52 protein-coding genes and 1 tRNA gene (1 of these 53 cut by a window edge) are annotated in these 57,406 nt (G+C 72.7%); 31 read left to right on the plus strand and 22 right to left on the minus strand.

Annotated features, from left to right (window positions below):
- Positions 1-279: 279 nt before the first annotated feature.
- The 3 genes from ACZ56V_RS32600 (at position 280) to ACZ56V_RS32610 (ending at position 4,230) form a co-directional block, all read left to right on the plus strand.
- Positions 280-1,041 (plus strand): DeoR/GlpR family DNA-binding transcription regulator, encoded by a 762-nt coding sequence (locus ACZ56V_RS32600; protein ID WP_104631797.1) that lies wholly within the window; start codon positions 280-282, stop codon positions 1,039-1,041.
- A complete protein-coding gene (gene pfkB / locus ACZ56V_RS32605; RefSeq protein WP_104631798.1) occupies positions 1,038-1,985 on the plus strand; it encodes a 1-phosphofructokinase in 948 nt (315 codons plus the stop codon). The genes ACZ56V_RS32600 and pfkB overlap by 4 nt, the downstream gene beginning before the upstream one ends.
- 139 nt (positions 1,986-2,124) lie before the next feature.
- Positions 2,125-4,230, plus strand: a complete 2,106-nt coding sequence (locus ACZ56V_RS32610) for a PTS fructose transporter subunit IIABC (RefSeq protein WP_468947265.1) — start codon at positions 2,125-2,127, stop codon at positions 4,228-4,230.
- A 24-nt stretch (positions 4,231-4,254) separates the two neighbouring features.
- Here ACZ56V_RS32610 and ACZ56V_RS32615 read toward each other — a convergent pair whose 3' ends face one another.
- The 4 genes from ACZ56V_RS32615 to ACZ56V_RS32630 all read right to left on the minus strand — a co-directional run bounded on the left by ACZ56V_RS32615 (position 4,255) and on the right by ACZ56V_RS32630 (position 8,952).
- Positions 4,255-5,004: a DUF6227 family protein gene (locus tag ACZ56V_RS32615; protein ID WP_356359311.1), complete on the minus strand. Its 750-nt coding sequence runs from the start codon at positions 5,002-5,004 to the stop codon at positions 4,255-4,257.
- A 168-nt stretch (positions 5,005-5,172) separates the two neighbouring features.
- Positions 5,173-6,396, minus strand: coding sequence for a L,D-transpeptidase (locus tag ACZ56V_RS32620; RefSeq protein ID WP_468947267.1), 1,224 nt, complete (start codon positions 6,394-6,396; stop codon positions 5,173-5,175).
- Between the two features lie 183 nt (positions 6,397-6,579).
- Complete coding sequence (locus ACZ56V_RS32625; protein WP_468947269.1) at positions 6,580-7,623, minus strand: P1 family peptidase; 1,044 nt, start codon at positions 7,621-7,623, stop codon at positions 6,580-6,582.
- Between the two features lie 96 nt (positions 7,624-7,719).
- A complete protein-coding gene (locus ACZ56V_RS32630; RefSeq protein ID WP_398915802.1) occupies positions 7,720-8,952 on the minus strand; it encodes a low temperature requirement protein A in 1,233 nt (410 codons plus the stop codon).
- A gap of 109 nt (positions 8,953-9,061) precedes the next feature.
- On the opposite strand from ACZ56V_RS32630, the gene ACZ56V_RS32635 reads away from it, so the two are divergent.
- Entirely contained in the window at positions 9,062-9,238 is a 177-nt protein-coding gene (locus ACZ56V_RS32635; protein WP_398915537.1) for a hypothetical protein, read from the plus strand.
- Between the two features lie 16 nt (positions 9,239-9,254).
- Here the strand turns inward: ACZ56V_RS32635 and mscL are convergent, their stop codons facing one another.
- From mscL to ACZ56V_RS32665, 6 genes are all read right to left on the minus strand, one after another.
- On the minus strand, positions 9,255-9,725 hold the full coding sequence (gene mscL / locus ACZ56V_RS32640; protein WP_104631805.1) for a large conductance mechanosensitive channel protein MscL: 471 nt from the start codon (positions 9,723-9,725) through the stop codon (positions 9,255-9,257).
- 111 nt (positions 9,726-9,836) lie between these two features.
- Entirely contained in the window at positions 9,837-10,316 is a 480-nt protein-coding gene (locus ACZ56V_RS32645; RefSeq protein WP_398915804.1) for a hypothetical protein, read from the minus strand.
- Between the two features lie 225 nt (positions 10,317-10,541).
- Entirely contained in the window at positions 10,542-11,429 is an 888-nt protein-coding gene (locus ACZ56V_RS32650) for an S-methyl-5'-thioadenosine phosphorylase (protein WP_468947271.1), read from the minus strand.
- 100 nt (positions 11,430-11,529) lie between these two features.
- Entirely contained in the window at positions 11,530-11,853 is a 324-nt protein-coding gene (locus ACZ56V_RS32655) for an FmdB family zinc ribbon protein (protein ID WP_104631807.1), read from the minus strand.
- A 67-nt stretch (positions 11,854-11,920) separates the two neighbouring features.
- Positions 11,921-13,186: an MFS transporter gene (locus ACZ56V_RS32660; protein WP_467379682.1), complete on the minus strand. Its 1,266-nt coding sequence runs from the start codon at positions 13,184-13,186 to the stop codon at positions 11,921-11,923.
- 248 nt (positions 13,187-13,434) lie between these two features.
- Positions 13,435-14,976 (minus strand): potassium/proton antiporter, encoded by a 1,542-nt coding sequence (locus tag ACZ56V_RS32665; protein ID WP_467379684.1) that lies wholly within the window; start codon positions 14,974-14,976, stop codon positions 13,435-13,437.
- Positions 14,977-15,282: 306 nt separating this feature from the next.
- On the opposite strand from ACZ56V_RS32665, the gene ACZ56V_RS32670 reads away from it, so the two are divergent.
- On the plus strand, positions 15,283-18,093 hold the full coding sequence (locus ACZ56V_RS32670) for a penicillin acylase family protein (protein ID WP_468947273.1): 2,811 nt from the start codon (positions 15,283-15,285) through the stop codon (positions 18,091-18,093).
- A gap of 70 nt (positions 18,094-18,163) precedes the next feature.
- Here the strand turns inward: ACZ56V_RS32670 and ACZ56V_RS32675 are convergent, their stop codons facing one another.
- On the minus strand, positions 18,164-18,778 hold the full coding sequence (locus tag ACZ56V_RS32675; RefSeq protein ID WP_398915545.1) for a 5-formyltetrahydrofolate cyclo-ligase: 615 nt from the start codon (positions 18,776-18,778) through the stop codon (positions 18,164-18,166).
- A 93-nt stretch (positions 18,779-18,871) separates the two neighbouring features.
- Between ACZ56V_RS32675 and galU the strand changes: the two genes are divergently transcribed.
- The 7 genes from galU (at position 18,872) to ACZ56V_RS32710 (ending at position 24,509) form a co-directional block, all read left to right on the plus strand.
- Positions 18,872-19,774, plus strand: coding sequence for a UTP--glucose-1-phosphate uridylyltransferase GalU (galU, locus tag ACZ56V_RS32680; RefSeq protein WP_398915547.1), 903 nt, complete (start codon positions 18,872-18,874; stop codon positions 19,772-19,774).
- 5 nt (positions 19,775-19,779) lie between these two features.
- Entirely contained in the window at positions 19,780-21,129 is a 1,350-nt protein-coding gene (gene glp / locus ACZ56V_RS32685) for a molybdotransferase-like divisome protein Glp (protein ID WP_468947276.1), read from the plus strand.
- 86 nt (positions 21,130-21,215) lie between these two features.
- A complete protein-coding gene (gene moaC / locus ACZ56V_RS32690) occupies positions 21,216-21,728 on the plus strand; it encodes a cyclic pyranopterin monophosphate synthase MoaC (protein ID WP_398915550.1) in 513 nt (170 codons plus the stop codon).
- Positions 21,725-22,264, plus strand: a complete 540-nt coding sequence (locus ACZ56V_RS32695; RefSeq protein WP_398915552.1) for a molybdenum cofactor biosynthesis protein B — start codon at positions 21,725-21,727, stop codon at positions 22,262-22,264. Before moaC ends, ACZ56V_RS32695 begins: the two co-directional genes overlap by 4 nt.
- Positions 22,261-22,941 carry a GNAT family N-acetyltransferase gene (locus tag ACZ56V_RS32700; protein WP_398915806.1) on the plus strand — a complete coding sequence of 227 codons (681 nt, stop codon included), beginning with the start codon at positions 22,261-22,263 and terminating at the stop codon, positions 22,939-22,941. The genes ACZ56V_RS32695 and ACZ56V_RS32700 overlap by 4 nt, the downstream gene beginning before the upstream one ends.
- A 173-nt stretch (positions 22,942-23,114) precedes the next feature.
- A complete protein-coding gene (sepX, locus tag ACZ56V_RS32705) occupies positions 23,115-24,380 on the plus strand; it encodes a divisome protein SepX/GlpR (protein ID WP_468947278.1) in 1,266 nt (421 codons plus the stop codon).
- A gap of 55 nt (positions 24,381-24,435) precedes the next feature.
- Positions 24,436-24,509 (plus strand) — tRNA-Ala (locus tag ACZ56V_RS32710).
- 131 nt (positions 24,510-24,640) lie between these two features.
- Here the strand turns inward: ACZ56V_RS32710 and ACZ56V_RS32715 are convergent.
- Positions 24,641-25,126 (minus strand): GNAT family N-acetyltransferase, encoded by a 486-nt coding sequence (locus tag ACZ56V_RS32715; RefSeq protein WP_356359284.1) that lies wholly within the window; start codon positions 25,124-25,126, stop codon positions 24,641-24,643.
- A 67-nt stretch (positions 25,127-25,193) separates the two neighbouring features.
- On the opposite strand from ACZ56V_RS32715, the gene ACZ56V_RS32720 reads away from it, so the two are divergent.
- Complete coding sequence (locus ACZ56V_RS32720) at positions 25,194-25,997, plus strand: exodeoxyribonuclease III (protein ID WP_356359282.1); 804 nt, start codon at positions 25,194-25,196, stop codon at positions 25,995-25,997.
- A gap of 15 nt (positions 25,998-26,012) precedes the next feature.
- Here the strand turns inward: ACZ56V_RS32720 and ACZ56V_RS32725 are convergent, their stop codons facing one another.
- On the minus strand, positions 26,013-26,660 hold the full coding sequence (locus ACZ56V_RS32725; protein ID WP_398915556.1) for a MerR family transcriptional regulator: 648 nt from the start codon (positions 26,658-26,660) through the stop codon (positions 26,013-26,015).
- Positions 26,661-26,808: 148 nt separating this feature from the next.
- On the opposite strand from ACZ56V_RS32725, the gene ACZ56V_RS32730 reads away from it, so the two are divergent.
- From ACZ56V_RS32730 to ACZ56V_RS32745, 4 genes are all read left to right on the plus strand, one after another.
- On the plus strand, positions 26,809-28,356 hold the full coding sequence (locus ACZ56V_RS32730; RefSeq protein ID WP_468947281.1) for a flavin-containing monooxygenase: 1,548 nt from the start codon (positions 26,809-26,811) through the stop codon (positions 28,354-28,356).
- On the plus strand, positions 28,353-29,306 hold the full coding sequence (locus ACZ56V_RS32735) for an alpha/beta fold hydrolase (RefSeq protein WP_468947282.1): 954 nt from the start codon (positions 28,353-28,355) through the stop codon (positions 29,304-29,306). Before ACZ56V_RS32730 ends, ACZ56V_RS32735 begins: the two co-directional genes overlap by 4 nt.
- Entirely contained in the window at positions 29,303-30,196 is an 894-nt protein-coding gene (locus tag ACZ56V_RS32740) for an SDR family oxidoreductase (protein ID WP_356359276.1), read from the plus strand. Before ACZ56V_RS32735 ends, ACZ56V_RS32740 begins: the two co-directional genes overlap by 4 nt.
- Positions 30,197-30,284: 88 nt before the next feature.
- On the plus strand, positions 30,285-30,512 hold the full coding sequence (locus ACZ56V_RS32745) for a hypothetical protein (protein WP_356359274.1): 228 nt from the start codon (positions 30,285-30,287) through the stop codon (positions 30,510-30,512).
- Between the two features lie 89 nt (positions 30,513-30,601).
- On the opposite strand, the gene ACZ56V_RS32750 is transcribed toward ACZ56V_RS32745, so the two are convergent.
- Positions 30,602-34,381, minus strand: a complete 3,780-nt coding sequence (locus ACZ56V_RS32750) for a S41 family peptidase (protein WP_468947285.1) — start codon at positions 34,379-34,381, stop codon at positions 30,602-30,604.
- Positions 34,382-34,551: 170 nt separating this feature from the next.
- Here ACZ56V_RS32750 and ACZ56V_RS32755 point away from each other — a divergent pair, with 170 nt between their 5' ends.
- The 5 genes from ACZ56V_RS32755 (at position 34,552) to ACZ56V_RS32775 (ending at position 39,360) form a co-directional block, all read left to right on the plus strand.
- A complete protein-coding gene (locus tag ACZ56V_RS32755; RefSeq protein ID WP_052839282.1) occupies positions 34,552-35,151 on the plus strand; it encodes a TetR/AcrR family transcriptional regulator in 600 nt (199 codons plus the stop codon).
- 109 nt (positions 35,152-35,260) lie between these two features.
- Positions 35,261-37,498 carry an MMPL family transporter gene (locus tag ACZ56V_RS32760; RefSeq protein ID WP_398915565.1) on the plus strand — a complete coding sequence of 746 codons (2,238 nt, stop codon included), beginning with the start codon at positions 35,261-35,263 and terminating at the stop codon, positions 37,496-37,498.
- Positions 37,499-37,667: 169 nt separating this feature from the next.
- On the plus strand, positions 37,668-38,177 hold the full coding sequence (locus ACZ56V_RS32765) for a YbaK/EbsC family protein (protein ID WP_468947288.1): 510 nt from the start codon (positions 37,668-37,670) through the stop codon (positions 38,175-38,177).
- Positions 38,174-39,019 (plus strand): EamA family transporter, encoded by an 846-nt coding sequence (locus ACZ56V_RS32770; RefSeq protein ID WP_398915570.1) that lies wholly within the window; start codon positions 38,174-38,176, stop codon positions 39,017-39,019. Before ACZ56V_RS32765 ends, ACZ56V_RS32770 begins: the two co-directional genes overlap by 4 nt.
- Positions 39,020-39,084: 65 nt before the next feature.
- Positions 39,085-39,360 (plus strand): DUF1876 domain-containing protein, encoded by a 276-nt coding sequence (locus ACZ56V_RS32775; RefSeq protein WP_398915572.1) that lies wholly within the window; start codon positions 39,085-39,087, stop codon positions 39,358-39,360.
- A 46-nt stretch (positions 39,361-39,406) separates the two neighbouring features.
- Here the strand turns inward: ACZ56V_RS32775 and ACZ56V_RS32780 are convergent, their stop codons facing one another.
- From ACZ56V_RS32780 to ACZ56V_RS32795, 4 genes are all read right to left on the minus strand, one after another.
- A complete protein-coding gene (locus ACZ56V_RS32780; protein ID WP_467379847.1) occupies positions 39,407-40,612 on the minus strand; it encodes a serine hydrolase domain-containing protein in 1,206 nt (401 codons plus the stop codon).
- A 95-nt stretch (positions 40,613-40,707) separates the two neighbouring features.
- Positions 40,708-41,505 (minus strand): energy-coupling factor ABC transporter ATP-binding protein, encoded by a 798-nt coding sequence (locus tag ACZ56V_RS32785; protein WP_398915574.1) that lies wholly within the window; start codon positions 41,503-41,505, stop codon positions 40,708-40,710.
- Positions 41,493-42,254 carry a cobalt ECF transporter T component CbiQ gene (cbiQ, locus tag ACZ56V_RS32790; RefSeq protein ID WP_356359260.1) on the minus strand — a complete coding sequence of 254 codons (762 nt, stop codon included), beginning with the start codon at positions 42,252-42,254 and terminating at the stop codon, positions 41,493-41,495. The genes ACZ56V_RS32785 and cbiQ overlap by 13 nt, the downstream gene beginning before the upstream one ends.
- A gap of 1 nt (position 42,255) precedes the next feature.
- Entirely contained in the window at positions 42,256-43,314 is a 1,059-nt protein-coding gene (locus ACZ56V_RS32795) for an energy-coupling factor ABC transporter permease (protein WP_468947291.1), read from the minus strand.
- A 177-nt stretch (positions 43,315-43,491) separates the two neighbouring features.
- Between ACZ56V_RS32795 and ACZ56V_RS32800 the strand changes: the two genes are divergently transcribed.
- Positions 43,492-43,872: an SsgA family sporulation/cell division regulator gene (locus tag ACZ56V_RS32800; protein WP_467379704.1), complete on the plus strand. Its 381-nt coding sequence runs from the start codon at positions 43,492-43,494 to the stop codon at positions 43,870-43,872.
- Between the two features lie 40 nt (positions 43,873-43,912).
- On the opposite strand, the gene ACZ56V_RS32805 is transcribed toward ACZ56V_RS32800, so the two are convergent.
- Together ACZ56V_RS32805 and ACZ56V_RS32810 are read right to left on the minus strand one after the other, a co-directional pair.
- Positions 43,913-45,616 carry a penicillin-binding transpeptidase domain-containing protein gene (locus tag ACZ56V_RS32805; protein ID WP_468947293.1) on the minus strand — a complete coding sequence of 568 codons (1,704 nt, stop codon included), beginning with the start codon at positions 45,614-45,616 and terminating at the stop codon, positions 43,913-43,915.
- Positions 45,617-45,718: 102 nt separating this feature from the next.
- Positions 45,719-47,350, minus strand: a complete 1,632-nt coding sequence (locus ACZ56V_RS32810) for a penicillin-binding transpeptidase domain-containing protein (RefSeq protein ID WP_468947295.1) — start codon at positions 47,348-47,350, stop codon at positions 45,719-45,721.
- A 315-nt stretch (positions 47,351-47,665) separates the two neighbouring features.
- Between ACZ56V_RS32810 and ACZ56V_RS32815 the strand changes: the two genes are divergently transcribed.
- Positions 47,666-48,202, plus strand: coding sequence for a hypothetical protein (locus tag ACZ56V_RS32815; RefSeq protein ID WP_468947297.1), 537 nt, complete (start codon positions 47,666-47,668; stop codon positions 48,200-48,202).
- Positions 48,203-48,242: 40 nt separating this feature from the next.
- Here ACZ56V_RS32815 and ACZ56V_RS32820 read toward each other — a convergent pair whose 3' ends face one another.
- Positions 48,243-49,988, minus strand: a complete 1,746-nt coding sequence (locus ACZ56V_RS32820; RefSeq protein ID WP_467379711.1) for a dolichyl-phosphate-mannose--protein mannosyltransferase — start codon at positions 49,986-49,988, stop codon at positions 48,243-48,245.
- Between the two features lie 109 nt (positions 49,989-50,097).
- Here ACZ56V_RS32820 and rsmI point away from each other — a divergent pair, with 109 nt between their 5' ends.
- The 6 genes from rsmI to ACZ56V_RS32850 all read left to right on the plus strand — a co-directional run bounded on the left by rsmI (position 50,098) and on the right by ACZ56V_RS32850 (position 55,801).
- A complete protein-coding gene (rsmI, locus tag ACZ56V_RS32825; protein WP_468947299.1) occupies positions 50,098-50,946 on the plus strand; it encodes a 16S rRNA (cytidine(1402)-2'-O)-methyltransferase in 849 nt (282 codons plus the stop codon).
- A gap of 221 nt (positions 50,947-51,167) precedes the next feature.
- On the plus strand, positions 51,168-51,620 hold the full coding sequence (locus tag ACZ56V_RS32830) for a hypothetical protein (RefSeq protein ID WP_398915590.1): 453 nt from the start codon (positions 51,168-51,170) through the stop codon (positions 51,618-51,620).
- 43 nt (positions 51,621-51,663) lie between these two features.
- Positions 51,664-52,554, plus strand: a complete 891-nt coding sequence (locus tag ACZ56V_RS32835; RefSeq protein WP_468947301.1) for a TatD family hydrolase — start codon at positions 51,664-51,666, stop codon at positions 52,552-52,554.
- Between the two features lie 87 nt (positions 52,555-52,641).
- Positions 52,642-54,006 (plus strand): ubiquitin-like domain-containing protein, encoded by a 1,365-nt coding sequence (locus tag ACZ56V_RS32840; RefSeq protein ID WP_468947303.1) that lies wholly within the window; start codon positions 52,642-52,644, stop codon positions 54,004-54,006.
- Positions 54,007-54,036: 30 nt separating this feature from the next.
- The gene (rsmA, locus tag ACZ56V_RS32845; RefSeq protein ID WP_398915596.1) at positions 54,037-54,897 is read left to right on the plus strand and encodes a 16S rRNA (adenine(1518)-N(6)/adenine(1519)-N(6))-dimethyltransferase RsmA; all 861 of its coding nucleotides are present in this window, start codon (positions 54,037-54,039) and stop codon (positions 54,895-54,897) included.
- Between the two features lie 7 nt (positions 54,898-54,904).
- Positions 54,905-55,801: a 4-(cytidine 5'-diphospho)-2-C-methyl-D-erythritol kinase gene (locus ACZ56V_RS32850; RefSeq protein ID WP_467379718.1), complete on the plus strand. Its 897-nt coding sequence runs from the start codon at positions 54,905-54,907 to the stop codon at positions 55,799-55,801.
- Between the two features lie 9 nt (positions 55,802-55,810).
- Here ACZ56V_RS32850 and ACZ56V_RS32855 read toward each other — a convergent pair whose 3' ends face one another.
- Positions 55,811-56,407 (minus strand): Uma2 family endonuclease, encoded by a 597-nt coding sequence (locus ACZ56V_RS32855; RefSeq protein WP_398915600.1) that lies wholly within the window; start codon positions 56,405-56,407, stop codon positions 55,811-55,813.
- A gap of 156 nt (positions 56,408-56,563) precedes the next feature.
- Between ACZ56V_RS32855 and ACZ56V_RS32860 the strand changes: the two genes are divergently transcribed.
- Positions 56,564-57,406, plus strand: the beginning of a protein-coding gene (locus ACZ56V_RS32860) for an ABC-F family ATP-binding cassette domain-containing protein (RefSeq protein ID WP_468947306.1). The gene runs 972 nt beyond the window's last position; 843 of the gene's 1,815 nt are visible here — the first part of the coding sequence; the start codon lies at positions 56,564-56,566; its stop codon lies off the right edge, out of view.

Consider the following 57,406-nt stretch of genomic DNA (forward strand, 5'->3'; position numbering starts at 1 on the left):
TCTACTATGCACGCCCGTGGAGGGGGTGTGGGGGGGGGTCCCCGGTATGTGAACCTCCCCCCTCTTGGTTGGGGGGGGGTGTCGCGGGCGGTGACCCTGGGGGGGGGGCGGGGGGCGGCGCGCCCCCCCCGCCCCTCTTGCAGGCCGTCTCCGACCCACACATGCCCGTTCATGTCTGGTTGAGTCCGAATGCTTCTGCTTGCTGTTTACTTTCCGGAAAACCGGGCGTAGCCTCCCAGAGAAACCACAGGTTCGGGCACAGGTCGGAGGTGAACGGTCATGTACGCACCGGAGCGGCAGCAGGAGATCCTCCGACTCGCCCGGGACGGCGGCCGGGTGGACGTGGTGTCGCTGGCCGAGGAGTTCCAGGTGACGGCGGAGACCATCCGCCGCGATCTCAAGGCGCTCGACCGCGCCGGTCTGCTCCGCCGGGTGCACGGCGGAGCGATCCCGGCCGGGCGGCTCGACTTCGAACCGGACCTCGCCGAGCGCGAGTCCACGGCCGCCGACGAGAAGGACCGCATCGCCAGGGCGGCCCTCGCGGAGCTGCCGGCCGAGGGCACGATGATCCTCGACGCCGGTTCCACGGTGGCCCGCATGGCCGCGGCGATCCCGCCGGAGGCCTCGCTGACCGTGGTCACCCACAGCCTGCCCATCGCCGCCCGCCTCGCCGACCACCCCGGCATCCAGCTCCACCTGGTCGGAGGGCGCGTGCGGCACCGTACGCGCGCCGCCGTGGACGCCTGGGCCCTGCGCGCGTACGGCGAGATCCGCGCCGACGTGGCCGTGGTGGCGGCCAACGGCTTCTCCGTGGAGCACGGCCTGACCACCCCCGACCTCGCCGAGGCCGCCGTCAAGCGGGCCGCCCTGACCGCCGCCCGGCGCGTGGTGCTGCTCGCCGACTCCTCCAAGTACGCCCAGGAGCACTTCGCCCGCTTCGGCGCCCTGAGCGACGTGGACCTGCTGATCACCGACAACGGACTGACCCCCGAGGACGCGGGCGGCATCGAGCGCGCCGGCACGGAAGTAGTACGCGCATGATCCTGACCGTCACCCCCAACCCGTCGCTGGACCGCACCTACGAGGTGCCCTCCCTCGACCGCGGCGAGGTCGTCCGCGCCACCGGCGAGCGGGTCGACCCCGGCGGCAAGGGTGTGAACGTCTCGCGCGCGGTGACCGCCGCCGGGCAGCGCACCGTGGCGGTGCTGCCGCTGGGCGGGGCCCCGGGCGCACTCGTCGCCGACCTGCTCGACGCGCAGGGCATCGAGGTCGCGCCGGTGCCGATCACCGGGCCCACCCGTTCCAACATCGCGCTCGCCGAGGCCGACGGCGTCCTGACCAAGATCAACGCGCCGGGCCCCGAACTCACCCCGGCCGAACGGGAACTGCTGCTGGAGACCGTACGGCGGCAGTCGCCCGGCGCGGACTGGATCGCCTGCTGCGGCAGCCTGCCCCGCGGACTCGCCCCGTCCTGGTACGCCGACCTGGTCGCCCGGGCGCACGCCGCCGGGGTCCGCATCGCCCTGGACACCTCCGGACCGGCCCTGCTGCGGGCCCTGCGCGAGCGGCCCGACGTGGTCAAGCCGAACGCCGAGGAGCTGGCCGAGGCCGTCGGGCGTCCGCTGGCCACGGTCGGCGACGCGGTGAAGGCCGCCGAGGAACTGCGGGAGCTGGGCGCGCGTTCCGTGCTCGCCAGCCTCGGCGCCGACGGGCAGCTGCTCGTGGACGACGCGGGCACCTGGTTCGGCACCGCCCGCGTGGACGCCGTCCGCAGCAACGTCGGCGCCGGGGACTCCTCCCTCGCCGGTTTCCTCGTCGCCGGGGGCACCGGCCCCGGCGCCCTCGCCTCGGCCGTCGCGCACGGCGCCGCCGCCGTCCAGCTGCCCGGCAGCGTGATGCCGACGCCGCACGACCTGGACCCGGCCGCCGTCACGGTCACCTCCGAGGTGCCCGTGAACCGCGCGCTGAAGGAGCCGGCGTCATGAACCCCGGTCCCTTCCGCGGCCCGTCCCACGGCTCCCTCCCCAGGGCCGTCCCCGACCCCCACCGCTGTGCCCCCGTCCCCCTCCCCGCCCCCGCCCCTCACCCCACGTTCCGGGCGATACGCGAGCTAAGGAGCCCGCGATGAGCGACATGATCACCGCGGACCTGGTCGACCTCGACCTGTCCGCCGACACCAAGGAAGCGGCGGCGCGCGCCCTCGCCGAGCGGATGGTGGCCCTGGGCCGGGTGACCGACCTGGAGGGCTTCCTCGCCGACGTGGCCGCCCGTGAGGCGCAGATGCCGACCGGCCTCGACGGCGGCATCGGCATCCCGCACTGCCGCAGCGAGCACGTCACCGAGCCGACGCTCGCCTTCGGGCGCAGCACGGCCGGCGTCGACTTCGGGGCGGCGGACGGCCCGGCCGACCTGATCTTCCTGATCGCCGCTCCGGCGGGCGCCGACGACGCCCACCTGACGATCCTCTCCTCGCTGGCCCGGCAGTTGATGAACACCGAGTTCACCGACGCGCTGCGCTCGGCGGGTGACGCGGCGGCCGCCGCCGCGCTGATCCGCGGGGAGGAACCGGAACCGGCACCGGCCGAGGACGCCGGTGCCCCCGAGGAGCCCGCGGACCACGCGGACACCGGGGCGGTCCCGGCGGCGGCCTCCGCCGGGGCCGCCCCGGGCAGCACCGGCCGGGATTCCGGCGGGCCCGACCGCCCGTTCCGGATCGTCGCCGTCACCTCCTGCCCCACCGGCATCGCGCACACCTACATGGCGGCCGAGTCGCTGGAGAACGCGGGCCGCGAGGAGGGCGTCGAGGTCGTCGTCGAGACCCAGGGCTCGGCCGGGTTCACCCGGCTCGACCCGGCGGTGATCGCGGCGGCGGACGGCGTGATCCTCGCCCACGACGTGGCCGTGCGCGAGAAGGACCGCTTCGCCGGGAAGCCCACCGTCGACACCGGCGTCAAGGCGGCCATCAACCGGCCCGGCGAGCTGATCGGCGAGGTCCGCGACAAGGCGGCCCGCGGCGAGGTCACGGCCTCCGCCGCCGGCGGCCGGGGCGGTGACGGCGGCGCGACGCCCGTCGAGCGCGGCGGCGAGTCCGGCGAGGGCTACGGCACCAAGCTCCGCAAGTGGCTGATGTCCGGCGTCAGTTACATGGTCCCGTTCGTCGCCGCGGGCGGTCTGCTGATCGCCCTGGGCTTCGCGATCGGCGGCTACGAGATCAACAAGGCGCCCTCCGTGATGGACCACTTCGTGTGGACCCAGGCCGACAGCTGGGCGGCGCTGCTGTTCCAGATCGGCGGCGTGGCCTTCGCCTTCCTCGTCCCGGTGCTGGCCGGCTACATCGCCTACGGCATGGCCGACCGGCCGGGCCTGGTCCCCGGCTTCGTCGGCGGCTCGATCGCGCTGACCATCAACGCCGGGTTCCTCGGCGGTCTCGCGGCCGGTCTGATCTCCGGCGCGGTGGTGCTGGCGATCCAGCGGGTACCGATACCGAAGGCACTGCGCGGCATCATGCCGGTGGTGGTGATCCCGCTCGTCTCGGCGGCGGTCGTCGGGTTCCTGATGTTCGTCGTGATCGGCAAGCCCATCGCGTCCGCCCAGTCCGGGATGACCGACTGGCTCAACGGACTGTCCGGCGCCAACGCGGTCCTGCTCGGCGCGCTGCTCGGCCTGATGATGTGCTTCGACCTCGGCGGCCCGGTCAACAAGGTCGCCTACACCTTCGCCACCGCGGGCATCGCGGTCGCCAGCCCCAGCGACTCGGCGATGAAGATCATGGCGGCGGTGATGGCGGCCGGCATGGTCCCGCCGCTGGCGATGGCCCTGGCCACCACGGTGCGCGGCCGGCTCTTCAACGCCGCCGAGCGCGAGAACGGCAAGGCCGCCTGGGTCCTGGGCGCCTCCTTCATCTCCGAGGGCGCCATCCCGTTCGCCGCGGCCGACCCGCTGCGCGTCATCCCGTCCTCGATGGTGGGCGGCGCGGTCACCGGCGCCCTGTCGATGGCCTTCGGCGCCACGCTGCGCGCCCCGCACGGCGGCATCTTCGCGGTCCCGCTGATCGGCAACCCGCTGCTCTACCTGGTCGCCATCGCGGCCGGGGTCTGCGTCACCACGGCCCTGGTGATCGTCCTCAAGGGGCTGCGCAAACCGGTGACGGGCACCTCGGCCCAGGGACCCGGCGGGGGCGCGGGCCCGTCGGCCCCGACGCCGGGGGCCGAGCGGCCGGTGGCCGCCTAACGGGCCGGACGGGAGCGGGGCGCGCTACGGGGAGACCTGCGCCGCGCGCCGCTCCATCGCCCGGCGGGCCGTGTCCTCGCTGGCGTACACCTCGCACATGTGGCGCCCGTCCGGCGTCGCCGTGTGCTCCACCTCCCACAGGGAGACCTCCGCGCCGTCGCGCAGCAGGAACGCGTGCTCGTAGAGCGAGAAGCCGATCCGGGCGCGGCCCGCGCGGCCGGGACCGCCGAAGGCCTGGGAGATCTGGTGCCCGCACGCCGTCGACAGCCGGTCGGCGAGGTCGGCGTCGGGCCGGTCCGCGTTCTCCGCGCGGCGCAGCAGCCGGCGGGCGTGGTCCGCGGAGGCGTCGGGGACGTAGGCGTGGCGCGGGGTGGGCACGGGGGACAGCTGCACCTGCACCGGCAGCTCGAAATCCGGGGTGTCGGGCGGCAGGGCCAGCCGGGAGCCGGCGGCGCGCAGCTCCTCCTCGTCCACGTAGACCTCGTGCTGCGGCTCGCTGCCCGGGGCGGTGTTGTGCACCAGCTCCCAGAGCGTGAGCGCCGAGCCGTCCGCGAGCAGCCAGGTGTGCCGGTACGTCTCGCGGTGCAGCCCCGCGCTGTGGTGCGCGGAGTGCAGCGAACCGTCGTGCGCCAGCGCACAGTCCAGTCGCCGCAAAGTCTCGTCGGGCAGCTCGAATGAGTTCAGGGCACGCCCGAGCAGCCGCATGAGGTGCTCCTCCGGAGACTCGGGCGACTCGGGTGGTTCGTACGCTGCCGTCTCGTACGGAACGCTCAAGGTTTCTCCCGGCGTTGCTGCATGTCACCTTGTGGGTGCATACCGTAGCCCCTCGGTCGGACATCATGTCCGGGAACCGAGAAAACGTACGCACGAAAAACGCGGGGGCCGCGCGAAAAGTTTCCGCGCGACCCGACGAACCGTCAAAATTCCCTGCTCACAGGCCGATCAGCCGGCGCTTTGGGCGGTCCACTCGCTCCAGGGCATGTTCCAGCCGTTGAGGCCGTTGTCCGGCGCGACCGTGTCGTCCGGGGAGTTCTTGACGATGACGACGTCCCCGATGAGCGAGTTGTCGTAGAACCACTTGCCCGGGGTGTCGCCCTGCGCGCCCTGGGCGTCCGCCAGCCCGACGCAGCCGTGGCTGGTGCCCTGTGCGCCGAAGGGCGGATTGCCGCGGTTGTACCAGTAGTTGCCGTGGATGAAGGTGCCGGACTGGCTCAGCCGCATCGCGTGGGGCACGTCCGGGATGTCGTACTCGCCGCCGAACCCGACGGTCGACCCGTTCATCCGGGTCTGCTCGGACTTCTCCGAGATCACCATCTGCCCGTTGTACGTCGGGTTCGAGGCGCTGCCCGCCGAGATCGGGACCGACTTGAGCGTCTTGCCGTCCCGCACCACCGTCATGGTCTGCGTGTTCACGTCCACCGTGGAGACCTGCGAGCGGCCCACGGTGAAGGTGACGGTCTTCTTCTGCACGCCGTAGAGGCCGTTCGCGCCCTCCACCCCGTCCAGGTCGATCTTCATCGTGACCTTGGAACCGGCCTTCCAGTACTCCTGGGGCCGGAAGTCGAGCCGCTGCCCGCCGAACCAGTGCCCGACCACCTCCTGCCCGCTGCTGGAGGTGACCTTGATGTGCGACTGCACGCTCTTCCTGTCGCTGATCGCCTTGTCGAAGGTGAACGACACCGGCATGCCCACCCCGACCGTGCTGCCGCCGTCCGGGGTGTACGTGCCGACGAAGCTGTTGTCCGGGGAGACGGTGGTGAAGACCGAGTCGGCGGCGGCCGTGCGGCCGTTGTCGTCCTTCGCCTGCGCCGTGATCCGGTACTTCGTGCCCCGCTCCAGCTGCTCCTTCGGCTTCCAGCTGCCGCCGTCGCCGGACACCGCGCCCGGCACGGCGGCACCCGTCTCCGCGACGGTCATCTTCACCTCGGTCAGCTTGCCGTCGCTGACCTTCACACCGGTCGAGTTGATCGAGGCGCCGGTCGACCCGTCCTTGGCCGAGATCACGAGCTTCGCGACCGAGGTGTCGGCGGACCCGGCGCCGCCCCTGCCGTCCTTCTCGTCGTCGGCGCTGGCGCTTCCGCCGCAGGCGGTGAGGGTGAGGGCGCCGACCACCAGGGCGGCACAGGCCCCCAGTACGCGCCGCGTGGCTATGTCCGGCGTTGTCACGGGCTGCTCCAGGTTCGGGTGTGGTGCGGGTGTTCGCTTCAGCCGTGTAGAGGTGCCCGGGGACCCGTGGGGTTCCCCCCGGCCGCCCGGAACACCGACACGTGACAAAACCCGGACAATCGCAACGGGGCCGAGTCAACTGCCCCTGGACACACCCCCGCAGGCCGCCGCGAGCGCCGCTCCTCACCCCTCTCGTCGCACCTCGCCGTACAGCTCCCCGTACGACGGCCAGGCCCCGCCCGGACCGTCCACCGGGTCGGCGGCCCGCACCGCGCGCACGATCGCCCGGGTCACCACGTCCGCGCCCGCCGCCAGCACCTCGTTCAGCGCGAGCGGCTGCCCGGCGTCGAGCGGACGCGCCCCGGTCGCCAGGGCGAACACCGTGTCCCCGTCGCTGAGCAGATGCACGGGCCGTACGGCACGGGCGATGCCGTCGTGCGCGGTGCCGGCCAGCTTCTGCGCCTGCGCCTTGGACAGGCCGGCGTCGGTGGCGACCACGGCGAGCGTGGTGTTCAGCGGCGGCGTCGCGTTCCTCGCCGCGACCTCGGCCAGCCGGCGCCCAGCGGCCCCGTGGACGTCCGGCGCCGGGTACTCCACCGGCCCGCCCCGGAACAACTCCCCGTACAGCACCCCCGTCTCCGGGTCCGTCGCCGACCCCGCCGCGTTGGCCACCACCAGCGCCGCCACCGTGACCCCCGAGTCCAGCACGGTGCTCGCGGTGCCCACACCCCCCTTCAGCGTGCCGACCACAGCGCCCGTGCCCGCCCCGACACACCCCTCGGCCACCCGCGCGCCCGGCGTGCTCGCGTGCGCCGCCTCCGCCGCCGCGTAGCCGGTGGCCGCGTCCGGCCTGGCCCGGAAGTCGCCCCCGCGGCCCAGGTCGAAGACGCAGGCCGCGGGCACCACCGGCACCACGTGTGCCGGGTCGGGACCGACCCGCACCCCGCGTCCCCGCTCCTCCAGCCAGGCCATCACTCCCGAGGCCGCGTCCAGCCCGTAGGCGCTGCCGCCGGTCAGCACCACCGCCTGGACCTTCTGCACGAGGTTGCGCGGATCGAGCGCGTCGGTCTCCTTGGTGCCGGGGCCGCCGCCGCGCACATCCACGCCGGCGACCGCCCCGCCCTCCGGCGCGAGCACCACCGTCGTCCCCGTGAGCCACCCGTCTCCGGCACGCGTCGCATGCCCCACCAGCAGACCGGCGACATCCGTCAATGCGTCAACTGTCATACCGCCAGTCTCGTCCAGCCACCGGCGACGGGGCGGGAACCGACGGCGACGCGGGAACCGACGGCGACACGGGACCCGGCGGGGTCCGGCACCGCCTCAGGCGGCCGGAGCCGTCGTGCGCCGCTCCCTCTCGGTACGCCGTGCGGTCAGCGCCACCCCGGCCGCCACGGTCAGGGCCAGGACGATCCCCGCCACGAGCACCGCCTCGGCGCCGAGGAAGGTGCAGCCGAGCACCAGGATCGCGGCCGTCGGCAGCACGAGCTGCTCGGCGACGCCCACCTTGAAGTGCCGCGCGTGCAACGCCCACACCGTGAGCAGGAACACCGCCGTCGGCAGGGTCACCGCGGCCGACGCCGCCGGTGCGGAGATGTGCGCCTTGCCCACGGCCTGCTCCACCGCCACCTCCAGCCCCGCCCCGATCGCCGCCGCCGACGCGAACACCAGGTAGTGGCCGTAACCCCACAGGAAGGACTGTCGGCTGGACCTCAGATAACTGTGGACGGGCACCACGAAGTAGATCCACCAGGCCGCGAAGACGATCAGCAGTCCGCCGGCCGCGATCGGGAGCACCTCGCCCAGCGCGTCGTTCTCCTCGATGCCCGACTTCACCGCGACCGTGGCCGCGGCGATGGTCTCGCCGAGCACGATGATCGTGAGCAGCCCGTACCGCTCGGAGATGTGGTGCGGATGCCAGGACGACGGGTGCTTGCGCTCGGCGAACACCGGCACGCACAGCTCCAGCACCACCATCACCAGGAACAGCCAGCCGCGGCCGCTCTCCGGCAGGAACAGCAGTCCCAGCCAGCCGATCTGGCAGAGCAGCACGCCGACCGAGTACCTCCGCGCCATGGTGCTCTCCGGCGGCGCCGCGGACCGGCCCGCCCTGAGCCACTGTGTCGCCAGGGCGACCCGCATGATCACGTAGCCGATGACGACGGCCACCCAGTCGTGGTCCTCGAAGGCCCGGGAGACCCCGGCCGCCAGGACCAGCACACCGGCGATCTGGACCAGTGTGACGACCCGGTAGAGGACGTCGTCGTTGTCGTAGGCCGAGGCGAACCAGGTGAAGTTCATCCACGCCCACCAGATGGCGAAGAAGACCATCGCGTAGTTGAGGACGCCCTCGCCGGCGTGCCCCTCGGCGACGGAGTGCACCAGCTGGACGCCCGCCTGGGCGATGGCGACGACGAAGCAGAGGTCGAAGAAGAGCTCCAGCGGCGTGGCGACGCGGTGCGGTTCGTGCCGGTGGCGGGCTTTCAGCCGGCGCACCGGAGGGTGGCCTTCGGGCGGCGGCCCGGCGGGCGCGCTCGTGGAGGAGGAACTGGACATCATGCTCCCAGCACAGCAGAGACGGTGCGGATGTGCTTGCGGACCCCCTCCGCCGGGACGAGCGGGGCGGACGGGACGTCGCCCACGGAGCGAGCCGTACCCTGGGAGCATGAGTACCACCCCCGAACCCGAGCACCGCGCGCCCAGGCCCGCGCTGGTCTTCGACGATCCGCTGGACCAGCAGAGCTCGGACGACACCGACCGCGGCTGGGGCGAGCGGCCCGAGGGCGACAGCGCGGCCGACCTGAAGCGCTTCCTCGACGAGAAGCCGCCCCACCACCTGTGAACCGCGGGCGCGGGCGCTACGAGCGGTCGTGCCCCGAACCGCGCTGGGCGACCAGCGCGTCGCGGATCTCCTTGAGCACCTCCAGCTCGGAGACCTCGATGACCTCCTCGGCGCTCTCCTTCGCCTTGCGGCGGGCCTCCTGCCGGGCCAGGTACTTCGACATGGGCAGCACCATCAGGAAGTAGACGACGGCCGCGGTGATCAGGAACGTGAGGGTGGCACCCAGCACGTGGCCCCACAGGATCCGCACGCCCGTCGCGCTGTCGCCGGTCCCGGTGCACGGGCCCTTCAGACAGGAGCTGTAGCTGTCCAGACTCTGCGTGCCGAACGCCCCGACCAGCGGGTTGATGACCCCCTCCACCACCGAGTTGACGATCTTGGTGAAGGCGGCGCCGATGACGACCGCCACCGCCAGGTCGATGACGTTGCCGCGCATCAGGAAGGCCTTGAAGCCCTGCCAGACGCTCGGCTCCTTCTTCTCGCTCACGGTGGGAGCACTCCTCGCTTGAACAGGTGTAGGAACCAAACGCTCCGCAACCTACGACAGCGTTGGGCCGTCCTGTCCAATCCGATCCCTCGAGCGAGCGTCTTGACCGGCTCAGCACAGGGTCACCGCCAGCCGCTCCGTGGTACCCGCGCCGACCAGCCGGTGGGCGGTGGCGCGCGGCACCGAGACGACGACCAGCGCCCCGCCCGCCGACGGATCCGCCACGGGCTCCGGCACCTTCGTCACCCGCACCCCGCGCGCGAGCACGGAGGCGTCGCCCGCACCGCCGTCGCCGGTCGCGACGACGTCGACCCGGTCGCCCGGCCTGAGCAGCCGCACCGTGCCCGCGTCGGCGATGCGCACCGGCGCCGCCACGAGCCGGGCGCCGTGCCGCTCGCCCACGGGATCGGCCACCGGGTGTCCGCGAGCCCGTCGCGTGTCCTGCCCGCCGGCCCCCGGATGCGGGCCCGCCGCCACCAGCGCGGCGGCGGTGACCGCGAGTCCGGCGGCCAGGGCACGCCGTCGGTGCGCCACGAGCCGGTGCAGGGCACGGTGCCCGCCGCGCACCCGCACCGGCGCGAAGTGCGGCACCTCGCGGGTGGGCGGGGCGTCGGTGCCGGGCGGAAGCGGGGAAGCGACCGAGGAGGGCAGGGCGGGACGGAACACGGTGACCACCACCTGTGACGAGGGACCGGCTTGCGCTCCCACGATGAGGCTTCTCGCCGCGTCCCGCCGAAGCCCGTGGATCACCCACCGGTTGTGGACAACTCCCTCACCGGAACGGGTCGTTCCAAATCCCGTCCACGCCCACCGGCCCTACGGCAGCGCGATCCCCGGATCCATCCCGCCCAGCGCCGTCCCGCACGGGCAGTCCCGCTCCCCGGTCGCCGGCAGCGCGGCCACCGCGTCGAACAGCACGCCCCGCAGCCGGTCCACGTTCGCCGCGAACACCCGCAGTACCTCCTCGTGCGAGACGCCCTCGCCGCTCTCGGCGCCCGCGTCCAGGTCGGTCACGAGGGTCAGCGAGGTGTAGCAGAGCTCCAGCTCACGGGCGAGGGCCGCCTCCGGGTGGCCGGTCATGCCCACCACCGACCAGCCCTGCGCCCGGTGCCACAGGGACTCCGCACGGGTCCCGAAGCGGGGCCCCTCGACCACGACCAGGGTGCCGCCGTCCACGGGTTCCCAGTCCTGACCCCGGGCCGCCTTCAGCGCGGCGGCCCGCCCGGTGGGGCAGTACGGGTCGGCCAGCGACACGTGCACCACGTTGGGCACCGAGCCGTCGGGCATCGGCAGCCCGTCGAAGTAGGTCGACGGGCGGGACTTCGTGCGGTCGACGAACTGGTCCGGCACCAGCAGCGTGCCCGGCCCGTACTCGGGGCGCAGGCCGCCGACGGCGCACGGGCCGAAGACCTGGCGCGCGCCCACCGAGCGCAGCGCCCACAGATTGGCGCGGTAGTTGATCCGGTGCGGCGGCAGATGGTGGCCGCGGCCGTGCCGGGGAAGGAAGGCGACCCGCCGGCCGGCGATCCCACCGACGAAGAGGGAGTCGCTGGGCGGCCCGTACGGGGTGTCCACCCGGACCTCGGTGACGTCGTCGAGGAACGAGTAGAACCCGGAGCCGCCGATCACACCGATCTCGGCCTGCACATTCTCGGGCTGCACATTCTCGGCCTGCGCGTTCTGGGCCGTCACCTTGTTCGCCATGCCCGCACCCTAACCGCCCCGCACCACGCCGAGGACCCCGTCGTCGGACGACGACAGGGTCTCGTAAGGAAGGGGGCCCGCGGGCGGTGAGAAGCGGGTGCTACGCGGCGGTGGAGCCCGCGGAGGAGCTGCCGGACCCCGAGGAGGACGACGAGGACGACGACGAACCCGAGTCCGAGGACGACGAAGAAGCCGAGGACGAGGCCGCCTTCGAGGACGACGACGCCGGCGAACTGCTCGACGAGCTGCCGCGGCTGTCGTTGCGGTAGAAACCGGAGCCCTTGAAGACGATGCCGACCGCCGAGAACACCTTCTTCAGGCGGCCCTGGCAGTTCGGGCATTCGGTGAGGGCGTCATCGGTGAACTTCTGCACCGCCTCGAGGCCCTCGCCGCACTCGGTGCACTGGTACTGGTACGTCGGCACTGTCTTCCTCCTGGCACTCTCACTCGATGAGTGCTAACGACGGTCTATAGTGACCTATTCCTCGGGATCAGTCCACTGCGGCGGGCGCGCGGTGACCGACACCACGTGCGACCGTGCGGCCGTGGGACCGCGGCGCCAGCCGCGAGCGCAGTGCCACCAGGACCGCCAGCGCCAGGACCGTGCCGCCCATCGGCACCAGGAATCCGGCGCCGTCCCAGAACCGGTCCTCCAGCTGTCCGGCGACGGTCACGGCCGCCGCCTGGCCCAGCGCGACGGCGCCGGTCAGCCAGGTGAAGGCCTCGGTACGGGCGCCCGCCGGGACCAGGCCCTCGACCAGGGTGTAGCCGGTGACGATGGCGGGCGCGACGCACATGCCGACCAGCAGGCCGAGGCCCGCGAGGACGAGCACCGAGTGCGCGGCCCACAGGCCGGACGCGGTCAGCGCGAGGGCGGCGTAGCCGACCAGGAGGCGCTGCCGCGGGGCCACCTTCCAGGCGATGGCGCCGCAGGCCAGTCCGGAGATCATGTTGCCCGCCGCGAAGACGCCGTACAGGACGCCGTTCAGACCGGGCTCGCCGATCGACTCGGTGAACGCCGCCAGCGACACCTGCATGCCGCCGAAGACGGAACCGATGCCCAGGAAGGCGACGATCAGTACCCGCACGCCGGGGACCCGCAGGGCGGAAACGTGCTCCACGCGCGCGTGGCCGCCGTCGGCGGCGCCGACCTGCGGCTGGGTGCTCTTCTGCGCGGCGAACAGCAGGCCGCCCACCAGGGTGAGCGCGGCCTCCGTGACCAGGCCCGCGGCGGGGTCGACGGCGGTGCACAGGGCGGTCGCCAGCAGGGGGCCGAGGACGAAGGTCAGTTCGTCGGTGACGGACTCGAAGGCGGCCGCCGTGCTCATCAGGGGGGAGTCCTTGAGCGTCACCGCCCAGCGGGCCCGCACCATGGGACCGACCTGCGGCACCGAGGCACCGGTGGGCACCGCCGCGAGGAACAGCGCCCACAGGGGCGCGTCCGTGAGCGCGAGGGCGGTCAGGGTCAGGCCGGACGCCGTGTGCACGAGCACGCCGGGCAGCAGGACGGCGCGCTGGCCGTAGCGGTCGGCGAGCCGGCCGCTGTACGGGGCGAACACGGCCATGGAGACGCCGGTGACGGCCGCGGCGGCGCCGGCGACGCCGTAGGAGCCGGTGGTGTGCTGCACCAGCAGCACGATGGAGAGCGTGAGCATGGCGAACGGCTGGCGTGCCGCGAAGCCGGGGAGCAGGAACGTCCAGGCGCCGCGGGTGCGCAGCAGCTGCCCGTATCCCGGACGGGTGACCGTGGATGCCACGGCCCGTGCCTTTCTGCCGCCTGGTAGCGCGAGCCCCGCTTCGTGTGGTCGTCGTGCGGGAGCGCCGAGAGCTGTCCACTTGCGCGGACTGCGGTAGATGCCGGAGCCCACGTGGATGAGGGGGCGATCCGACCGCCATACGGTCGCGCCAGCTCTGCTTCAGGCAGAGGTGGTTCGATCAGGTGCGGCCTTCATCGTACAGGGGACAGGACGGGTGCGGCCTGTGAAAGGGGGCACCCCTCGTACGGTCACCTGCGATTGCCGCGGGCGTCTTCCGTACTTTCGGTACCCAGCCAGCCGGCCAGCTTGCCGCCGTGGCCGACCGCGCGCAGCCGCGCCTCGGCGGCGTCCCGGACCGGGTCCGTGGCGACCACCAGGAGTTCGTCGCCGCGGCGCAGCCCCGTGGTCGGCAGCGGTACGAAGGACGTCCCGTCGCGGACGACGAGGGTGACGGCGGCCCCGGTGGGCAGCCGCAGCTCGTTGACCTCGACGCCGTGCATCTTCGAGCCCTCGGGGATCGTCACCGACAGCAGGTGGCCGCGCAGCCGCTCCAGGGGTGCGGACTCGATGCCGAGGTCGGCCGCCTCGTCCCCCTTGCCCAGGTGCAGCTGGCGGGCCAGCCACGGCAGCGTCGGCCCCTGGACCAGGGTGTAGACGACGACCAGGACGAAGACGATGTTGAAGATGCGGTGGCTGCCCGCGACGCCCTCCACCATGGGAATCGTCGCCAGGATGATGGGCACCGCGCCGCGCAGGCCGGCCCACGACATCAGGGCCTGCTCCTGCCACGGCACCCGGAAGGGCACCAGGCACAGCACGACGCTCAGCGGCCGCGCGACCATGGTGAGCACCAGCCCGATGACCAGGGCGGGCAGGATGTCGTCGCCCAGCTCGTGCGGGGTGACCAGCAGGCCGAGCAGGACGAACATGCCGATCTGGGCGAGCCAGCCGAGTCCGTCGGCGAATCCCCGCGTGGCGGGCCAGTGCGGCAGCCGCGCGTTGCCCATGACCATCGAGGCGAGGTAGACGGCCAGGAAGCCGCTGCCGTGGGCCATCGCGCCGGCCGCGTAGGCGGCGATGGCGATCGACATGACGGCGATGGGGTAGAGGCCGGAGGCGGGCAGCGCCACGTGCTTCAGCCCCCAGGACCCCAGCCAGCCGACCGCGAGTCCGATGGCCGCGCCGATGGCCAGCTCCAGGGCGATCTCGCCGATGAGCACGTACCAGTGCTCGATCGGGCCGGCCGTGGAGAAGGCGACCACGAGGATGACCACCGGGGCGTCGTTGAAGCCGGACTCGGCCTCGAGCGTGCCCGTTATCCGCGTGGGCAGCGGAATCCGGCGCAGCACGGAGAAGACGGCCGCGGCGTCCGTGGAGGAGACCACGGCCCCGACGATCAGTGCCTGCCGCCATTCCAGCCCGGTCAGGTAGTGCGCGCCCGCCGCGGTCACGCCGACGCTCACCGCGACCCCGCCCAGGGCCAGCGCGGAGGCGGCCGGGAGGGCCGGTTTCGCCTCCTTCCACTTCGTGCCGAGCCCGCCCTCGGCCAGGATCACCACGAGGGCCCCGTAGCCGATGACCTGGACCAGTTCGGCGTTGTCGAACTTGATGTCGCCGATGCCGTCCTGGCCCATGGCGACGCCGATGGCCAGGTAGACGAGCAGGCTGGGGAGCCCGCTGCGCGAGGAGATCCGGACCGCCGCCACGGCGATGAGCAGGACGAGCGAGCAGACGAGCAGGAGCTGGTTGAGGTGGTGGACAGTCAGCGGCCGTTCCCTTCCCTGGCGCACAGCATGAAGCTCAGCGCGGATGAGCGCGCCCGCTCGGCGCGCGAGGCGTACACCGGCGCACCCCTAATGGCACACGAATCCGCCGTGCTCTGCGGGCAACTACTTCGTTACCTTACCTAACTCTTGACGCTTTCTTGACGCTCGGCTTGGCAAGATCGAACGCTCGTGCGTCCCGGTACCCGACTCCGCGTCAAGGCGGCGCCGGGTCTGCGCCTACAGTTGCTCCAGCGCTCGGCGCTCAGCGCTCAGCCTCCGTACGAAGCACAGCCCGCCCCTGCCGCTCGTGTTAGGACAGCAAGGACAGCGATGCCCCCCACCACCACCGCCTCCACGGGTCACCAGTCCGGCACGTCCCGGACGTCCGGCAGGAAGAAGGGGCGCAAGGGCCGGCTGCTCGTCCTGGTGCTGGTCCTGGCCCTCATCGGCGGCCTCGCCTACGGGGCGTACTGGTCGGTCAGCACCGTCCGCGCCTCCTTCCCGCAGACCAAGGGCTCGATCACGCTGGACGGCCTGTCGGGCCCGGTCGACGTCAAGCGCGACGGGTACGGCATCCCGCAGGTCTACGCCTCCACCGAGGAGGACCTGTTCATGGCGCAGGGCTACGTCCAGGCGCAGGACCGGTTCTACGAGATGGACGTCCGCCGGCACATGACCGCGGGCCGCCTGTCGGAGATGTTCGGCAAGAGCCAGATCGACAACGACGAGTTCCTGCGCACCATGGGCTGGCACCGGGTGGCGAAGAAGGAGTACGACGAGAAGCTCTCGGACTCCACCAAGAAGTACCTCCAGGCGTACTCCAAGGGCGTCAACGCCTACCTGAAGGGCAAGGACGGCGCGGACATCTCCCTGGAGTACGCGGCCCTCGGGTTCACCAACGACTACAAGCCCCAGGAGTGGACCCCGGTCGACTCGGTGGCCTGGCTGAAGGCGATGGCCTGGGACCTGCGCGGCAACATGCAGGACGAGGTCGACCGCGCGCTGATGACCAGCCGCCTCGGGCCCAAGCAGATCGCCGACCTCTACCCGGCCTACCCGTACGACCGCAACAAGGCGATCGTCCAGGAGGGCCAGTACGACGACCTCACGCAGACGTTCGACGGCGGCGGCGCGTCGAGCGGCGGGGAGGGCGACGGCACCGGCACCGGCTCCGGCACCGGCACCGGCACCGGCACGGGTACAGGTACGGGAACCGGGTCCGGCTCCGGCTCCGGCAACGCTCTCCAGGGGCAACTGTCCGGGCTCCAGGACGTCCTGGACGACGTCCCCACCGCCGTCGGTGTGAACGGCAACGGCATCGGCTCCAACTCGTGGGTCGTCTCCGGCAAGCACACCATCACCGGCAAGCCGCTGCTGGCCAACGACCCGCACCTGTCGCCGTCCCTGCCCTCGGTCTGGTACCAGATGGGCCTGCACTGCCGCACCGTCTCCGACAAGTGCCGGTACGACGTGGCCGGCTACACCTTCGCGGGCATGCCCGGCGTGGTCATCGGCCACAACCAGGAGATCGCCTGGGGCCTGACCAACTCCGGCGCCGACGTCACCGACCTCTACCTGGAGAAGATCACCGGCGAGGGCTACCAGTACGACGGCAAGGTGGTCCCCTTCGAGACGCGCGAGGAGACCATCAAGGTCGCCGGCGGCGATCCGAAGAAGATCGTCGTCCGCGAGACCAACAACGGCCCCCTGCTCTCCGACCGCGACGACGAGCTGGTGAAGACCGGCAAGAAGGCCACCGTCGACAGCTCCGCCCCCGACCGCGGCGACGGCTACGGCGTCGCCCTGCGCTGGACGGCGCTGGACGCGGGCACCAGCATGGACGCCGTCTTCGCGATCGACCGGGCCCGGAACTGGGACGACTTCCGCGAGGCCGCCGCGCTGTTCGACGTGCCCTCGCAGAACCTGGTCTACGCCGACAGCGAGCACATCGGCTACACGCTGCCCGGCCGCATCCCGGTGCGCGCCGAGGGCCACGACGGCTCGGTCCCGGCGCCGGGCTGGAACTCCAAGTACCGCTGGACCGGCGAGTACATCGACCAGGACGAGCTGCCCTACGAGTACGACCCGGATCGCGGCTACATCGTCACCGCCAACCAGGCCGTCGTCGACGAGGACAAGTACCCGTACACGCTCACCACGGACTGGGGCTACGGCGCCCGCAGCCAGCGCATCACCTCCCTGATCGAGCAGAAGATCAAGGACGGCGGCAAGATCTCCACCGACGACATGCGTCAGATGCAGCTGGACAACAGCAGCGAGATGGCCAAGCTGCTCGTGCCCCAGCTGCTGAAGATCGACATCGCCGACAAGGACGTCCGCGAGGCGCAGAAGCTGCTGGAGGGCTGGGACTACACCCAGGACGCCGACTCGGCCGCCGCCGCCTACTTCAACGCCGTCTGGCGCAACATCCTCAAGCTCGCCTTCGGCAACAAGCTGCCCAAGGAGCTGCGGGCCGAGGGCCAGTGCCTGTGGGTCGACCCGGTCAACACCACCGGCCCGGCGGACGAGACCAACAAGGTCCGCGAGTGCGGCCAGCGCGAGGCCGGCCAGGCGCAGCCGGACGGCGGCGACCGCTGGTTCGAGGTGGTCCGCACGCTGATGGAGAAGCCCAAGAGCGACTGGTGGACGACGCCCGCCTCGGGCACCCGCAAGGGCGCCCACCACAACCGTGACGACCTGTTCAAGCGCGCCATGATCGACGCCCGCTGGGAGCTGACCGCCAAGCTCGGCAAGGACATCGACACCTGGAACTGGGGCCGGCTGCACCGCCTGTTCCTGAAGAACCAGACCCTGGGCACCGAGGGCCCCGGCTTCCTGAAGTACGCCCTCAACCGCGGCCCCTGGAAGCTCAGCGGCGGCGAGGCGGCGGTCAACGCCTCCGGCTGGAACGCGGCCGGCGGCTACGGGGTGATCTGGGTGCCGTCCATGCGGATGGTGGTCAACCTCGGCGACCTCGACAAGTCCCGCTGGATCAACCTCACAGGCGCCTCCGGACACGCCTACAGCGCCCACTACACCGACCAGACCGACAAGTGGGCGAACGGCGAACTGCTGCCGTGGTCGTTCTCGAGGAAGGCCGTCGACGAGAGCACGAGCGACACACTGGTGCTCAAGCCGTAGCCCCGCACCGGTAGCACGGGAAACGGCCTCCACGCGCGCGTGGAGGCCGTTTCCCGTCTCCGCCCGGCGGTCAGCGGAACCTGCGCACCCCCGACGGCGTCACCACCGCGTCCACCGGCCGGTCGTGCGGCTCCGCGGGGACGTGCGCGACGACCTCCCCGTCGTACAGCAGCACCAGCAGCGCGGGACGCGCGCCCGCCGCCTCCAGCCGCGCCAGCACCCGGTCGTACGAGCCGCCACCGCGCCCCAGGCGCAGGCCGCGGCCGTCCACCGCGACCCCGGGCAGCAGCACGACGTCCGCGCGCGTCACCGCGTCCGGCCCCAGACGCTCACCGGCGGGCTCGTACAGCTCCATCCGTCCGCCGTGCCGCACGCGCGCGAGGGAGTCCTCCCCGGTGTACTCGCCCCAGTCCAGGTCGTTGTCCGGCAGCAGTGCGGGCAGCAGGACGCGCACACCCCGCGCGCGCAGCGCGTCCAGGAGCGCGAGGGTGCCCGGCTCGGCGCCCACGGAGACGTACGCCGCCACCGCGCGCGCCCCCGCCACCTCCGGCAGCCCGAGCGCCCGCCGGGCCAGCGCCTGGGCGGCTTCTCGCAGGTCGTCCGGCGTCAACCTGTTCCTCGCCGCGAGGAAACCCCGCCGCAACGTCCGCTTGTCAGGTTCGTCCACAGGGCCGAGATGAGACATCGGGGACTCCCGTACCGCGCTAATGCGCTCATATGAGCGCCTATGATCCCGAGTCACAGATTCTCCCTATAGGCACCGGATATGGTGGCGCGCATGACTCAGTCCCACCCCAGGATCAGCAAGGCTGTCATCCCAGCAGCCGGTCTCGGTACCCGGTTCCTGCCGGCCACCAAGGCCACTCCCAAGGAGATGCTGCCGGTCGTCGACAAGCCGGCGATCCAGTACGTGGTCGAAGAGGCCGTGGCCGCGGGCCTCGGCGACGTCCTCATGGTCACGGGCCGCAACAAGCGCCCCCTGGAAGACCACTTCGACCGCAATTACGAACTGGAGTCCGCCCTCCAGAAGAAGGGCGACGCGGGCCGCCTGGCCAAGGTCCAGGAGTCCAGCGACCTCGCGATGATGCACTACGTCCGCCAGGGCGACCCCAAGGGCCTGGGCCACGCCGTGCTGTGCGCCGCCCCGCACGTCGGCCACGAGCCCTTCGCGGTCCTGCTCGGCGACGACCTCATCGACCCGCGCGACCCCCTGCTGCAGCGCATGATCGACGTCCAGGAGCAGTACGGTGGCAGTGTGATCGCCCTCATGGAGGTCGCGCCGGAGCAGATCCACCTCTACGGCTGCGCGGCCGTGGAGAGCACCGAGGACAGCGACGTCGTCAAGGTCGGCGGACTGGTCGAGAAGCCGGACCCGGCCGACGCCCCGTCCAACTACGCCATCATCGGCCGTTACGTCCTCGACCCGCACATCTTCGACATACTGCGCAAGACCGAGCCCGGCCGGGGCGGCGAGATCCAGCTGACCGACGCCCTCCAGCAGCTCGCCGCCGACGAGTCCGTGGGCGGCCCGGTGCACGGCGTCGTCTTCAAGGGCCGCCGCTATGACACCGGCGACCGCGGCGACTACCTGCGTGCCATTGTCAGACTCGCATGCGAACGTGAAGACCTGGGCCCGGACTTCCGGACCTGGCTTCGCAGTTACGTAGCCGAGGAGATGTAAGGACGTTGAGCAGCAGCGCACACCGTGCCACCGGCCACGACCACGCCGCCGCGGGCCCCGGCCCGGACCGGCTGTGGTCGGTGCAGGACCACCTGGACGACGTCCTCGCCACCGTCCGCCCCCTGGACCCGATCGAGCTGAACCTGCTCGACGCCCAGGGGTGCGTCCTGGTCGACGACATCACGGTGCCGCTCTCCCTGCCGCCGTTCGACAACAGCTCCATGGACGGGTACGCGGTGCGGGTCACCGACGTCGCGGGCGCCAGCGAGGAGTTCCCCGCCGTCCTGGAGGTCGTCGGGGACGTCGCCGCCGGCCAGGCCGACCTGATCACGGTGGGCCCGGGCCAGGCCGCCCGCATCATGACCGGCGCCCCGCTCCCGCCCGGCGCCGAGGCCGTCGTCCCCGTCGAGTGGACCGACGGCGGGCTCGGCGAGGGCCCCGTGGCGGGCATGCGCGCCCGCAGCCACGCCCCGGAGGGCGCCGAGGGCCACGTCCACGTGTACCGGCCGGCCGAGGCACGCGCGCACGTCCGCGCGCAGGGCAGCGACGTCCGCTCCGGCGACCGCGCCCTGGCGGCCGGCACCGTCCTCGGCCCGCCGCAGATCGGCCTGCTCGCCGCGATCGGCCGGGGCACGGTACGGGTGCGCCCGCGCCCGCGTGTGGTGGTGCTCTCCACCGGCAGCGAACTCGTCCAGCCCGACGAGCAGCTGGCGTCCGGTCAGATCTACGACTCCAACAGCTTCGCCCTCACCGCGGCCGCCCGCGACGCCGGCGCCATCGCCTACCGGGTGGGCGCGGTCGCCGACGACGCCGAGACCCTGCGGTCCACCATCGAGGACCAACTGGTGCGCGCCGACCTGATGGTCACCACCGGCGGCGTGAGCGTCGGGGCGTACGACGTGGTCAAGGAGGCGCTGGCGCACGTCGGCGACGAGGACGAGCCCGGCGGCGGCGTGGACTTCCGCAAGCTCGCCATGCAGCCCGGCAAGCCCCAGGGCTTCGGCTCCATCGGCCCCGACCACACCCCGCTGCTCGCCCTGCCCGGCAACCCGGTGTCGTCATACGTCTCCTTCGAGCTGTTCGTGCGTCCCGCGATCCGCACCCTCATGGGCCTGCCCGACGTGCACCGCCCGACGGTCACCGCGTCCCTGGCCGCGGACAAGGCACTGACCTCGCCGAAGGGCCGCCGGCAGTTCCTGCGGGGCAGCCACGCCGACGGATCGGTCACCCCGGTCGGCGGCTCCGGCTCCCACCTCGTGGCCGCCCTCGCGCACGCGAACGCGCTGATCGTCGTCCCCGAGGACACCGAGTCCGTGGAGCCCGGCGCCGAGGTCGAGGTGGTCCTGCTCGGCTGAGCGCAGCCCGATGGCGGTACCGTGTCGCGCACAGCAGGCCCACGCGCCGCACCGCGCCGGGCCAGGACCGGGAGCGCCACACAAGCATGAGTACGCAGGACCGACCGCCGAGCAGCGGACAGGACCCGCAAGGCCGGCTGACGCACATCGACGAAGCGGGCGCCGCCCGGATGGTCGACGTGTCCGGCAAGGACGTGACCGCACGCACCGCCCGCGCCACCGGACGCGTCCTCGTCGCGCCCCGCGTGGTCGAGCTGCTGCGCGGCGAGGGTGTGCCGAAGGGCGACGCGCTGGCCACCGCCAGGATCGCGGGCATCATGGGCGCCAAGCGCACCCCCGACCTGATCCCCTTGTGCCACCCGTTGTCGGTGTCCGGTGTGAAACTGGACCTGTCGGTCGCGGACGACGCCGTGGAGATCACCGCCACGGTGAGGACGACGGATCGCACGGGCGTCGAGATGGAGGCGCTCACCGCGGTCTCCGTCGCCGCGCTCACCGTGGTCGACATGGTCAAGGCCGTCGACAAGGGAGCGGTGATCACGGACGTGCGGGTGGAGCAGAAGACGGGCGGCAAGTCCGGCGACTGGACCAGGTCATGACGCTGGACGACGGCGTAGGAGGGGCCCTCCTCGGGCCGTACGCCGCCCTGGTCGTCACGGCGTCCAACCGGGCCGCCGCCGGTGTCTACGAGGACAAGGGCGGGCCGCTGATCGCCGAGGGGCTGCGCCGCTTCGGCTTCGACGTCGACGGACCCCGGGTCGTCCCCGACGGCGACCCCGTGGAGGCCGCCCTCCGCGCGGGCGCCGAAGCGGGCTACGCCGTGATCGTCACCACCGGCGGCACCGGTGTCTCGCCCACCGACCGCACCCCCGAGGCGACCCGGGCGGTGATCGACTACGAGGTGCCGGGCATCGCGGAGGCGATCCGGGCGTACGGCCGCGACAAGGTGCCGACCGCGGCGCTGTCCAGGGGACTGGCCGGAGTGGCGGACGGGACGCTGATCGTCAACCTGCCGGGCTCCTCCGGCGGGGTGAAGGACGGCCTCGCCGTGCTGGAGCCGCTGCTGAAGCACGCCGTGGACCAGCTCCGCGGCGGCGACCACCCGAGACCCGCCAGCGGTGGGGGTGCGAGCTGAACAGCCCCTCCTGGCCCGCCGAGCTGAGGGACGGCGACATCGTCCTGAGGCCGATAAGGCTGCGCGACCAGCGGAGCTGGCGCGAGGTCAACCGGCGCAACCGGGACTGGCTGCGCCCGTGGGAGGCCACCATCCCACCGCCCGGACCCGGCGGCCCGATCGCGCACCGGCCCACCTACCGGCAGATGGTGCGGCATCTGAGGTCCGAGGCCCACGCGGGCCGGATGCTGCCCTTCGTCATCGAGTACCAGGGGCGGCTGGTCGGCCAGTTGACGGTGGCCGGCATCACCTGGGGCTCGATGTGCTCCGGACACGTCGGCTACTGGGTGGACGAGGCGGTGGCCGGCCGCGGCGTGATGCCCACGGCCGTGGCGATGGCCGTGGACCACTGTTTCCGCACCGTCGGACTGCATCGCGTCGAGGTGTGTATTCGCCCCGAGAACGCGCCCAGCCGCCGGGTCGTGGAGAAACTCGGATTCCGCGAGGAGGGCCTCAGGCCGCGATATCTGCACATCGACGGAGCCTGGCGGGACCACCTCGTCTTCGCGCTCACCGCGGAAGAGGTTCCCGAAGGCATGCTGCGGCGATGGCACCGGTCACGGCACCGCGGTGCGCCGAACGCCGGGAACAGCGGCACGACCGGCGGCCCCGGCGGCACCGGCAGTCCCCGGAATTGAATAAACGTTCGAAATTGAGCGGGTCGCGACCATCCGGAAGCGGATAATTTCGCGATCCTGGTGGTCGGCTGATCGGATCAGTCACAAGAAAAGTTCGAAATATCAGCCAGATCGTGCGACACACCGGCTCAATTGGCGGATGGCCTCACGCAAACCCCTCTACCGTGTGAGGCGTGAGCAGCAGCGGCCTCATCTACGCAGTCATCGTCGGGGCCTGGGCCGCCTACTTGGTGCCGATGTGGCTCCGTAGGCAGGACGAGCTGAACGAGGCCCGTCCGACGGAGCGCTTCAGCACCGCCATCCGGCTCCTGTCCGGACGGGCGGGCATGGAGCGCCGGTACGCCAAGGACCTGCGGTCGCGCTCCGCCGACGAGGCGGGGCCCGACGCCGACGCCCCGGACGCCGTCACCGACTCGGTGGACGTCCGGGCCTTCGCCGTGTCCAGGACCCGACGCCACACCCGGCCCACCCCGCCGCGGCAGGCGGCCGAGCGGCCCGAAACGGCCCGCCCGCAGACCGGCGGACCCGAGCGCGACCCCAGACCCGGACCGTCCCCGGAACCCGGCGACTCGGCCGGCAGCGGCGCGGCACCGGCGCGGGCACGGGTGCCGCAGGCCCGGCGCGCACCCGTCTCACCGGCGGCCGCGGCACGGGCCCGGCGCAGCAAGGCGCTCGCACGCCGTCGGCGTACGACCGTGATGCTCTTCCTCGCCTTCACGCTCGGCGCGGTCGTCGCGGCGGTCGGCGGGCTCGCGTTCCTGTGGGCACCAGGAGTGCCCGCGGTGCTGCTCAGCGCCTACATCGCCCATCTGCGCGCACAGGAGCGCCGCCGCTTCGCCTTCCAGATGGACCGCCGTCAGGCCGAGGCCGCCGCACAGCGACTGCGTGACCGCGACCCCCGCCCGCGTCGGCGCGGGCCCGCCCCCGCCGCACCCGGCACCGTCGGCGACCTCGACGCCGAGGAACCGGACGAGGGGCCCGAGGCGGAGCCCGGCGCCGGGATGTCGGCGCTCGCGGCCGACCGGCGGGCGCTGGTCGAGCAGACCGACCACGCCGAGTGGGTCGACCAGCAGCGCGAACGCCGCGGGCGCCCGCAGGGCGACAGCTGGGACCCGGTCCCGGTGCCCCTGCCCACCTACGTCACCGCCCCGGTCGCCCCCCGCGCCACGCCCGACGTGGACCTCGCGGCGCCGGACGCGTGGAGCTCGGCCCGCTCCAGCGCCGTCGCCCCCGACGAGGAGGACGCCGCCCCCGCCGCCCGGGGCGCCGACCCGGACCGGGAGCGCCCGGCGGCCGCACCGGCCGAGGAGCGGCCGGAGACCCCGGGCCGCAGCGACGCCCGCCGTGCCGCGTCGGCCCGCCGGGCCAGGGAGCGGGGCCGCACGCCGCTCTTCGACCAGTACGAGGACGGCGACCGTCCCCGGGCGGCCAACGAGTAGCCGGAAGGGATTTTTGAGCAGGCCGGGCGGGGTGCTAGAGTTTCACTCGTTGCAAGGGCCTGTGGCGCAGTCCGGTAGCGCACCTCGTTCGCATCGAGGGGGCCAGGGGTTCAAATCCCCTCAGGTCCACGCACATTGACGAAGGTCCCGTCCGATCATCACGATCGGACGGGACCTTCGTCGTTCCCCGGTCCGCTTCCCGGCCCCGGCGCCTCGGCCCCGGGCTCGTCCGTCCCGTGGCGCCGAGGCCCGTCCCTCGGCTACGGGGCCTGGAGGGCCTTCGCGTAGCAGAGGCTCTCCTCGTGGAAGCGGTAGTAGCCGAACTTCGCGCACGGCTCGTAGCCGCTGGACGTGTACAGGGCCACGGCCTCCGGCTGCTTCGTGCCGGTCTCCAGCACCATCCGGGTCCGGCCCGCCGCACGGGCGTCCTCCTCCAGGGCGGCCAGGATGCGGCGGGCCAGCCCGCGCCCGCGCACCTGCTCGACCACGAACATCCGCTTGAGCTCGGCGTCCCCGTCGAGATTGCCCTCGTCGTTGGCGTCCTGACTGCGCCAGCCGCCCGAGGCGACCGGGACGTCGTTCTCGTCGTACGCGATCAGGTACTGGCCGTTCGGGGGCGCGAAGTCCGACGGGTCCAGGTGCGTGGCGTCGCCGCCGTCGCCGTAGCGGACGTCGTACTCGGCCTGGACCTCGTCGTTGAGCTTCACGGCGTCGGGGTGGTCGAAGGGGACCCGGCGTATGTTCATGCTTCCTACCGTATATCGATGCGTATCCGGAGCGGGACACCGTCCAGTGTGCCGGTATCGTGCCCTGGTGCTCACCGTGACCTCCGTGAACGTGAACGGTCTGCGCGCCGCCGCGAAGAAGGGCTTCGTGGAGTGGCTCGCCGACACCTCCGCCGACGTGCTGTGCCTCCAGGAGGTGCGGGCCGAACCCCACCAACTGCCGGAACACGTCCGTACGCCCGAGGGCTGGCACGTGACGCACGCCCCCGCCGCCGCCAAGGGCCGCGCAGGCGTCTCCCTCTACACGCGCCGTGAGCCCGACGCCGTCCGCGTCGGTTTCGGCTCGGCGGAGTTCGACACCGGTGGCCGCTACGTCGAGGCCGACCTGCCCGGTGTGACGGTCGCCTCCCTCTACCTGCCCTCCGGCGAGGTCGGCACCGAGCGCCAGGACGAGAAGGTCCGCTTCATGGACGAGTTCCTCGCCCACCTCAAGGGCCTGCGCGAGCGCGCCGCCGCCGAGGGGCGCGAGGTCGTCGTGTGCGGTGACTGGAACATCGCCCACCGCGAGGCCGACCTGAAGAACTGGCGCGCCAACAAGAAGAACTCCGGGTTCCTGCCGGAGGAGCGGGAGTGGCTGAGCCGCGTCCTCGACCCGGCCGAGGGCGGGTACGTGGACGTCGTGCGCGCACTGCACCCGGACGTCGAGGGACCGTACTCGTGGTGGTCGTACCGGGGGCGGGCTTTCGACAATGACTCGGGATGGCGCATCGACTACCACCTCTCCACCCCCGGGCTGGCCGCCAGGGCCCTCAAGGGCTACGTCGAGCGGGCCGCCACGCATGCCGAGCGCTGGTCCGACCACGCGCCGGTGACGGTGGTCTACGGCCCCTGACGGCCGGGCGGGGAGCTACTCCGACCCCTTCCGCATCCGCCGGTCCAGGGCCAGCGACAGTTCCGCCTCCACCACGCTGCGGGCCAGGGGGCGCAGGCGGTGGAGTTCCGGTTCGGGGGCGTGGCGCAGTATCAGGTCGGCGAAGAGTTCGGCGAGGGCGTCGGCGTGCTCGCGGACGCGGGCGCCGGCCTCGAGGACCTCGCCGAGCGGTATGCCCTCGCGGACCAGGGCGGAGGAGACCTCAAGCAGGCGGTGGCTGATGTGGACGAGTTCGTCGCCGTCGGTGCCGAGGTAGCCCAGCTCCATCGCGGCCGCCAGGTTCTCCGGGGTGACCTCGCCCTCGAAGCGGGCGGCGAGTTCCTCGGGGGTGAGGCGGACCGGGGTCTCCTCGGTGGGCTCGCCGAGGCCGAGCAGGTCGCCGACGTCGCGGCCGTGGTCGAAGGCGTCGGCCAGTTCCGCGATGCCGTTCAGGGTGTGGCCGCGGTCCAGCAGGGCGCCGATGGTGCGCAGCCGGGCCAGGTGGTGGTCGTCGTACCAGGCGATGCGGCCCTCGCGGCGGGGCGGCGGGATCAGTTTGCGTTCGCGGTAGAAGCGCAGGGTGCGCACCGTGATGCCGGCCAGCCGGGCCAGCTCCTCCACGCGGTATTCACGCTTGTCGGTCACGTCCACGACCTTATGGCGTACCGCCGGTAACTTTCCTGCGCCCGACCCCTACCCATGAGTACGGACCTGCTCTACGCTCCCATTGCGCCAGTGTTCACTGGCACGGTTCCAGGTTCCAGACGGTCCAGGCAAGCGTGGAGGCTCCGGGATGGCCGAGCACGAGCAGGTTCACGAACACGTACGGGTGGCGGTGATCGGGTCCGGCTTCGGCGGTCTCGGGGCCGCCGTGCGGCTGCGGCGCGAAGGGATCACCGACTTCGTCGTACTGGAGCGGTCCGGCAGCGTCGGCGGCACCTGGCGGGACAACAGCTACCCCGGCTGCGCCTGCGACGTGCCGTCCCACCTGTACTCCTTCTCCTTCGCGCCCAACCCCGAGTGGCCGCGCACCTTCTCCGGGCAGGAGCACATCCGCGCCTACCTGGAGCACGTCACCGACACCTTCGGGCTGCGCCCCCACCTCCGCTTCGACTCGGAGGTGAAGCGGATGGCGTGGGACACCGAGCAGTTGCACTGGGAGATCGAGACCGCGCGCGGCACGCTCACCGCCGACGTCGTGGTCTCCGCGACCGGGCCGCTGTCCGACCCCAAGGTCCCGGAAATCCCGGGGCTCGACTCCTTCCCCGGCAAGGTCTTCCACTCCGCCCGCTGGGACCACGACTACGACCTCGCCGGCAAGCGCGTCGCCATGATCGGCACCGGCGCCTCCGCCATCCAGATCGTGCCGTCCATCCAGCCGAAGGTGGGCCGGCTCACCCTCTTCCAGCGCACCCCGGCCTGGGTGATGCCCCGCATGGACCGGGCCATCAGCGGCGCCGAACGGGCCCTGCACCGGGCACTGCCCGTCACCACCAAGCTCCGCCGCGGGCTGCTGTGGGGCATCCGGGAGCTCCAGGTGCAGGCGTTCACCAAGCACCCCGACGAGCTGGGCTTCGTCGAGCAGATCGCCAAGCGCAACATGGGCGCCGCCATCAAGGACCCGGCCCTGCGCGCCAAGCTCACCCCCGACTACCGCATCGGCTGCAAGCGGATCCTGCTGTCGAGCACGTACTACCCGGCGCTCGCCAAGCCCAACGTCGACGTGGTCGCGAGCGGGCTCAGCGAGGTGTGCGGGTCGACGCTGGTCGCCGCCGACGGCACCGAGGCCGAGGCGGACGCGATCATCTTCGGCACCGGCTTCCACGTCACCGACATGCCCATCGCCGAGCGGGTCGTGGGCGCGGACGGGCGGACGCTGGCCGAGACCTGGAAGGGGGGCATGGAGGCGCTGCGCGGTGGCACGGCGGCCGGCTTCCCCAACTTCATGACGGTCATCGGGCCCAACACCGGCCTCGGGAACTCGTCCATGATCCTGATGATCGAGTCCCAGCTGAACTACCTGGCGGACTACCTGCGCCAGTTGAACATCCTCGGCGGCCGCACCGCGCTCGACCCGCGCCCCGCCGCCGTGCGCAACTGGAACCACCGGGTGCAGGAGCGCATGAAGCGCACGGTGTGGAACACCGGCGGCTGCACCAGCTGGTACCTGGACGCGAGCGGCCGCAACACCACCGTCTGGCCCGGCACGACCGCCGAGTTCCGGCGGGAGACACGGCGCGTGGACCTCGCGGAGTACCAGGTGCTGCGCCCGGCCCCCGCGAAGGCCGCCGCAGAGCCCACGGCGAAGGCCGCCGACGCGGACGCCGAGGTGAGCGCGTGAGCCGCCTGCCGCACGTCGCCGACGGGCCGTACGCCCCGCCCGTGCCCGCCCGCGAGCTGACCGTCACCGCCGCCGACGGCGCCCGCGTCCATGTCGAGATGCACGGCCCCGAGGACGCCCCCGCAGTCGTCCTCGCGCACGGCTGGTGCTGCTCCACCGCCTTCTGGGCGGCGCAGATCCGCGAACTGGCCGTCGACCACCGCGTCATCGCCTACGACCAGCGCGGCCACGGACGCAGCCCGGCCAACCCGGCGTACGGCACCGAACCGCTCGCCGACGACCTCGAAGCCGTCCTCACGGCCACCCTCGCGCCGGGCGAGCGGGCCGTGATCGCCGGGCACTCCATGGGCGGGATGACGCTGATGGCCGCGGCGACCCGCCCCGCGGTGCGCGAGCACGCGGCGGCCGTCCTGCTGTGCAGCACGGGCAGCGCACGGCTGGTGGCGTCCGCCACCGTGCTGCCGATGCGGGCGGGCTGGGTACGCACCTGGCTGACCCGGCGGATCCTCGGCTCCCGGGCGCCGCTCGGGCCGGTCACACCGCTGGCCCGCCGGATCCTCAAGTACGGGACGATGGGCCCCGCTTCCCTTCCGCACATGGTCGACGCCTGCGCCCGGATCGTGCACGCCTGCCCGAGCCGGGTGCGGCACGGCTGGTCCCAGGTGCTCGACCTGCTCGACCTCGACCACGGCGTACGGGAGTTGCGGATGCCGGTGGAGATCGTGGTCGGTACGGCGGACCGGCTGACGCCGCCCGTGCTGTCCCGCGCGCTGGCCGCCGCGCTGCCCGACTGCGTGGGCCTCACCGAACTCCCGGGGCTCGGCCACATGACGCCGGTGGAGGCCCCGGAGCTGGTCAGCGGGAAGATACGGGCCCTCGCGGCCACCCACATACCGAGCGCACGCGGTGAGCGTGCCGAAGACGCCGTACACGCCGAGGAGAGCGCATGAGCAGGGTGAGCCTGGAAGGGCGGGTCGCCGTCGTCACCGGAGCGGCGCGGGGCGTCGGGGAGTTGATGGCCCGCAAGCTGTCCGCGCGCGGGGTGAAGGTCGCGCTGGTCGGCCTGGAGCCGGACGAACTCAAGCAGGTGTCCGCCCGGTTGCACAGCGACAGCGACCACTGGCACGCCGACGTCACCGACCACGAGGCGATGGCCCGGGTGGCGGCGGAGGTGAAGGATCGTTTCGGGAAGGTCGACATCGTCGTCGCCAACGCGGGTGTGGCCACCGGCGGTCCCTTCGTCGACTCCGACCCGGAGTCCTGGCGGCGGGTGATCGAGGTCAACCTGATCGGCTCGGCCGTCACCGCCCGCGCCTTCCTGCCCGCCCTGCTGGAGAGCCGCGGCTACCTGCTCCAGATCGCCTCGCTGGCCGCCCTCACCCCCGCCCCGATGATGAGCGCCTACTGCGCCTCCAAGTCCGGCGTCGAGGCGTACGCGCACAGCCTGCGCGGCGAGGTCGGGCACCGGGGCGTGAAGGTCGGCGTCGGCTACCTGTCCTGGACCGACACCGACATGGTGCGCGGGGCGGACCAGGACGACGTCATGCGGGAGTTGCGGCAGCGGCTGCCCTGGCCGTCGAACAAGACCTATCCGCTGGGCCCGGCGGTCGACCGGCTGGTGGAGGGAGTCGAGCGCCGTTCCGCGCACGTCTACGGGCAGTGGTGGCTGCGCGGCATGCAGGGCGTGCGCGGCTACCTGCCGGCCGTCATCGGCACCGTCGGGCAGCGCGAGATGCGGCGCTTCGGCGACCGGCTGAACGGCAGGCGGATCGGCCTGGTCGGCGCCGGTGGAGCGGCCGACGAACGGCGTCCCACCAGCGCGACTACGGTGCGTAAGTGATCGACATGCGCACGGTCACGGCTCGTGTGAATCTGATCGAGCGCCCGGCCGAACCGGTCGGGCCCGATCACCACAGGAGTGAACCCACATGGGTATGAAGGACCAGTTCCAGGACAAGGCCGAGCGCATGCAGCAGCAGGGCAAGCAGCGTGCCGAGCAGGCGCGGGACCAGTTCCAGAACCGCGACCGCCGCAGCGACGAGGACGAGATGGACCCGGCTTCCCCGGCCTCGCGCCGCCGCGAGTCGGAGCACCAGAACCCGTCCTCGCGCCGCCGCGACGAGGACGAGCGGCTGCAGGACAGCTTCGACGCCTGACGCGCCGCCGCTGAAGTGAGAGGGCGCCCCCCGGTGGTCACCGGTGGGCGCCCTTTCCCGTGCCACCGTCCCCGTGCCACCAGAGGTGTTTACCAGGATTCCCGCTCCCGCGGCGGCAGCGGCGGACGCGAGCGGTCCGGTACGGCGTCATAACCGGGCGGCGTGGCAGGCGGGTTGGTCTCCAGCAGCTCCAACGCAAGGCGCACCGCCTCGTCGAGGACCGGGTAGCGGCCCTCGGCCCAGTCCAGGGGGGAGCGCAGCGCCTCGACGTCGGGGGCGACGCCGTAGTTCTCCACGGACCAGCCGTAGGCGTCGAACCAGGCCGCGTTCATCGGCACCGTGATCACCGAGCCGTCGCCGAGCCGGTGCCGGCCGGTCATGCCGACCACGCCGCCCCAGGTGCGCTGCCCGACCACCGGGCCGAGCCGCAGCAGCTTGAACGCGGCCGTGATCATGTCGCCGTCGGAGGACGTCGCCTCGTCGGCGACCGCGACGACCGGGCCGCGCGGCGCGTTGGAGGTGTACGACACCGGCTGGGCGTCCCGCGTCAGGTCCCAGCCCAGGATGGTCCGGGTCAGTTTCTCGATGACCAGCTCGCTGATGTGCCCGCCCGCGTTGCCGCGCACGTCCACGATGAGTGCGGGCCGGGACACCTCCATGCGCAGGTCGCGGTTGAACTGCGCCCAGCCGGAGCCGCCCATGTCGGGGATGTGCAGGTAGCCGCACCGGCCCCCGCTCAACTCCCGCACCACCTCCCGGCGTTTGGCCACCCAGTCCTGGTAGCGCAGGGGGCGTTCGTCGACGAGCGGTACGACGGCGACCCGGCGGGAGGGGCCCCGGCAGCCCTCGGCGGGGGAGAAGGTCAGCTCCACCGTCGTACCGCCCGCGCCCGCCAGCAGCGGGGAGGGGCCCTGGACCGGATCGACCGGGCGGCCGTCGACATGGGTCAGGACGGCACCGTCGCGGATGCCCGTGCCGGCCAGCGGGGAGCGGGCCCTGGAGTCGGAGGAGTCGCCCGGCAGGATGCGCCTGGCCACCCACCGTCCGTCCCGGCAGACGAAGTTGGCGCCGAGCAGGCCCTGCCAGCGCTGGTAGTGCGCCGGTCCCTCGTTGCGCCGGGCGGCGACGACGTAGGCGTGCGAGGTGCCCAGCTCGCCGAGCACCTCGCGCAGCAGGTCGGCGAACTCGTCGGGGGAGGCGACGCGTTCGAGCAGCGGGCGGTACTGGTCGAGGACCGCGTCCCAGTCGATGCCGCACATGCCGGGGTCCCAGAAATGGGCGCGGATCAGGCGGCCCGCCTCGTCGTACGCCTGGCGCCACTCGGCGGGCGGGTCGACCTCGTGCAGGATGCGGCGCAGGTCGATCCAGGTGGTCGAGTCGCCGTCGCCCACCTCGGTCGCCGGTACGGCGCGCAGGTCGCCCTCGTCGAGCACGACCAGGCGGCTGCCGTCGCCGCTGACCCGGAACCAGTCGAGGTGGTCGACCAGTTCGGACTTCTTCGCCTTGGCCAGGTTGAAGTGCTCCAGCGTGGGCCGCTCGCTCGGGTCGGCCGGGTTGGCGAAGGTCTCGCCGAGCGCGCCCGAGATCGGCCAGCGCAGCCAGACCAGGCCGCCGCCCGCGACCGGCTCCAGCGCCGAGTACTTGGAGGCGGTGACCGGGAACGGCGTCACCCGGTTCTCCAGCCCCTCGACCTCGACGGTCACCGCACCGCCCTCGCCGGGCTCGTCCTCCAGCGGGTCGAGGCCCCCGGCCGCGGGGCGGCCCTCGGGGTTGAGGGCGAAGGGGGAGGGGGTCGCCGAGGACAGCGGCACCAGGTAGGGGCGGCAGCCCAGCGGGAAGGACAGGTCGCCGGTGTGCACGTCGTACACCGGGTCGAAGCCGCGCCAGGACAGGAAGGCGAGGTAGCGGCCGTCCCGGGTGAACACCGGGTTCTCGTCCTCGAAGCGGCCGTTGGTGACGTCGACGACGAGGGTGCCCTCCGGGCCGTCGATCCGGGCCATCTTGATCTGCCGCAGGGTGCGTCCGATGCCCGGGTGCGACCAGGTGAGCCAGGCCCCGTCGGGCGAGAAGGCGAGGTCGCGCACGGGGCCGTTGACGGAGCGGATCAACTCGGTGACCTGGCCTCCGGCGGTTGCGGGGGTGCCGGTGGCGCCCGGCGTCGCAGTGTCGCCCGTGGCGGGGCTTGCGGCGGCCGGTCCGGAGCCGGGGCGGGCGCCGTCGCGCGGGGCGCCCGCGCCGGGGACGTCGGGCGTGGGGGCGCCAGCCGCGGGGCCGCTTGCGGTCGGTTCGCTGTCCGCGGGGCTGACTGCCGTTGGCTCGCTGTCCGCCGGGCCGCTTGCCGTCGGCTCGCCTCGGGCGGGGTCGCCTCCGGCGGAGTCGCCTGCCGCCGTGCTGTTGACCGTCGTGCCGCCGGACGTCGGCTTGCATTCCGAGGGGTCGCTTGCGGTCGGTTCGCTGTCCGCGGGGCCGCTTGTCGTTGGCTCGCTGTCCGCCGGGCCGCTTGCCGTCGGCTCGCCTCCGGTGGGGCCGCCTCCCCCCGCGCCCGTGGCCGTTCCGGCCGCCGTCCCCGGCGCGTTGTCCTCCGCCGCGTACCCGGCGTCCCCCGCGTCCAGCGTCAGCGCCACCTCCGTGTCCGGTTCCGTGACGTCGAGGATCAGCAGCCGTCCGTCGTGCGAGGCGACGGCGAGCCGGTCGCCCGCCGGGTCCGAGACCAGCTCCAGGACCCGGCCGAGGCGCCCGGAGGCCAGCCGCCGGGTCGCGCGGCCGCCGGTCGCCCGGGGCAGGTAGGAGACCTCGACGGCGTCCTCGCCCTCCGCGTCCGTCACGTACGCGATCCGTCCGCTCTCCCCGAGCATCTCCGGCAGCCGCACCCGTACCCCCGGGGTGTCCGCGATGGTGCGGGCCGGGCCGTCGCGGTGGGTGAGCCAGTACAGGCTGCCGCGTACGACGACGGCGCTCGCGCGGCCCGTCTCGTCGACGGAGACGCCGCCCACGTGCTGCGCGGCGGGCACCTGGTACGTACGCCGTCCCGCGCGCGGCCCGCTCAGCCGCACGTCGAGCCGGCGCGGCGCCGAGCCGGGCGCGAGGTCGTCCACGATCCACAGGTCGCCCGCGCACTGGTACACCACCCGGGTGCCGTCGCTGGAGGCGTTGCGGGCGTAGAACGCGTCGTGGTCGGTGTGGCGGCGCAGGCCGGTGCCGTCGTGGGCGCAGGAGTAGAGGTTGCCGACGCCCTCGTGGTCGGAGAGGAAGGCGATCCGGCCGCCGACGAACATGGGGGCGGCGAGGTGTCCGCCGAGGTAGGGCAGGAGCCGCTCGCCGTGCAGCCAGAGCCGGCCCGTGGCACCGCCCCGGTAGCGCTTCCAGGCGGCGGGCTCGTGCGGCGGGGTGCCGGTCAGGAGAAGCGTCCTGCGCTCGCCGTCCAGGTCGGCGGCCTGGATGTCGGTGACCGGGCCCCAGGGCAGCTTGCGGCCGGGGTCGCCGTCGGGGGTGACCTTGTAGGCCCAGGTGAGGTGGGAGAAGGGCTCGCCGTGCGAGGCGACGGCGAGGACGGCGGTGCTGCCGTCGGGATCGGGGGGCGACCAGCCGCAGACCCGGGTGTCGAAGCCGCCCCAGTGGGTGAGCTGCCGTCCGGGGCCGCCGTCCACCGGCACCAGGTGGACCTCCGGCACCAGACTGCGCCAGCTGGTGTACGCGATGTGGCGGCCGTCGGGCGAGAAGCGCGGGGGACCGGCCTTGGTGCGGTCGACGGTGAGCCGCCAGGCCCGCCCCGGACCGTCGAGGGACGCGAGCCAGAGGTCGTCCTCGGCCACGAAGCACAGCTGGTCGCCACTGAGGTGCGGAAGGCGCAGATAACTCACCCACCCCATGCTTTTCCGGGCGCCGGGTACCGGCAACTTATGCGGTGCCGACAACCGTGACCCACACCACGAACGAAACCGTTTCGTTTCGCTAGGTGGTGGGGTACATTCGTCATGTACGAAACGGTGTCGTTCCGGTCGAGTGGACCGGCCGACCGGAACGGAGAGGAGTGAGCGAGATGACGGAGACCGCCACCGCGCGCCGCAGCCGGATCACTCCCGAGCGCGAGGCCGAGCTGTACGAGGCCGTGCTCGACCTGCTCCGCGAAGTCGGTTACGACGCCCTCACCATGGACGCCGTGGCCGCGCGCACCCGGTCCAGCAAGGCGACGCTCTACCGCCAGTGGGGCGGCAAGCCGGAGCTGGTCGTCAAGGCCATGCGGCACAACAAGCCGGGCAAGATCGGCGACGTCGACACCGGCTCGCTCCGCGGCGACCTGCACGCCCTCATGGTGCGTGAGGACGACTGCACCATGGAGCAGAACTCCGCGCTGATGCGGGGTGTCGCCATGGCGCTGCACCAGAACCCGGACCTTCGCCAGGCGTTCCGGGAACAGCTCATCGAACCGGAGATGGCCGAGTTCCAGCGTGTGCTGCAACGCGCCGTCGACCGCGGTGAGATCAGAGCGGACTGCCCGGCGCTGGACTTCCTCGTGCACATGATGGTCGGTGGTTTCGCCACCCGCACGCTGCTGGACGACCAGCCGCCGACCCGGGCGTTCCTCGCCTCCTACGTCGACGCCGTGATCCTCCCCGCCCTCGGCGTCTCCACCCACTGACACGTCCCTGCCCCCGTGACACCTGAGCCCCACCTGACGTAACCGCTCACGTCGTCGGGCTGATCACCCCTGCCCTGAAGACCCACGACCTGACCGGGAGTACGCCCTCGTGGCCACGTTCCTCTACAAACTCGGCCGGCTCGCCTTCCGCCGACGACACTTCGTCGCCCTGATCTGGGTGGCTCTGCTGACGCTCGCCGGCGTCGGCGCGGCCAGCGCCCCGCCCGCCGGCAACTCCTCCTTCTCCATCCCGGGAACGGAGGCCCAGAAGGCCTTCGACCTGCTGGAACAGCGCTTCCCCGGCCAGAGTGCCGACGGGGCGACCGCACGCGTCGTCTTCAAGGCACCGTCCGGCGAGAAGATGACGGACGCCGACAACAAGGCGGCCGTCCACAAGACCGTCGACGAACTGGCGGACGGCTCCGAGGTCGCCTCGGTCGCCGACCCCTACCAGGGCAACGCCGTCAGCAAGGACGGCACGGTCGCCTACGCCTCGGTGAAGTACGACGTCTCCGGCATGGAGCTGGAGGAGTCCACCAAGGACGCGCTGGAGGACGCCGCCCAGCAGGCGCGCGACGCCGGGCTGACCGTCGAGATCGGCGGTGACGCGCTCCAGGCCGTTCCGGAGACCGGCGCCACCGAGGTCATCGGCATCGCGGTCGCCGCCGTCGTCCTGGTCATCACCTTCGGCTCCCTGGTCGCGGCCGGGCTGCCCCTGCTCACCGCCCTGATCGGCGTGGGCATCGGCGTCTCCTCGATCACCGCGCTGGCGAGCGCGCTCGAACTGGGCTCCACCACCTCCATCCTGGCGATGATGATCGGTCTCGCGGTCGGCATCGACTACGCCCTGTTCATCGTCTCCCGCTACCGCGCCGAACTCGCCGAGGGACGCGAACGCGAGGAGGCCGCCGGACGGGCGGTCGGCACCGCGGGCTCGGCGGTCGTCTTCGCCGGCCTCACCGTCGTCATCGCCCTGGTGGGCCTCGCGGTGGTCAACATCCCGATGCTCACCAAGATGGGCATCGCGGCGGCCGGCACCGTCGCCATCGCGGTCCTGATCGCCCTGACGATGATCCCCGCGCTGCTCGGCTACGCCGGGCGCCGGGTCAAGCCGGCCGGCGCGAAGAGCAAGCTGTTCGGCCGCTCCCGCAAGGGCGAGCCGAAGCCGGACCAGCCGGACGGCCGGCCCAAGGCCAACCTGGGCACCCGCTGGGCGAGCTTCGTCGTCCGCCGTCCGCTCGCCGTCCTCCTCCTGGGCGTCATCGGCCTCGGCGCCGCCGCGATCCCCGCGACCTCCCTGGAGCTGGGTCTGCCCGACGACGGCTCCCAGCCGACGTCCACCACCCAGCGCCGCGCCTACGACCTGCTGTCGGAGGGCTTCGGCCCCGGCTTCAACGGCCCCCTGATGGTCGTCGTGGACGCCAAGGGCAGCGACGCCCCGAAGGACGCCTTCACCGACGTCGAGACGCGGATCAAGGACCTCGACGGCGTCGTGGCGGTGACCCCGCCCGCCCCCAACAAGGGCGGCGACACCGCGACGATCACCGTGATCCCGGACTCCAAGCCGTCCTCCGTGCAGACCGAGGACCTGGTGCACGCCATCCGTGACGCGGGCGGCGACATCGAGGCGAAGACCGGCGCCGAGACCCTGGTCACCGGTTCGACGGCGATGAACATCGACGTCAGCCAGAAGCTCAACGACGCGCTGGTGCCGTACCTGGTCCTGGTCGTCGGCCTGGCCTTCCTCCTCCTCATCGTGGTCTTCCGCTCGATCCTGGTCCCGCTGAAGGCGGCCCTCGGCTTCCTGCTCTCCGTCATGGCGGCGCTCGGCGCGGTCGTCGCGGTCTTCCAGTGGGGCTGGCTGTCCGGCCTGATGGGCGTCGAGGAGACCGGACCGGTCATGTCGATGATGCCGATCTTCATGGTCGGCGTGGTCTTCGGCCTGGCCATGGACTACGAGGTCTTCCTGGTCACCCGCATGCGGGAGGCCTACGTCCACGGCGAGAAGCCGCACCAGGCCGTCGTCACCGGCTTCAAGCACGGCGCACGGGTCGTCACCGCCGCCGCGGTGATCATGATGGCGGTCTTCGCGGGCTTCATCGGCTCCAGCGAGTCGATGGTGAAGATGATCGGCTTCGGTCTCGCGATCGCCGTCTTCTTCGACGCGTTCGTCGTCCGCATGGCCATCGTCCCGGCGGTCCTCGCCCTGCTCGGCAAGAAGGCATGGTGGCTGCCGAAGTGGCTGGACCGCGCGCTGCCCAACGTGGACGTCGAGGGCGAGGGCCTGCGCACGGCCGACGAGCGGCGCTCCGACCCCGACGAGGACCGGGAGCTGGTGCGCACCTGACCAGCCGCCGCGGCCTCTGACAGGAGGACGGCACAGACCAGCCGGTGAGGGTTCCGTGGGGACGGGGCTGCCCTCACCGGCTTCCTCCGTTCCGGGGCCCCTCGGCCCGCCTCGCGCGGCCCCGTAACCCGGTCGCCTGTCGGCTACACGTACCGCTACGGTGCGGTCCATGACGACGACCGACGACGCCTCCGACTCCGCCGCCCACCCGCGCTTCGCCGCCGCCCTGCGCGAACTGGGCCTCGGCGACCTGGCCGGACGGGCCCGGCGCTTCCCGGAGGCCACCCGCACCGCCACCGAGGCCGCCGCCGCCATCGGGTGCGAGCTGAGCCAGATCTGCAAGTCGCTCATCTTCGCCGCGGACGGCGTACCCGTACTCGTCCTCATGGACGGCGCCTCCCGCGTCGACCTGGACCGGGTCCGCGAGGAACTCGGTGCCCAGAAGGTCACCCGGGCCAAGGCCGACGTCGTACGGGAGACGACCGGGTACGCGATCGGCGGGGTGCCGCCCTTCGGGCACCGGACCAGGGCCCGGGTGCTCGCCGACCGGTCGCTGCTCGCCCACGACGTCGTCTGGGCCGCCGCCGGCACGCCGTACGCCGTCTTCCCGATGGAGCCCAAGGACCTCGTCGCCACCGCCGGCGCCGCCCTCGTGGACGTGCGCGAGCGCTCCGCGTGACCCCGCTGGTCACCGCCGCGGTCCTGCTCGCGGCGGTCACCCACGCCAGCTGGAACGCCATCGCCCACCGGATCACCGACAAGCTGACCGGGTTCGCGCTGATCTCCGGCGGCGGGATGCTCATCGGGCTCGCGCTGCTGCCGTTCACGGCGTTCCCGGCGGCCGGGGCGTGGCCGTACCTGCTGGTCTCCGCCGCCGTCCACATCGCGTACTACGCCCTGCTGATGCGGTCCTTCCGGCTGGGCGACTTCGGCCAGGCCTACCCGATCGCCCGCGGCAGCGCGCCGCTGCTGGTCACCGTCCTCGCCGCCGCCTTCGCCCACGAGGTGCCGGACGGCTGGGCGGCCGGGGGCATCCTGGTCTCCTGCGCCGGACTGACCGGCGTCGCCCTGTGGGGACTGCGCGGACGCCGGCCCGACTGGTCGGCCATCGGCGCCGCCCTGGCGACCGGCGTGACCATCGCGGCGTACACGGTCGTCGACGGCCTCGGCGTACGCGCCTCCGGGTCCTCCCTCGGCTACATCGCCTGGCTGATGGCGGTGCAGGGCACGGTCCTGCCCGCGTACTTCCTCCACCGGCACCGCGCAGGGGCCTGGGCGCTGCTGCGGCCGCAGGCCGGTCTCGGCCTGGTCGGCGCGGCCCTGTCCGTCACCGCCTACGCCCTGGTCCTGTGGGCGCAGACCCGCGCCGACCTCGCGCCCATCGCCGCCCTGCGCGAGTCGTCCATCCTGGTCGGTGCCGCGATAGGGGCCCTGTTCTTCAAGGAGCGGTTCGGCGCGCCCCGGATCGCGGCGGCGGGCCTCCTGGTCGTCGGGATCGGGCTGATGCTGCGCACGGGATAGCCGCAGTGGTGCGCCCCGCCGCGGACAGGCGCACCCTGGAAGAAGGTGTTCCGGAGGTGATCGCCATGATGCACACCACAGTGGGATGGCATGTCGAGCTGGAGTTCGTGGAGGACGACCAGCACACGCGGGCGGTCGCGATGGTGCGGCTCCCCGACGGCACCGAGGTCCGCGCGCACGGCCACGCCAGCCGTCACCGGGTCGACGCCCAGCAGCCACGCGTCGGTGAGGAGGTCGCGGGCGCACGGGCGTTGAACGAGCTGGCGATGCGGCTGCTCACCAAGGCCCACGACGAGATCGACACGGCGTCCGGGCGGACCTCGCACCCGATCCACGTCTGAACCGGACCGGGGGCTGTCTCCAGGACTGGCCCCGGGTGCGCCGGTCCTAGGGGAGCGACGCGCGGACCGCCCGTACCAGCGCCTGCGCCCGCGGGTCCGCCGTCACGGTCTTGCGGAAGCCGTTGGTGACGTAGCCCAGGGCGATGCCGGCCTCCGGGTCGGCGAAGCCCAGGGAGCCGCCGCGGCCCGGGTGGCCGAAGGAGCCGGGGGCCAGGAACGGGGACGCGCTGCCGTGCAGCATGTAACCGAGGCCGAACCGGGTGCCGACGACCAGGACCCGGTCGGGCCCGGCGGACTCCTCGGCGCGGGCCAGCTCCATGGTCGCCGGGTCGAACAGCCGCACGCCGCGCGTCACGTCGTCGACCTCGCCGATCAGCGCCGCGTAGAAGCGGGCCAGGCCGTCGGCCGTCGCGATGCCGTTGGCGGCCGGGAGCGCGGCCGCGCGGTACACCGGGTCGTTCTGGTCGGGGAACGGGGTGATCGCGGCGAAGGCGCGGCGGGTGAGGGAGTCCGGGTTCTCGTAGGCTTCGGTGACGGAGCGCTTGGGGCGCAGCCGCGGCCCGTTGCCGGACGGTCCGGCCCCGGACGGCTCGGGGTCCGGCAGGCGCCCGACGCGACCGGCCCGGCCCGCCGCCTCCTCCGCCGCGGGCAGCCCCACCCACAGGTCCAGGCCCAGCGGCCCGGCGATCTCGTCCGCGATCCACTGCCCGGCGCCCCGCCCGCCCGTCACCCGCCGGACCAGCTCGTCGAGCAGCCAGCCGTAGGTCAGCGCGTGGTAGCCGTGGTCGGTGCCGGGCTCCCAGACCGGTGCCTGGGCGGCGACGGCAGCGGGCCCCCGCAGCGGGTCCAGGGCGTCCTCGGGGGTGAGCGGGCGGTCCAGGACCGGCAGCCCGGCCCGGTGGTTCAGCATGTGCCGGACCAGCACCCGCTCCTTGCCGTGCGCCTTGAACTCCGGCCAGTACTCGCCCACCGGCGCGTCCAGGTCCAGCTCCCCGCGCTGGTGCAGCAGCAGCGGTACGGCGGCGGCGACGCCCTTGGTCGCCGAGCGGACCACCTGGGCGGTGCCCCGGCGCCACGGCTCGGTGCCGGCCGTGTCGTCGACGTCCCTGGTGCCGCCCCACAGGTCGACGACCTTGCGCCCGTCCCGGTAGACGGCGACGGCCGCGCCCCGCTCGCCGAGCGCGGTGAAGTTCCGTACGAACGCGTCCCGCACCGGCTCGAAGCCCGCGGCCACCGTGCCGTGCACACGCACGGCGGCGTCACCGTCCCCGTCACCGTTCACTTTCCCACGCCCCTTCCGGTCGCCCGCGACAGTGGGTGCAACCGCCACCGACCGTCCGCGATTCCTCACCCGCTCGCCGACACCGACCGCGGGTCGAAGCCGAAGGGCAGTTCCAGGCGGTGGGCGCGCATCAGGCCGTCGTCGGAGAGCAGCGCGGCGGTCGGTCCGTCCGCCGCGATCACGCCGTCGCTCAGGATCAGGGCGCGGGGGCACAGCTCCAGGGCGTAGGGCAGGTCGTGGGTGACCATCAGCACCGTGACGTCCAGGGAGCGCAGGATGTCGGCGAGTTCGCGGCGGGAGGCCGGGTCGAGGTTGGAGGAGGGCTCGTCCAGGACCAGGATCTCCGGCTCCATGGCGAGCACGGTCGCCACCGCCACCCGGCGCCGCTGGCCGAAGGAGAGGTGGTGCGGCGGCCGGTCCTTGAACTCCGCCATGCCGACCAGCGTGAGCGCCCGGTCCACACAGGCCTCCAGCTCCGCCCCCTTCACCCCGGCCGCCGCCGGTCCGAACGCAACGTCCTCGCGCACGGTCGGCATGAACAGCTGGTCGTCGGGGTCCTGGAAGACGATGCCGACCCGGCGCCGGATCTCGGCCATGTGCCGCTTGTCGACCGGCAGTCCGGCGACGGTGACCGTGCCGGTGCCGCCGGTCAGGATGCCGTTGAGGTGGAGCACGAGCGTCGTCTTGCCCGCGCCGTTCGGCCCGAGCAGCGCGACCCGCTCCCCGCGCGCGACGGAGAAGTCCACGCCGAACAGGGCCTGGTGCCCGTCGGGGTAGGCGAAGGCGAGGCCGGAGACGTCGAGGGAGGCGGGCGTGTCGGTCACGGGGCCGCTGGTCACGGGGTGGTCGGTCACAGGGTCCATCCCAGCAGACAGACCACCAGCGCCGCACACGGGAGGGCCAGCGCGTACGACCACTGCGCCCGGTCCGCGGTCACCTCGTCGATCACCGGCATCGAACCGGCGTACCCGCGGCTGACCATGGCCAGGTGGACGCGTTCGCCGCGCTCGTAGGAGCGGATGAACAGGGCCCCCGCGGACTTGGCGAGCACGCCCCAGTGCCGTACGCCCTTCGCCTCGAAGCCCCGGGACTCCCGGGCGATCCGCATCCGCCGCATCTCGTCCGCGATCACGTCGCCGTACCGGATCATGAACGAGGCGATCTGCACCAGCAGCGGCGGCAGCCTCAGCCGCTGGAGCCCGAGGAGGAGCTCCCGCAGCTCGGTCGTGGACGCGAGGATCACGGAGGCGGCGACGCCCAGGGTGCCCTTGGCCAGGACGTTCCAGGCACCCCACAGGCCGTTGACGCTCAGGGACAGGCCGAGCACGTCGACCCGCTCGCCCTCCGCCACGAACGGCATGAGCACCGCGAACGCGACGAACGGCACCTCGATCAGCAGCCGCTTGAGCAGGAAGCCGACCGGCACGCGGGCCGCGTACGCCACCGCCGCGAGCAGCAGCGCGTACAGGCCGAAGGCCCACATCGCCTCGCGCGGCGTCGAGACCACGACGACCACGAAGGCGAAGGCCGCGGCGAGCTTGGTGTGCGGCGGCAGACCGTGCACGGGGGAGTGGCCGTGCCGGTAGAGCCGGTGCGCGTGACCCGCACCCACGTCAGACGGTCGTTTCCGTGTTGGCCGGGGACACGTCGTCGCCGCGGCGCCTGCGCACCGTCCAGAACACGGCGCTGCCCGCGACGACGGTGACGCCGACGCCGATCACGCCCGCGAGGCCCCCGGAGACCCGGGCGTCGGTGATGTCCTTGACGCCGTAGTCGGCGAGCGGGGAGTCGGCGGCGGCGTGCTCCTCGGCCTTCTTGTCGATGCCCTTGTCGGAGGCGACCTTCTCCAGGCCGTCGGGGTTGGCGGAGGCGTAGAAGCTGACGAAGCCGGCGAGGACCAGGGAGGCGACGAGGCCGGTGATCCACACCTTGCGGTGCGAGCGGGCGGCGACGGGGGCGGGAGCCGGTGCGGCGCCGGAGGGGGCGTCGACCAGCTCGCCGTTCACCCGCAGCTTGAGCCGCTGCTGGAGCCCGCGCGCCCCGTACACCAGGTCCGGGCGTACGGCGATGACGGCGCCGACGGTCAGCGCGGTGATCGCGGCCTCGCCGATGCCGATCAGCACGTGCACGCCGATCATCGCGGTGGCGACCTTGCCGATGGAGACGTCGGTGGTGCCGCCGATCCAGTAGATGAGCGTGAAGGCGAGCGCGGCGGCCGGCACGGAGACGAGCGCGGCGACGAAGGAGGCAACGGTGACCGAGCGGCGGGTGCGCGGCAGCACCTTCACCAGGCCCCGGAAGAGGGCGTAGGCGACGACCGTGGTGACGATCGCCATGTCGGTGATGTTCACGCCGAGCGCGGTCAGGCCGCCGTCGGCGAAGAGGATGCCCTGCATGAGCAGGACGACGGAGACACACAGCACGCCCGTAAAGGGCCCGACGAGGATGGCGGCCAGCGCGCCGCCGAGCAGATGTCCACTGGTCCCGGCCGCGACCGGGAAGTTCAGCATCTGCACCGCGAAGATGAACGCCGCGACCAGCCCGGCCAGCGGCGCCGTCCGCTCGTCCAGCTCACGGCGCGCGCCGCGCAGGCTGACCGCGATGGCGCCGGCGGCGACGACCCCGGTCACGGCGGAGGTCGGGGCGTTGATGAATCCGTCAGGTACATGCACGGTTCGATGATAGAGAACAGTTGCAACTCGTTCGCAAGAGCGAGGCAAAGGCTGATGTAAAGGGCGATCTCACATGTGATATCCGGCTCACAGAGCGTGAGCCGGGAAATATGGGACATTGGAAAGGGGGTGGACCCGCAGCTTCGACAAAGGTGGCAGAGCGTAAGGGGCGACCCCATGTCCGTAGTCGAGCAGTACGCACCCGCCCACATCCTGACGGACGGGGACCTCCCCGGCGAGGACGACGGCGGAGCGATACCCGTCGTCCTGCGCTACGACCCCGAGCTCGACCCCTCGATGGTGTGCGTCGCCCTGCCCGGGAAGGGCGGCCGAGCGTCCCGCTCCCGCGAGTGGACCTTCTCCCGCGCGCTGCTGGAACAGGGCCTGCGCGCGCCCGCCGGGAGCGGCGAGGTGCGGGTGTGGCCGTGCGGGCGGGTGCAGGCCGTGGTCGAGTTCCACTCCCCGCAGGGCTGCTCGGTGGTCCAGTTCGACAACAAGGCACTCATCCGCTTCCTGCGCCGTACGTACCAGGCGACCGCACAGCCGGTGACCCACTGAGCCGCGTCGCGGCGGACGGCGGTTGCCGGTCGCGGGGGTGTCAGCCGCCCGCCTTGAGCAGGGCCGCGACCATCGGACCCGCGGTGTCGCCGCCGTGCCCGCCCTGCTGGACCACGCCCGCCGCCGCCAAGTCCCCCCGGTACGCGGTGAACCAGCCGTTGGGCTTCTCCTGGCCGTCGACCTCCGCCGAGCCGGTCTTCGCGCCGACGTCGCCGCTCACCCCGGCCATCGCCTCCGCGGCGGTGCCGTACGCCGCCGTGTAGGACATCAGCTCGCGCAGCGCGCCGAGCGTCTCGCCGGACATCGTGCGGGAGGCCGTGGCGAGCGCCCGCCCGTCGACCGACGGGGCGACCAGGTACGGCTGGTGGAAGCTGCCCGACTTCACCGTCGCCGACACCGACGCCATGTTCAGCGGGTTCATCCGCACCCCGCCCTGGCCGATGAGGGAGGCGGCCATCTGGGCCTTGCTCTCGACCGGCACCCTGCCGTCGAAGGTGGACACGCCGACCGACCAGTTGTTCATGGACAGGCCGAAGACCTCCTTCGCCTGCCTGGTCAGGTCGTCGTCCTTCAGCTCCGGGGCCTGGCTGATGAAGGCGGTGTTGCAGGAGCGGGCGAAGCTCGCCTTGAAGGTGCCGTCCTTGATCTCGAACTTGTCGTCGTTCTGGAACTTCCAGCCGCCGTAGCTGAAGAACTTGGGGCACGGGTGCTTCTCGTTCACGGACGCCAGGTCCTTCTCCAGCAGCATCGAGGCCGTGATGACCTTCATCGTGGAGCCGGGGGCTAGTGAGCCGAGGAAGGCGGTGTTGAAACCGTGGCCGCCGTTGGCGACCGCGAGGACCTCGCCGGTGGAGGCGCGCAGCAGCACCACCGACGCGCCCTTCTTGCCGTCCACCTGCTTCTCGGCGGCGGCCTGGAGGGCGGGGTCGAGCGTCGTCTTCAGCGTGCCGGGGGTGCCCTTGCTCAGCTCCAGCAGGGTCTTGTCGGAGACCTCACCGGCCCCGGACTCCTTCGAGCCCTTCCCGTCGCCGTCCGCCCCGCCGCGCACCACGCGCAGTTCGACGCCGGGGGTGCCGCCGGCCTTCTTGCCGTACTTGTCGCGCAGCCCGTCCAGGACGGTGCCGAGAGACGGGTACTTGGCGGCGGTGATCTCCGCGCCGTCCCGGTCCAGCGCCTTGACCGGCGGGTCGCCGGCCTTCCCGGTGACCAGCTTGTCGCCGTCCCTCAACTCCGGGTGCACGACGGCGGCGTGCCAGTCGACGCGGGGTTCGCCGTCGCCGTCCCGGCGGACGACGGTGAGCGCGCTGTCGTACGCCAGCGGCTCGGTCGCCTTCTCGTAGGCGACGGTGGCCTTGACGGAGAACGGGACCTTCCCCCCGGCCGGGGTGCCCGCGGTGAAGGTGGCGTCCTTGATGCGGGCGTCCTTGGCGTAGCCGGTGAGCAGGGCCTTGGCGGCCTCGGCGTCGTCGGTCACGGCGGCGGCACCGGCCACGTCGCCCTGCTGCCAGGCGGTCAGGAACCGCTGGGCGGTCGAGGTGACTTCGGCCGCCGTCAGCGGGCCCGACTTCACCTTCTCCTCGGCCGCCGCGGACTTCGTGCGCGCGGTGTCCTCGCCACCGGCCCCGCCGCCGTACATCGCGTAGGCACCGAATCCGGCACCGGCCACGACCACGGCGGCGACACTGCCGATCACGGCGGGTTTCGTCCTGCGCCGCTCGGTGGCGGCGCCCCTTCTGCTGCCCACTGCGTCCCGTTCCTCGGTGCGTTCGGTGCGTTCGGTGCCTTCAGTGCGGGGTGTTTCCCGCGACGGCGACCACAGTAGGGCCATCGTGGCCGCCGGTTCGTGTCAGCCGCCGACTCGTAGCACGTCTGCGACGATCGGGCCGGCCGCGTCGCCGCCGTGGCCGCCCTCCTCGGTCATGGCCGCCGCCGCGACGTCGTTGCGGAAACCGGTGAACCAGCTGTTGGAGACCGCCTGTCCGTCGACCTCGGCCGACCCGGTCTTGGCACCGATGTCGCCGCCGAGCCCGGACATGGCGTTGACGGCGGTGCCCTGGGTGGCGGTGAGCCGCATCATCTGCTTGAGCTGGGAGGCGGTGCCCTGCGGCAGCCCCTTGGCGGTGGCCGGTTTGCGGTCGTCCAGGCCGAACGGCACCAGGTACGGCTGGCGGAACTCACCGGTGATGGCGGTCGCCGTCACGGAGGCCATGTTCAGCGGGTTCATCTGGACCTGGCCCTGGCCGATGGCGTTGGCGGCCCGGTCGGGGCCGCTCACGGCGGGAATCCTGCCGTCGAAGGAGGTGATGCCGGTCTGCCAGTTGTCCTGCCCGAGCCCGAAGCGCTCCTGGGCCTCCTCGGTCAGCGAGGAGTCCGTGAGCGGCTTCTCGTCGATCAGCTTGATGAAGCCGGTGTTGCAGGAGCGCATGAAGGTGTTGGCGAGCGTGGCGCTCTCGTTGGGTTTCATGTTGGTCAGGTTCTTGAAGGTCTGACTCTGCCAGGTCGCCGTGTCGGGGCAGGGTGCCGGGCCGTTCATCGAGGTCACGCCGTTGTCGATGAGCATGGCCGCGGTGATGATCTTCATGGTGGAACCGGGCGCGACCGTTCCCTGGAAGGCCGCGTTGAACCCGTCCGTGCGGTTGTTCGCCACGGCCAGGACTTCGCCGGTGCTCGGCTTCACGGCGACCACGGAGGACTCGCCGTACCGCTTCACCGCCTTCTCGGCCGCCGCCTGCACGCTCGCGCTGAGGGTGGTGCGCAGCTTCCCGGGCTTGCCTTCGGTCAGCGTGAGCAGCGGGGTGTCCGGCGCGTCCGCGGCCGTGTGCCGGACCGCCAGTTCGATGCCGGGAGTACCGCCGGCCTTGTCGCCGTACTTCTCCCGGAGTTTGGCGAGGATCGGGCCCAGCGAGGGGTACTTCTCCTTGCTCAGTACGGCACCGTCCCGGCCGACGGCCTGGATCTGCGGGGTCGCGGACTCCGCGGTGACCAGGCTGTCGCCGTCCTTCAGGGCCGGGTGGACGACGGACGGCTCCCAGTCCACCAGCGCCCGCCCGCTGGTCTCCCCGCGCACCACGGTCAGCGTGCTCTTGTAGCTGAGCGGCTTGGTCGCCCCCTCGTACGACACCTTCGCCTTCACCGTGAACGGCACAGAGGTGCCGGCCGCCTCGCCCGGCGTGATCTCGACGTCGCCGATGTGCGCGTCCTCGCCGTAGGCCGTCAGCAGCGTCCCGGCGATCGAGGCGTTGTTCGTGTACGACGCGGCGGTGGTCGCGTCGCCCTTCTCCCAGGCGGCGAAGAACTTCTCGCTCGTCTCCCCGACCTCGTCCACACTCGGCGGCCCGCTCTCGGCCTCCGCCCCGGAAGACCCGGATCCCCCGCCCCCGTCCAGCGCCGACACCACGTTGTAGGCGCCGTACCCGGCACCGCCCACCATCACGGCGAACACCCCGCCTATGACGGCGACCTTCACCCCCCTGCCCATCGGCAGTCCCCTCCCCGTCCGGCCTTCCGCCCGCCTTCTTGAACACGTTCAGAAGTGCTTGTAGGCGCACTCTATGCGCAGGGGGTGACCAGCGGTACGGGTGTTTCCGATTGGTGGCCTAAAGGAGACCAGGGGGTGTAGGGGCCGTGGCCGGGCCGTCGAACCCTCGTTGGATACCAGCGCGTTGGCGAAGACTTGCTCGTACTCGGTGGCCGGCTCCTGCTCAGGTCCTCCTCCAGAGGGTGTCACCTCACCCGCGAGGCGGACACGCTCCGCCGCAGCGGACGACGCGCGGCTGCCGTGTCCGGGGTCAGCATGGACGCCATGACGACAGCGACCACCCCTCTCCCCGCACCCGCGCCTGTCTGGGCTCGTCGCACTGCGCACGCCATCGCTCTGTGCGCCGTCCCGTCCGGCCTGTGGCGCATCGCCATGGCGGCCGGTGTCTACGTCGGCTACAGCGACCAGGTGCTGCGCGACGTCTACGACATACCGGGATGGGGCATCGCCTACGTCGTCGGCCTCTCCGTCCTGGCCGAGATGGCCGCCCTCTTTCCGCTGCTGCTCGTCAGTGACCGGTGGCGGCCGCTGCGACCCCAGATCCTGGCCCCGCTGGCCTGGACCGCCTCCGCGGTTCTGGTCCTGGTGGCGCTGTGGCAGTTCGTGGTCGCCGTCACCGCCGAGAGCCAGACGTACCTGTCGAGCGGTACGGCAGAGATCGTCTGGGGCCTGGTCTTCGCCCCTTTGCTCGCCATCCCTGCGCTGGTGACCGCGGTGACCTGGTCGTACGCAAAGCGGCACCGGGCAGGGGACGCCGTGACCGGGGGTGCGCGGCCCGGAGACGGTCAATGAGGGTGCCACCGGCGACGCGTCTCACGGCGTGCCTGGCCGGCTAGACCCACGTATCCAGCCACATCCGCGCCCGCCACTCCTCCATCGGGATCGCCGTGCCGGTGTACAGGGGCCAGAAGTAGATGAAGTTCCAGGCGATGAGGAGGACCAGGACGCCCGCGCCCGTCGCGCCCGCCACGCGGCGGGTGTCGGTGCAGCCCGGGCGGCCGATGATCGCCCCCAGCAGCATCGCCACCGCCAGGCACAGGAACGGGACGAAGACGACGGCGTAGAAGAGGAAGATCGTGCGCTCCTGGTACATGAACCAGGGGAGATAACCGGCGGCCACGCCGCAGGCGATGGCGCCCGCGCGCCAGTCGCGGCGGAAGAGCCAGCGCCACAGGACGTACAGCAGGGCGAAGCAGCCCACCCACCACAGGAGGGGCGTGCCCAGCGCCAGCACTTCGCGGGCGCACTTCTCGCCCGCGTCGACCGGGCAGCCGTCCGAGCCCGCCGACGGGGACTCGTAGAAGTAGGAGACCGGGCGGCCCAGGACGAGCCAGCTCCAGGGGTTCGACTGGTAGGTGTGCGGCGAGGTGAGGTGGGTGTGGAACTCCAGCACCTGGGTCTCGTAGTGCCACAGGCTGCGCAGCCAGTCGGGGAGGAGCCACGACCAGGAGCTGTGCGCGCCATCCTTCGCCGCCCAGTCGCGGTAGTAGCCGCCGGTGCCGTCGGAGGGGGAGAGGATCCAGCCGAGCCAGGAGAGGACGTACGTGGCCAGCGCCACCGGGACCGTGGAGAGGAAGGCCCAGCCCAGGTCGTGGCGCAGTACCGCGCGGTAGGGGCGGTGGGCGCCCGCGACGCGGCGGGAGCCGACGTCCCACAGCACGGCCATCACGCAGAACGCCGCCATGATGTACAGGCCGTTCCACTTGGTGGCCGCCGCCAGGCCCAGCATCAGGCCCGCCGCCAGCCGCCAGGGACGCCACCCGAGGCGGAGGGTCTCGGCGATGTGCGCGTCGGGGCGGACCCGGCCGTCCTCGTCCACCGGGAGGGCGGCGGCGAGCCGGGCCCGCGCTCTGTCGCGGTCGACGACCAGGCAGCCGAAGGCGGCCAGCACGAAGAACATCAGCACGCCGTCCAGCAGCGCGGTGCGGCTCATCACGAAGTGCAGGCCGTCCAGCGCCATCAGGGCGCCCGCCAGGCACCCCAGGAACGTGGAGCGGAACAGCCGGCGGCCGATCCGGCACAGCAGCAGCACCGACAGCGTGCCGAGCAGCGCCGTCATGAAGCGCCAGCCGAAGGGGTCGAAGCCGAACAGCAGCTCGCCGAGCCCGATGACGTACTTGCCGACCGGCGGGTGCACGACGTACGCCGCGTCGGTCGGGACGGGGACGTTCCCGCCCGAGTTCAGGATCAGGTCGTTGGCGTTCTTGTCCCAGTTGACCTCGAAGCCGCGGTGGATCAGCGCCCACGCGTCCTTGGCGTAGTACGTCTCGTCGAATATCACCGCCTTCGGGCTGCCCAGGTTCCAGAACCGCAGCACCCCCGCGAGCAGCGCCACCAGCAGCGGTCCGCCCCACGCCGACCAGCGGATCATCCGGCCGGCGAGCGGCTTCGACAGGCCCAGGAACGCCCACAGGCGCGGACTCGGGCTCGTGTACGGCGGCACCAGCCGGTCGCGGACGTCACCGGCCGCGGGCCCCGCCGCGTAGCCGAAGCGGCGCAGCCGCTGCTGCCAGGTGGGCGGCTCGTCGTGCGGGGCCTGGCCCTGCCGGGTGTCCGTGGAGGACGCGGTACTGGTCACCGCGCCATCGTAGGGAACCGCGCTGTGCACGTCCCGCGCATGGGCCTCCCGGGTGCGGATACGTTCCCCTTCCGGGAGGACGGGCGGGCAGGACTGGGAGGATGGGGGCGTGACTGGAACCCTTGTACTCGCGGGCACTCCCATCGGCGACGTCCAGGACGCCCCGCCCCGGCTCGCCGCGGAACTGGCCGGCGCGGACGTCGTCGCCGCCGAGGACACCCGGCGGCTGCGCCGGCTCACCCAGGCGCTCGGCGTCGCACTCGCGGGGCGTGTCGTGTCGTACTTCGAGGGCAACGAGTCCGCCCGTACGCCCGAGCTGGTCGAGGAGCTGGCCGGGGGAGCGCGGGTGCTGCTGGTCACCGACGCCGGGATGCCGTCGGTGTCCGACCCCGGGTACCGGCTGGTCGCCGCGGCCGTCGAGCGCGGGGTGCGCGTCACCGCCGTCCCCGGCCCTTCCGCCGTGCTGACGGCGCTCGCCCTGTCGGGGCTGCCGGTGGACCGGTTCTGCTTCGAGGGCTTCCTGCCCCGCAAGGCCGGCGAGCGGCTGACCCGGCTGCGCGAGGTCGCCGAGGAGCGCCGGACCCTCGTCTACTTCGAGGCCCCGCACCGCCTCGACGACACCCTCGCGGCCATGGCCGAGGTCTTCGGCGCCGACCGGCGGGCCGCCGTCTGCCGGGAGCTGACCAAGACGTACGAGGAGGTCAGGCGGGGCGGGCTCGGTGAGCTGGCCGCGTGGGCCGCCGAGGGGGTGCGCGGCGAGATCACCGTCGTCGTCGAGGGGGCGCCGGAGAAGGGGCCCGAGGAGATCGGCGCCGAGGAACTGGTGCGCAGGGTGCGGGTGCGCGAGGAGGCGGGCGAGCGGCGCAAGGAGGCGATCGCCGCGGTGGCCGCCCAGGTGGGCGTGCCCAAGCGGGAGGTGTTCGACGCGGTGGTGGCGGCGAAGAACGCCGGGAACTGAGGGGGTCCGAAGGGCTCGGCTTGACCCGGACCACCCCCGTCCTTGGCCGGGACCGCCCCGTCCTTGACCCGGGCCGCCCCGCCCTTGACCGGCCCCTGACCTTGCGGGCACTCCGGCCAAGGGCAGTCCAAATCGGCTCAAACACTCGGCAGCGACTGGTGCTTTCCCGCTGGTGGAGGAGTCCACTGGAGGAAGGAACCGAACGAACCGAAGGAGCCGGGATGAGCATGAGTGAGAGCACCGTGCGGACCCGAGTGCGTGCCGGTGCCACCGCCGTCGTCCACGAGTCGTACTCCTTCGCCTGCATGCGCTGCGGGCACGGCTGGGAGCAGTCGTTCGAGATCGAGCACCACACGGACACCGACGGCCACGCGTTCGTGCTCTACGTCGCGGACGGCCGCGTCGTGCCCTCCCCGCTGACCCGGCCGACCTGCGCCGCCTGCGACAGCCACGTCGTCCGCATCCTGCGCCCGGGCCGGGTCGCCTCCGTCCGCGGCACCACCCAGGGCATCCACCGGGTGCCCCCGGCCGGCCCTCTGGAGGTGCCGCGGGTGCCCGAGGCGGGAGTTCCCGAGGTGCCGGGCCCGGGGGCGCCGGGACTGTCCGGTGAACGCCGGCACTGGCACCTGGCCGACCTGCTGCACGCCCTCCACCTCCACCGCAGGGCGAGCTGACCGACCCTTCGGGGGCGCGCGGGAGCTTCCGTAGGATCGGGGCATGCCTTCGAACGCCTCGGGCCGGTCCGACAAGAACGCCGCGCCCCCGCTGCCCGAGCCCCTGCGGGTACCGGTCGCCGACTCGCACACCCACTTCGACATGCAGTCCGGCACGGTCGAGGAGGCGCTCGCCAAGGCCGCGTCGGTCGGCGTCACGACCGTCGTCCAGGTCGGGTGCGACCTCGCCGGGTCCCGCTGGGCCGCCGAGACCGCGGCGGCGCACGACGCCGTCCACGCCACCGTCGCCCTGCACCCCAACGAGGCCCCGCGCATCGTGCACGGGGATCCCGACGGCTGGTCGAGGCAGGGCGCGCGCGAGCCCGGCGGTGCCGCGGCCCTCGACGACGCGCTCGCGGAGATCGACCGGCTCGCGGCGCTCCCGCAGGTCAGGGGCGTCGGCGAGACCGGCCTCGACTACTTCCGCACCGGCCCCGAGGGCAAGGAGGCGCAGGAGCGGTCCTTCCGCGCCCACATCGAGATCGCCAAGCGGCACGGCAAGACCCTCGTCATCCACGACCGCGACGCCCACACCGACGTCCTGCGCGTCCTCAAGGAGGAGGGCGCCCCCGAGCGCACCGTCTTCCACTGCTACTCCGGCGACGCCGAGATGGCCGGGGTCTGCGCCCGCGCCGGGTACTACATGTCCTTCGCCGGCAACGTCACCTTCAAGAACGCCCAGAACCTCCGCGACGCCCTCGCCGTGGCCCCGCCCGAGCTGGTCCTGGTGGAGACCGACGCGCCGTTCCTGACGCCGGCGCCCTACCGGGGGCGGCCGAACGCCCCCTACCTGGTGCCGGTGACGGTGCGTGCCATGGCGGACGTGCGGGGCGTCGACGAGGACACCCTGGCCACCGCCCTCGCCGCGAACACGGCCCGGGCGTTCGGGTACTGACACGCTGAGTAGTCGCATCGCTTGGGAGAGTGACCGGCCCTCCGCTAGGTTCTGGGGGCCCGATCGGGACCCCTGGAGCGTGTGGGCGTGAGCAGAACGCAGTTCGAGCCGGCTGAGGCGTACGAGTACCTCGCACCGTACGACGTGCACAGCGCGCCGACCCTGCCGTACGGGTACGGCGGTGGGTACGCCGACCCGTACCGGCCCGCGCCGCCGCCCGTCCACGAGCCGACCGCGCCCGCGCTGCCCCGACAGGGCACCGCGCCGCAGGAACCGCAGCCGCAGCAGCCCCAGCCGTCCCGCGCGCCGGGCGAGGGGCGGGCCGAGCGCAGGCGCCGGGCGAGGGGCGCCGGGCGCGCGGACGCCTCCCTGCGCAGGCTGCTGCCGCGGGCGCTGGTCGTGGCCTTCCTCGCGGGCGGCACCACGGCCTTCGTCGCCAAGGACAAGGCCGTCGAGCTGACCGTCGACGGCACCCCCCGCACGCTGCACACCTTCGCCGACGACGTGACCGAACTGCTCGCCGAGGAAGGCGTCCAGGTGGGCCCCCACGACGTGATCGCACCCGCCCCCGGCACCCCGCTGACCAGCGGCGAGGACGTCACCGTCCGGTACGGACGGCCCGTGCTGCTCACCCTCGACGGCCACCGGCGCCAGGTGTGGACGACGGCGGGGACGGTGGAAGGGGCGCTGCGGCAGCTCGGCGTGCGCACGCAGGGCGCGTACCTGTCCACCGAGCCCTCCCGGCGCATCGGCCGCGAGGGCCTCGCCCTGGTGGTCCGCACCGAGCGGGTGGTGACCGTGATGGCGGACGGCCGGACCCGCACCGTCCGCACCAACGCCGCGACCGTGCTCGAGGCCGTCGAGGAGGCCGGCATCACCCTGCGCGGCGAGGACACCACCTCCGTCCCCGCCACCGGCTTCCCGCGCGACGGGCAGACCGTCACGGTGCTGCGGATCACCGGGTCACAGGAGGTCCGCGAGGACCCGATCCCCTTCGACGAGCAGCGGGCCGAGGACGCCACCCTCCTCCGGGGCGCCGAGGTCGTCCAGCAGGCGGGCCGGCCCGGACTGCGCCGCACCACGTACGCCCTGCGCACCGTCAACGGCGTCCGGCAGAAGCCGCGCCGCCTGCGCACCGAGGTGGTCCGCGAGCCCAGTCCCCGGATCGTGCGGGTCGGCACCCGGCCCCGGCCGGCCTCCGTCCACGGCACCGACCACCTGAACTGGCAGGGCCTGGCCGCCTGCGAGTCGGGCGGCCGCGCGGACGCCGTCGACCCCTCCGGGACGTACGGGGGCCTCTACCAGTTCGACTCCGCCACCTGGCACGGCCTCGGCGGCACGGGCCGCCCCGAGGACGCGTCGGCCGCGGAGCAGACCTACCGGGCGCAGAAGCTGTACGTGCGCAGCGGCGCCGGCGCCTGGCCGCACTGCGGTGCCCGGCTGCGGGAATGAGGCCGCCCGGCCCCCGGCTACCCTTGCGGGGTGAGCAGCCCCACCTCCGACGCCCTCCTGGGTCCCGCCGACGTCCGTGAACTCGCGGCCGCCCTCGGCGTACGCCCCACCAAGCAGCGCGGCCAGAACTTCGTCATCGACGCGAACACGGTCCGCCGCATCGTCCGCACCGCCGAGGTACGCCCCGACGACGTGGTGGTCGAGGTGGGACCGGGCCTCGGCTCGCTCACCCTGGCCCTCCTGGAGGCCGCCGACCGGGTCACCGCCGTCGAGATCGACGACGTCCTCGCCTCCGCCCTGCCCGCCACCGTCGCCGCCCGCATGCCGGAGCGCGCCGACCGGTTCGCGCTCGTGCACTCCGACGCCATGCACGTGCGGGAGCTGCCGGGACCCGCCCCGACCGCCCTGGTCGCGAACCTCCCCTACAACGTCGCCGTCCCCGTCCTCCTCCACATGCTCGACACCTTCCCGAGCATCGAGCGGACCCTCGTCATGGTGCAGGCCGAGGTCGCCGACCGGCTCGCCGCCGGACCCGGCTCGAAGGTGTACGGCGTCCCGTCCGTGAAGGCCAACTGGTACGCCGAGGTGAAGCGGGCCGGTTCCATCGGCCGCAACGTCTTCTGGCCCGCGCCGAACGTGGACAGCGGACTGGTGTCACTCGTCCGGCGGACGGAGCCGCTCAGGACGAGCGCGTCCAAGGCGGAGGTCTTCGCCGTCGTCGACGCCGCGTTCGCCCAGCGCCGCAAGACCCTGCGGGCCGCGCTCGCCGGATGGGCGGGGTCCGCCGCGGCCGCCGAGGCCGCACTCGTCGGCGCGGGCGTGTCGCCGCAGGCGCGCGGAGAGGCCCTGACCGTGGAAGAGTTCGCGCGTATCGCCGAACACAAGGAGTGACGAGCAAGTGAGCGTGACGGTCCGCGTCCCCGCCAAGGTCAACGTCCAGCTCGCGGTCGGCGCCGCCCGCCCCGACGGCTTCCACGACCTGGCCAACGTCTTCCTCGCCGTCTCCCTGTACGACGAGGTCACCGCGGCCCCGGCCGCCGACGGTCTCCGCGTCACCTGCGAGGGACCGGACGCCGACCAGGTCCCCCTGGACCGCACCAACCTCGCCGCCCGCGCGGCCCTGGCCCTCGCCGAACGGTACGGCCGCGCACCCGACGTCCACCTCCACATCACCAAGGACATCCCCGTCGCCGGTGGCATGGCGGGCGGCAGCGCCGACGGCGCGGGCGCGCTGCTCGCCTGCGACGCCCTGTGGGGCACCGGCGCCTCCCGCGAGGAGCTGCTGGACATCTGCGCCGAGCTGGGCAGCGACGTGCCGTTCAGCCTGGTCGGCGGCGCGGCGCTGGGCACGGGGCGGGGGGAACGGCTGACGGAGCTGGAGGTCGGCGGCGACTTCCACTGGGTCTTCGCGCTGGCCGCGCGTGGCCTGTCCACGCCGGCCGTCTACCGCGAGTTCGACCGGCTGGCCGAGGGCCGGGACATCCCGGAACCGGTCGCCGACCAGGCGGTGCTCGACGCCCTCGCGAAGGGCGACACCGCCGCGCTCGCGGTCGCCGTCTCCAACGACCTCCAGCCCGCGGCGCTCTCCCTCTGCCCGGAGCTGGGCGACACCCTCGCGGCGGGCCGGGCGGCCGGAGCCCTGGCGGCCCTGGTCTCGGGCTCGGGACCGACCACGGCCTTCCTCGCGACCGACGCGAAGTCCGCCTCCGACATCGCCGGGGTGCTGCGGGCGTCGGGGACCTGCCGTGACGTGCGTACGGCGGCGGGGGCGGCGGCGGGAGCGACGGTGATCTGACGGACAGCGTCAGAGGTTGTCGATGACGGTCAGGTCGATGTCGATGGAATAGGGCTTGTCGACCTTGATTCGTTCGCGGTGCATGCCCACGTGTACGTAAGCCTTCGTCATCGGGTCGAGCTCGTAGACGTGAATGATGGGCCTGCCGCTGGATCCGCCCTGTTCAACCCGCCAGAAGTTCGCGATTCCCGCAGCCGCGTACTTCTGGGGCTTAGTCGTGCGGTCGCGAGACTCCGAATCCGGGGAGACGACCTCAATGGCGAGGAGGACGTCCTTCGCCTCATAGCTGGTCTGGCCCGGGCCGGTGATGGCATCGGTCCGGATGACGCTCACGTCGGGTTCGGGGCCGTTGCGTCGATCGAGGATGACGGTCATCTCCCGTTTGACCCTGAAACCCGGTGGCACGAACTGCCGAAGGCCATTGACCAGAAGGTCGATCGCATCAGCGTGAAAGGCGCGTTGCGGAGTCACGAAAACCAGGCTCCCGTCGATCAGCTCGGTGTGCGGCGGGAGATCCGGCAGCGTGAACAGGTCGTCCACGGTGTATCCGTCCTGCGGCGGCACCGGCCAGCGCGGGCGGCGGTGCTCTACGGACTCGGCGGTCATGGTTCCTCCCATGGACGGGATCCTGCTGCCTGCCCTCCACCGTAGCCGCGCGGTCCGACACGCGTCACCACATAGAGTGACCGCCCCCGCCCGCGTCCCCCCACCCCGCGGAGGGCCTACGCTTGAAGGCTGATCGATCCCCCAGGCAGGAGAGAAATGGCCGTCAATCTGGTCAATGTCGAGAACGTCAGCAAGGTGTACGGCACCCGTGCACTCCTCGACGGCGTGTCCCTCGGCGTCTCCGAGGGGGACCGCATCGGTGTCGTCGGGCGCAACGGCGACGGCAAGACGACCATGATCCGGATGCTGGCCAGGCTGGAGGAGCCCGACACCGGCCGGGTCACCCACTCCGGCGGACTGCGGCTCGGGGTGCTCACCCAGCACGACTCCCTCGACCCCGAGGCGACCGTCCGGCACGAGGTCATCGGCGACATGGCCGACCACGAGTGGGCGGGCGACGCCAAGGTCCGGGACGTGCTGACCGGGCTGTTCGGCGGGCTGGACATGCCGGGCTTCCCGCAGGGGCTCGACACCGTCATCGGGCCGCTCTCCGGCGGTGAGCGGCGCCGGATCGCGCTGGCCAAGCTGCTCATCGAGGAACAGGACCTGGTCGTCCTCGACGAGCCCACCAACCACCTCGACGTCGAGGGCATCGCCTGGCTCGCCCGGCACCTGCGCGAGCGGCGCTCCGCGCTCGTGTGCGTCACCCACGACCGGTGGTTCCTCGACCAGGTCTGCACCCGCATGTGGGACGTGCAGAAGGGCGACGTCTACGAGTACGAGGGCGGCTACTCCGACTACGTCTTCGCCCGCGCCGAGCGCGAGCGCATCGCCGCCACCGAGGAGGCCAAGCGGCAGAACCTGGTCCGCAAGGAGCTGGCCTGGCTGCGGCGCGGGGCGCCCGCCCGCACCTCCAAGCCCCGCTTCCGCGTCGAGGCCGCCAACGAGCTGATCGCCGACGTGCCGCCGCCCCGGGACAGCAGTGAGCTGATGAAGTTC

The sequence above is a fragment of the Streptomyces sp. NPDC034099 genome (genome assembly GCF_055575415.1).

Coding starts and splice junctions, on each gene's coding strand:
- ACZ56V_RS32670 (WP_468947273.1), top strand. CDS start 15,283: ATGCCCCCCACCACCACCGCCTCCACGGGTCACCAGTCCGGCACGTCC.
- ACZ56V_RS32630 (WP_398915802.1), bottom strand. CDS start 8,952: ATGTCCAGTTCCTCCTCCACGAGCGCGCCCGCCGGGCCGCCGCCCGAA.
- ACZ56V_RS32715 (WP_356359284.1), bottom strand. CDS start 25,126: ATGAACATACGCCGGGTCCCCTTCGACCACCCCGACGCCGTGAAGCTC.
- ACZ56V_RS32625 (WP_468947269.1), bottom strand. CDS start 7,623: ATGACAGTTGACGCATTGACGGATGTCGCCGGTCTGCTGGTGGGGCAT.
- ACZ56V_RS32815 (WP_468947297.1), top strand. CDS start 47,666: ATGGACGCCATGACGACAGCGACCACCCCTCTCCCCGCACCCGCGCCT.
- ACZ56V_RS32755 (WP_052839282.1), top strand. CDS start 34,552: ATGACGGAGACCGCCACCGCGCGCCGCAGCCGGATCACTCCCGAGCGC.
- ACZ56V_RS32745 (WP_356359274.1), top strand. CDS start 30,285: ATGGGTATGAAGGACCAGTTCCAGGACAAGGCCGAGCGCATGCAGCAG.
- ACZ56V_RS32810 (WP_468947295.1), bottom strand. CDS start 47,350: ATGGGCAGGGGGGTGAAGGTCGCCGTCATAGGCGGGGTGTTCGCCGTG.
- galU (WP_398915547.1), top strand. CDS start 18,872: ATGACTCAGTCCCACCCCAGGATCAGCAAGGCTGTCATCCCAGCAGCC.
- ACZ56V_RS32650 (WP_468947271.1), bottom strand. CDS start 11,429: ATGGCGAACAAGGTGACGGCCCAGAACGCGCAGGCCGAGAATGTGCAG.
- ACZ56V_RS32750 (WP_468947285.1), bottom strand. CDS start 34,381: ATGGGGTGGGTGAGTTATCTGCGCCTTCCGCACCTCAGTGGCGACCAG.
- ACZ56V_RS32835 (WP_468947301.1), top strand. CDS start 51,664: ATGCCTTCGAACGCCTCGGGCCGGTCCGACAAGAACGCCGCGCCCCCG.
- ACZ56V_RS32775 (WP_398915572.1), top strand. CDS start 39,085: ATGATGCACACCACAGTGGGATGGCATGTCGAGCTGGAGTTCGTGGAG.
- ACZ56V_RS32785 (WP_398915574.1), bottom strand. CDS start 41,505: ATGGACCCTGTGACCGACCACCCCGTGACCAGCGGCCCCGTGACCGAC.
- ACZ56V_RS32855 (WP_398915600.1), bottom strand. CDS start 56,407: ATGACCGCCGAGTCCGTAGAGCACCGCCGCCCGCGCTGGCCGGTGCCG.
- moaC (WP_398915550.1), top strand. CDS start 21,216: ATGAGTACGCAGGACCGACCGCCGAGCAGCGGACAGGACCCGCAAGGC.
- ACZ56V_RS32830 (WP_398915590.1), top strand. CDS start 51,168: ATGAGCATGAGTGAGAGCACCGTGCGGACCCGAGTGCGTGCCGGTGCC.
- ACZ56V_RS32600 (WP_104631797.1), top strand. CDS start 280: ATGTACGCACCGGAGCGGCAGCAGGAGATCCTCCGACTCGCCCGGGAC.
- ACZ56V_RS32730 (WP_468947281.1), top strand. CDS start 26,809: ATGGCCGAGCACGAGCAGGTTCACGAACACGTACGGGTGGCGGTGATC.
- ACZ56V_RS32800 (WP_467379704.1), top strand. CDS start 43,492: ATGTCCGTAGTCGAGCAGTACGCACCCGCCCACATCCTGACGGACGGG.
- ACZ56V_RS32635 (WP_398915537.1), top strand. CDS start 9,062: ATGAGTACCACCCCCGAACCCGAGCACCGCGCGCCCAGGCCCGCGCTG.
- pfkB (WP_104631798.1), top strand. CDS start 1,038: ATGATCCTGACCGTCACCCCCAACCCGTCGCTGGACCGCACCTACGAG.
- ACZ56V_RS32765 (WP_468947288.1), top strand. CDS start 37,668: ATGACGACGACCGACGACGCCTCCGACTCCGCCGCCCACCCGCGCTTC.
- ACZ56V_RS32740 (WP_356359276.1), top strand. CDS start 29,303: ATGAGCAGGGTGAGCCTGGAAGGGCGGGTCGCCGTCGTCACCGGAGCG.
- ACZ56V_RS32675 (WP_398915545.1), bottom strand. CDS start 18,778: ATGTCTCATCTCGGCCCTGTGGACGAACCTGACAAGCGGACGTTGCGG.
- ACZ56V_RS32610 (WP_468947265.1), top strand. CDS start 2,125: ATGAGCGACATGATCACCGCGGACCTGGTCGACCTCGACCTGTCCGCC.
- ACZ56V_RS32695 (WP_398915552.1), top strand. CDS start 21,725: ATGACGCTGGACGACGGCGTAGGAGGGGCCCTCCTCGGGCCGTACGCC.